Raw genomic sequence first — 40,652 nt, 5'->3', positions numbered from 1 at the left:
ACTGATCTTAAATCATGATTTAAAAAACGCTTAAACCAAAAAGGGAACATGAAAAAAATTATCATCATAGCAATTGCCGGTCTGAGTACTGGATTTGTATCCTGCAAAAAAGAAAATGTAAAACCAGAAATGGCCACCATTTATCCGATGACATTTGGTCCCAAAAGAGATTTAGGCAGCGCCGACTAAACCGGCAAACAAACAGAAACATTCATAAACAAATAAAAATATTCATTCCCCCCACAAAAACTTTAAATTATCATGAAAAGATCAACAATCATTGCAGCTTTAGCTTTAAGCACCTTCTTAACTTCAGTAGTTAACATTTCAAATGCAACAACTCCAGAAGGTGGTAAAACAACAGTTAATTCTGGTCCAAAAAGAGACTTAGGTTCTGCTGATGCTGTGTCTGGCCCAAAAAGAGATTTAGGCTCTGCTGATTTCGCGTCTGGTCCAAAAAGAGACTTAGGTTCTGCTGATTTTGCTTCTGGTCCTAAAAGAGATTTAGGTTCTGCTGATTTCGCGTCTGGTCCAAAAAGAGATTTAGGTTCTGCTGACTTCGCGTCTGGTCCAAAAAGAGATTTAGGTTCTGCTGATTTTGCTTCTGGTCCAAAAAGAGATTTAGGTTCTGCTGACTTTGCATCTGGTCCAAAAAGAGACTTAGGTTCTGCTGATTTCGCGTCTGGTCCAAAAAGAGATTTAGGTTCTGCTGATTTTGCTTCTGGCCCAAAAAGAGATTTAGGTTCTGCTGACTTTGCATCTGGTCCAAAAAGAGATTTAGGTTCTGCTGATTTCGCGTCTGGTCCTAAAAGAGATTTAGGTTCTGCTGATTTTGCTTCTGGCCCAAAAAGAGATTTAGGTTCTGCTGACTTCGCTTCTGGTCCAAAAAGAGATTTAGGTTCTGCTGACTTTGCTTCTGGTCCTAAAAGAGATTTAGGTTCTGCTGATTTTGCTTCTGGYCCAAAAAGAGATTTAGGTTCTGCTGATTTTGCTTCTGGTCCAAAAAGAGATTTAGGCTCTGCYGATTTTGCTTCTGGTCCAAAAAGAGATTTAGGTTCTGCTGATTTTGCTTCTGGTCCAAAAAGAGATTTAGGTTCTGCTGACTTTGCTTCTGGTCCAAAAAGAGACTTAGGTTCTGCTGACTTCGCTTCTGGTCCTAAAAGAGACTTAGGTTCTGCTGATTTCGCGTCTGGTCCAAAAAGAGATTTAGGTTCTGCTGACTTTGCTTCTGGTCCAAAAAGAGATTTAGGCTCTGCTGACTTTGCGTCTGGTCCAAAAAGAGATTTAGGTTCTGCTGACTTTGCTTCTGGTCCAAAAAGAGACTTAGGTTCTGCTGATGCTGTATCTGGTCCTAAAAGAGATTTAGGTTCTGCTGATTTCGCTGCATAATTATCTGCAACGCAAATCAATAGTCAATAGAAACTTAAAATAACAACATCATGAAAAAGTTGATCATAGCAATAGCTCTTTTATTAACTACAGGCATCGCCGCCTTTTCATTAAGCAGGAAAGAAAACAGTGATGATACCAAATTGAAAACAGAAAGTACAAATATTTCATCCAAACCGATGCATGACATGCCAAAATCTGATCTGGGTTCGGCTGATTAATTTGCAGCCTATTATAAGGTCATAAAACAGGTTGATGATTTTTAACCTTTATGCAGTATAGTTTGTAATAATTAGTAAGCCCGGCCAGGATAACAGGGTCGGGATGTTCCGGATTATCATACACTATATATATAGGTACAATTTTACCCTGATGTTTATTTTAAAGATCAGCTTAAAAAAAATACCCTATTAAAAACTTTAGCTTTACGCAGATCATGCTATTAACAGTATGGTCTCCTGCTGTCTAAAATCAATAAACATCAATATATTTGCTGCAAATTGATAACTATGCAGCATATAAAACAGTATGTAAACGAAAACAAACAGCGTTTACTTGATGAATTGTTTGAACTTTTGCGTTTCCCTTCGGTTAGCGCCGATCCTAAATACAAACCGGATGTATTAAAAACCGCCGACTACGTAGCACAAAAACTACGCGATGCCGGCGCCGATAATGTTGAAGTTTGCCCAACCGCCGGCTATCCTATTGTTTACGGCGAAAAAATAATTGATGCATCAAAACCAACCGTACTGGTGTATGGCCATTATGATGTACAACCAGCAGATCCGCTGGAACTTTGGAAAACCCCTCCTTTTGAACCAACCATACGCGATGGTAAAATATATGCCCGTGGCGCCTGTGATGATAAGGGCCAGTTTTATATGCATGTAAAAGCATTTGAACTGATGATGCAAACCAATACCCTACCCTGCAACATTAAATTTATGATTGAGGGCGAAGAAGAAGTAGGCTCATCAAACCTGGGCATATTTGTAAAACAAAATAAGAACAAACTTAAGGCTGATGTGGTACTGATATCAGACACCTCGATGATCAGCATGGAGCACCCATCATTAGAAACCGGTTTGCGTGGGTTATCATACCTTGAGGTTGAAGTAACCGGCCCCAACCGCGATCTGCACTCAGGTGTATATGGCGGCGCAGTAGCCAACCCCGCTACCATCCTTGCCAAAATGATAGCATCCCTGCATGACGAAAATAACCACATCGCTATCCCTGGTTTTTATAACGATGTTATTGAACTCACAGCTGCAGAACGTACCGCGCTTAACAACGCGCCTTATAATGAGGCGGAGTACAAAAAAGACCTTGAAGTTGACGAGCTATGGGGCGAAAAGGGTTATACCACCTTTGAGCGTACCGGTACCCGCCCCACCCTTGAAGTTAATGGCATTTGGGGCGGCTATATTGGCGAAGGTGCAAAAACAGTATTGCCTTCAAAAGCACATGCTAAAATATCCATGCGCCTGGTACCCAATCAAACATCTGATAAAATAACCGAACTGTTCACCAAACACTTTTTAAGCATAGCACCGGCTAATGTTAAGGTAAAGGTAACCCCGCACCATGGCGGCGAACCGGCTGTAACACCAACCGACAGCATAGCTTACCGCGCGGCACAAAAAGCTATTGCGGAATCTTTCGGCAAAGAGCCAATACCTACCCGCGGTGGCGGCAGTATCCCCATTGTGGCTCTTTTTGAAGCCGAGCTTGGCCTTAAAACCGTATTGATGGGTTTTGGGTTAGACAGCGATGCTTTGCACTCACCAAATGAAAAGTACGACATGTTCAACTACTATAAAGGCATTGAAACCATCCCATTGTTCCATAAGTACTTCGCGGCGTTAAGCGAGTAAATGCTTTCAGGTTCATATTAAATAAAAAGGCACTCAGCAGAGTGCCTTTTTTTATGCAAATCTGTTTGCAATAAACCCTAAAAATTATAATAATGTTAATCAAAATGCTATCATATTTATTTAAAAAAATGTTATAATAATACGATCTTATTTTTTTATATTTATCTATAAATAAGGCAATTAGTTTTTAAATATCATCAAATATGTAAAAGATACACTAAGGTAACTTAATAAAAATCGGACGGCGAATTATTAAAAATCACAGTGAGATAAAATCATCTACGTAGTAAAAAAGTATGATTATCACAGAATACTAAGCCAAAAACGATTACAAGTACATATATCATAAAATAATATTGGGGTGGGCATTTGATATATGGTAAGGGGCCCAATTGGTTTCTGATACTAATATGACAATTTTTATCTTTTCAATTAAAACAAACAAATCGAATTGAAAGTATTATAATATATATTTAAAACAGACTATTATGGAAACCAAAGAAAAAACAAAAAACGAAACATCCAAAGACACCCGTGATGTTAAAGCAACCAAACAAGTAAAAAGTGCAGATGCCAAAGCTCCAAGCCGGTATAAAAGAAAACCGCTTTTATAAATATTCGCTCCTAAGCAGGCTGATGAAAAAAAACACCGGCCTGCTTTTCTATACCTTATAATATTCGCAATTGGCTAAAAAAGCTTCACTGGCATCGGCACCTATACCCGGTTCATCGCCAATGTTTAGTTTATAACCATCATATGTTACGCCCCCCAGGCATGGGTCCTGCAAATGGCCCAGCATACACGTGTCCATATCATAAAATTTAATATTTGGGCTGGCATATACAAAATGCAGCTTGGCGCTTAAGGCTATACGGCTTTCCAGCATACCGCCCATCATACAAGCAATCCCTTTTGCAGCGGCCTCATCATGTATTTTTTTGGCTTCCAATATCCCGCCCGATTTGGCCATTTTTATATTGATATAATGACAGGAGCCACTGTTGATCTGTTTACGGGCGTCATGATGGTTATATACACTTTCATCGGCCATAATTTTTACCGGCGATAGCTGCATAAGCTGTGGCAAGCGATCATCAAACCAGGTACGCATAGGCTGCTCACAAAATTCAATATCATAAGGCCCCAATGCCTGCAGGGCAAAAACGGCTTCGTCAAAATTCCAGCCCTGGTTGGCGTCAATACGGATCTTTAAGTCTTTGCCCACCGCTTCGCGCATTTGTTTAATGCGTGCTACATCTTCAACAGCGTTCTTGCCCAATTTTACTTTCAGGATATTGGCTCCTGAGGCTTTAAAATCAAGCGCTTTTAACGCCATGCTATGCGGCCCTGCAATGCCAATGGTAATGTCTGATTCTACCTCCCGTTTTTCGCCGCCTAAAAACTGGTATAAAGGCAAGCCGGCATTTTTAGCGACAATATCAAACAGGGCAATATCAAAAGCGCTTTTTATGGTGGTGTTACCGGCAGTAAAATCATGCAGCTGCTGCATACGGGCAGGGATGTCAAGCGCGTCGTGTCCTTTCCACAACCGGGCAAATTCACGGGCCATAATTAAACAGGTGTCCTGTGTTTCACCAACTATCATCGGGAAGGCAGAGCATTCGCCAACGCCATAAAAACCGGCATCGGTATGTACCCTTATAAAAACATTCTGGGCATTGTCCATAGTCCCCGTAGCAATGGTAAACGGTTCCATAGGGATACTAAAGCGGTATATATCAATATGAGTAATGATCGCTGATTTGTTTTTCAAGATATGATTTTTTATAGTAACGTTTTATTTGACCTGTTTGTGTTAGTCTAATCCGGAGTTAACTCCGCCAACATCGCTTAACTTTTCTGCCTTCTCTTCGCCTTTGGCGAAACCTCAACACTCGCCGCGCTTGCCCAAGGCCTTTAAATGTAACATTTTGTCTTAATAATTTGCACATCAATACTAATACATTATATTTGCGTTACTACAATACAATAATAATTCAATTTTAGCCGCCTAAGCCCTAACTTTTACAGGGAAAAGTCGCCTGGCTAACTTAAAACTTTCTTAATAATACTAATAACATGGCTCCACAAAACACGCCTGAATTTGATTATAATTCAACCAGGAATAAACTTATCCTGTCAGAATATGGCCGCAACGTACAAAATATGGTAAAATATATTGTCGCGTTGCCTACTAAAGAAGAACGTAACCGCTACGCGCAAGTGGTGATTGACCTGATGGGCTTTTTAAACCCCCACCTGCGCGACGTTGCCGATTTTAAACACAAACTTTGGGATCACCTGCACATCATATCTGATTATAAGATAGATGTTGATTCACCTTATCCCAAACCAACGCCCGAGTCAATACATCTTAAACCCGCGCCGTTAAGATACCCGCACCAGCGTATTAAATACAAGCACTATGGTAAAACCATTGAGCTGATGATCGAGAAAGCAAAAAGCATTGAAGATCCTGACCGCAAGCGCCACATGGTACAAGCGGTAGCCAACTTCATGAAAATGGCCTACGTGCAATGGAACAAAGATTCGGTTACTGACGAAAGCATACTTTCTGATCTTTTTGCCTTATCAGGCGGTACATTAAAACTGGAAGAGAATATTAACCTTAACCGTGTTGAGTTCCGTCCGAATAACTTTCCGAGCCAGAACAACAATAACAACAACCGCGGCCGTACCAATAACCAAAACAATCGTGGCGGTGGCGGTGGTGGTCGTACCAACAACAACCCACGCAACAACAATCAAAACAACCGCAACCGCAATAGCGGCGGTGCCAAGAAATACTAATTCATTGGCATCACCAATTCATTGGTGATTTTATATAAGGAATAGCCCGGTTACCAAGATGGATAACCGGGCTATTTGGTTAAAATAACTGCCCAAAACATCTAAAAAAGCGATTAATTCATAAGCATTTCGGTGTAGTTTCAGTCAATTTCGGCATTTTATCATCAATTTTAGTGCATTTAATACGCGTTTTTGATAGCAGTTTTTGCAAAAAACTGAACTTTAAAAAGTTTTATCTGTCAATGCCCAAACGAGACAATCACTTGTTGAGCTAATGACCAATCAGCATTAAAGAATGTGCATTTATTTTATAATCTTTGCCGGTAATTAGCATACATTAAACCATGTTTACTGTATATATCAATTGAATCATGATCAATCAATTATAAACTCCTATGAATAACGCATTTGTGATAAACGGCGGGAAACCGCTAAAGGGCGAGATAACTCCGCAGGGAGCAAAAAATGAGGCATTACAGGTAATTTCGGCGGTATTATTAACCGATCAGAAAGTTACCATCAGCAATATACCTGATATAAAGGATGTAAATAAATTGATAGAGCTGCTGGGCGATATGGGCGTTATTGTGGAGAAAACCGCGGACGATACCTATACCTTTATAGCTAAAGATATCGATCAGAATTTTTTCCAGTCTGAAACTTTTAAATCAAAAGGCGGCGGCCTGCGCGGATCGATCATGATCGTGGGCCCGCTGCTGGCCCGCTTCGGCAAAGCATCAATTCCAAAACCAGGTGGCGATAAAATTGGCCGCAGGCGTTTGGATACCCACTTTCTGGGTTTCGAAAAACTGGGCGCTCAGTTTAACTACAACCCCGCCGATGGCTTTTTTAACGTCGACGCGTCGAACCTACAAGGTACCTATATCCTGCTTGATGAGGCATCGGTAACCGGTACGGCCAATATTGTGATGACGGCCGTGCTATCAAAAGGCACAACCACTATTTACAATGCCGCCTGCGAGCCTTATTTGCAGCAGCTGTGTAAAATGCTTAACCGTATGGGCGCAAAAATAAGCGGTATAGGTTCAAATCTGTTAACTATTGAAGGGGTAACAACACTAGGTGGTACCGAGCACCGTTTACTGCCAGATATGATCGAGATCGGCTCGTTTATTGGCCTTGCTGCCATGACCGGTTCCGAGATTACTATTAAGGATGTAAAATACCCCGAACTGGGCATGATACCCGATGTATTTAAACGTTTGGGCATAAAACTGGAACTGCGCGGCGATGATATTTATATACCCGCGCAAGACCATTACGAAATAGAAACTTTTATTGATGGTTCTATCATGACTATTGCCGATGCTCCCTGGCCTGGTTTTACCCCCGATTTGCTGAGCATTGTACTTGTAGTGGCCATACAGGCAAAAGGATCGGTGCTTATCCATCAAAAAATGTTCGAGAGCCGTTTGTTCTTTGTAGATAAACTGCTGGATATGGGTGCGCAGATCATCCTTTGCGATCCGCACCGTGCTACCGTTATCGGGCTTGATAAGCAGGTGCAGCTGCGTGGTATTTCCATGACATCGCCTGATATCCGCGCGGGGGTATCTTTATTGATTGCTGCATTATCGGCACAAGGTCAATCAACCATTTATAATATCGAACAAATTGAGCGTGGCTACCAGCATATTGACACCCGCCTTAAAGCGCTTGGCGCCGATATTACAAGGATTTAATTTGCGGTTAAAGGTAAAGGGCGAAAGGTTAAAGACAACTACAACAGTGTATCAAAATAAAACCTTTTGCCTTTTACCTTTAACCTTTCGCCCTTTGCGCTTTACCATTATTTTTTTTAGCTTTAGGCTTTCTGCATTTAGCTTTTAGCTTAATTATAAAACCTATTTCTAAACAATGCCATACAAAAACCGAAGGTCTACCTATGCTTACTTCATCCTGATTTTTGTATTTGTAAAAGTTGTCCTTAATTTATTCGCCATAAGCCATTTCGGTTTTCACCGCGATGAGTTCCTGCACCTGGTTCTGGCTGATCATCTTGACTGGGGATACAAAGAAGTACCTCCATTTATCGCGTTGCTGGCTAAAATATCCATTACGCTATTCGGCGATTCGGTTTTTGCGGCACGTATTTTCCCAACCATCTTTAGCGGATTGATCATCTGGTTTACAGGGTTAATAGTCATTGAGTTTGGTGGCCGCAAATTTGCCATAACACTGGCTTGCCTGGCGCTTATATTTTCGCCGGCATTCGCGGCAAGCGGTTATCTATTTCAACCCGTAGTGTTCGACCAGTTTTGGTGGGTAATAACTGTTTGGCTGCTTATTAAATACCTCAATACAACCGATGTTAAGTACCTGTACTGGCTTGGCCTGGCGGTTGGTTTGGGGATGCTTACCAAATACACCATGGCATTTTTTACGTTTGCGATGATTATTGGCATACTCATTAGCAAACAACGTAAACTACTGTTTAACAAGCATATTTTTGGAGCGGCGGTTGTAGCTTTTTTGATATGCTTACCCAACCTGATCTGGCAAATTCAACATCACTGGCCGTTAATAAGCCATATGAAAGCCCTGCGCGAAGAACAGCTGAATTATATTACTACTTCTGAGTTTATAGAACAACAGCTCCTGGTACATGGTGTGGCTTTGTTTGTATGGTTCACAGGTTTCCTGTTCCTGATTTTTTCGTTCAGGCTGCGGAATTTCCAGTTCCTGGCTATTGCCTATGTGTTGATATTTATTTTTTTGCTGAAGATGGATGGTAAAAATTATTATCTCTTCGGGGCTTACCCTATGCTGTTTGCAGCAGGTGGTTTTGGCTTTGAGCGGTTGCTAAAAGCAAAGGGGTATACCTTGCGTACACTTGCCGTTTTGCTATTTGTGTTGCCCAACCTCATTTTATTCCCGATGGTATTACCCATTTTATCATTGGAGCAAACGCTGGGGTTTTTCCGTTTTACCAATAAAAATGTCCCCGCATTAAAATTCATAACCACCTGGGAAGATCAAAAACAACACCCTACCACACAGGATTACGCGGACATGTTTGGCTGGGACGAACTGGCCCAAAAAGTGGGCGAAGCTTATAATAAGCTTACCCCGGAGCAGCAAAAGCAAACCATCATTTATGCCGATAATTATGGCGAAGCCGGCGCCCTGCACCATTACCGTAAAAAGTTTAATTATCCCGATGTGGCATCGCTTAATAGCAGTTTTGCTTTGTGGGCGCCTGATAGTCTTAATTGCAAATACATGATATATGTAGATGACAATGGCGGCCAGAACATTAGAGAATTTGTGGCCGGAAAAATGATAGGCTCCTTTAAAAAGTTAGGCGAAGTGGAATACCACCTTGCCCGTGAAAAAGGCACAGGCATATACCTCATTACCGATCCGCTCCCCCCATTACAGGAAAGGTATACAAAGGAACTGGCGAGGAAAAGACTGGAGTAATTTTTGGAGGTGAAAGGGTAAAGGTTAAGGGCGAAAGGTATTGCCTTGTGTTTCTCATTTCATTGCCGTCTCCGCCTATTCAAGCGTCTTTCGCTTGAATACTATCCTTAATTAAGCGTCCACGCTTAATTAAATATTAAATGATCTTTGACGTAAGCGTGGACGCTTACTTTTATATAAATTCAAGCGGAGGACGCTTGAATTGGCGGGGAACACCAACCATAGGCTGCCCTCCCCCTCAAAATATCATGGCATTAAAAAAATGTCAATTAGTAGTTTTTTACCTTTTCTCCATCGTAACCAACCTTTTACCGGAGATTGGCACTGATCAATGTAATCATGACATGGTTGGCCTTCATGAGTATCATTTTCATCATTGTAGAAGCAATCGAATTTTACCTCAACCCAATCTCCCTCAACCTTCATTGGGCAAAAATTTTCGTACCCTTTTGGAATTGATAATTCTTTTGAGGTGTCTTTTGGCTCTGTTTTTAAGGGTTGTGGTATTGCTATGGCTCCCGTTTCTTTAGTTAGTCGTCTTATTCCATAAGACTGAAGGATGTAATCTTCCCAATTTTTAAAGTCATATTTTTTTGATTTTGGAAGATATTTAACCTCCGAATAATTTAAAATAATTTGATATGACTTATCGGTAATTCCAATACATATAAAATGCATAAGCCCATAGTCAGGTTTATAAAATTTTGAATAGATATTGATTTTTTCCTGGTTCATGTCAATATCTTCATATTTCCGGGTTAATAGGCTATCATTAAATATCGAGAATTTCTCAGGTGCAATTATAAGTCCGATGCCTAATGTTTTAACTTCATTGTCATAGTTATAGCCCGTAGTATCAATTTCAGATTGACTTTTAAGTGTTGATTTTGTGGGTACTTTTAATTGTCGCTTATTTGGGGATTTTGATTTTTTTTGAACGCAGGATGACAAGGAAAGTAGCAATAGCAGGATATAAAAAGGTCGTGTCATTTTTTCAGATCTAATCAAAGCATTTGTACTAAAATATATAGGCAACGTGGTGCGTTGATAACACTGGTGATGAGCAAAATATTCTCAAGATGTTCTACCAACTTTGCTATAAACCATCACTCCTCTATCAAAGCATATCTTGTTTTAGTTTGAGTTGATATAACTCCTGTTGCTGAGTTCTTCATAATCCCCTCATAACCTATCCATTTCCCTTTTTCAATCGAAAAACTCGCAATAGCCTGGTAGCTAACCCCCATTGATGTTTTTACGGGGGTAGTGCCCATAGGCACCGGCATGATAAAATCGCCAATAACATATTCAACTATATCATATTTAAGCGTGACAATATGCTCTCCATGTTGATTTTCAATTTTCAACACAGTTACCTCATTTTTTTTATAGGAACTGTCGCATGTAAAACTCTGATCTGTTGAAATAAAATTAAAACTCACCGGCCAGGTATCGCCCTGTTTAATACGCTTACCCGGAAGCTCAAACAATAGAGCGATCACGTTTTTCTGATCATTCCTGGTATAAAAACTGGCAATAGTTCCGTTTTCATATACCGAGCCACGTAACTGTACACCTGATGTTATAGTGTTAAGCAATGTTTGTGCATCTGCTAAGTTGTTGTTACCGTCTTTACCTTTTTTTGACGAATCGGCTTTGGATACTAATGTAATATCAATAATACCCTTCTTTTTTTCGGTAAGCCGGGCGATAAAATTAGTTGGCTGCAGCGCACTCAGTTGTTTAAATATTTTTTTCGCTTCGGATAAATTTACGGTATCCATACCCATTGCTTTAAAAAAATTGCCAATTTCCCAATTTTTATGGATTGCTGTATCAACCTCTTCCAACACGGTTTTATAGGAAAGTGTTTCTCCGGGTTTCAACTTCCATTTTAAAAAAACTTGGTTATTATTTTGCGCAAAAACAGAAGTACTGAGCGTTAACAAAGCAACTGTGAAGAGATATTTAATTGCAGACATTGGTTTAGGATATGCACTAAATATAGAACAATTATATCATAATAAAGGTGCTGTACATAAACACAGCACCTTTTACTTTATCCTTTCGCCTTTAACCTAAAAACTAAGCTGAAATAGCGTTTATAATATCATACTGGGTAATGATCTCAATTTTACCCTCATCCTCAACCAGCACGGCTATATTTTCCTTGTTGATCAGGCTCGAAATTCTGTCGATAGAGGTATTGAGGTCAACAAACGGGAATGGCGCGGTGGTTATATTTTTAATAGGCTGCGATTTGATGGATGGGTTCTCCAACAGCGAGTTAAGGATATCACTCTCGGTGATCTTGCCTATCACCATACCTTTTTGGGTAACCGGCAATTGTGATATATTGAGCGATTTAATGGTATTGATAGCTTCCAGCACACTTTTTTCGCAATCAATGGTGATGATTTCCTGGTAATCTTTTTTGCTGATGATATCACCGGCGGTAAGTTTGCCATCTTTTAAAAATCCACGGTCGCGCAGCCAGTCGTCATTATACATTTTACCCAGGTAGCGTGTACCATGATCAGGAAATATGATCACCACCACATCGCCTTCTTTAAAGCGGTCCTTCATTTGCAAAGTACCCGCAACGGCCGACCCTGTAGAGTTACCTGCAAAGATGCCTTCTTTACGGGCAATTTCGCGGGTCATTAAAGCGGCATCCTTATCAGTTACTTTTTCAAAGTGGTCAATCAGGCTAAAATCAACGTTTTGCGGTAAAAAGTCTTCGCCGATACCTTCAGTAATATATGGATAGATCTCATTTTTATCCATAATACCAGTTTCCTTGTATTTTTTAAACACCGAACCGTAAGTATCAATACCCAATACCTGTATGGCGGGGTTCTTTTCTTTGAGGTAACGTGCCGTGCCGGATATGGTACCGCCCGTGCCTACCCCTACTACCAGGTGAGTGATCTTACCTTCGGTTTGCTCCCAAATTTCGGGACCGGTTTGCTCATAGTGCGCCTCTGAGTTTGATAAATTATCGTACTGGTTAGGTTTCCATGAGTTAGGCACTTCGCGTTCCAAACGCGAAGAAACAGAGTAGTATGAACGCGGATCATCGGGCTCTACATTGGTAGGGCACACGATCACCTCGGCGCCAAAGGCACGCAGGGCATCAAATTTTTCTTTCGATTGTTTATCGGTACTGGTAAAAATACATTTGTAACCCTTAATAACAGCTGCAATAGCCAGGCCCATACCGGTATTACCCGATGTTCCTTCAATAATAGTACCTCCGGGTTTTAGTTTACCACTTTTTTCGGCATCCTCAATCATTTTAAGGGCCATACGGTCTTTGATGGAGTTACCAGGATTGGTGGTTTCTATCTTAGCCAAGACCGTAGCAGGAATGTCTTTTGTAACCTTGTTCAATTTAACCAGCGGCGTATTGCCAATGGTTTCTAATATATTATTATACCACATAATTTAAATATCTACTAACCCGGTATACATAGCCGAATAACACCTCAAAATTAACTTTCTTAAGTGATATATTATCAAAATAAGTTGGATTGGGTTAATTAAGTTGGATCTGGTTCATTGGTTTGATTTATTCATGGGCCTGAATTATTTTTTGTCTGAACCGGGATTAAGCAGATTTATTAGATTTATCAGATTTTTGGATTTTGATTTGCATAGAAATCGTGGTTAATCCATTAATCTGCTTAATCCCGGTTCGACCAATGACCCGATTAAAACTTAAGGTGTTTAACCGTTAAGCCATTATTGATCAGTTGTTTTAATGATTCGATACCGATATGCAGGTGTGTTTCTACATACTGCTCGGTTACAGTAGAATCACTTTCGGCGGTTTTAACACCTTCGGGGATCATTGGCTGATCAGATACTAACAGCAGCGCGCCGGTAGGTATTTTATTGGCAAACCCGGTTGTAAAAATGGTGGCAGTCTCCATATCTACGGCCATGGCACGCAGATCTTTAAGGTATTTTTTAAATGCTTTATCGTGCTCCCAAACGCGGCGGTTGGTGGTATAACAGGTCCCTGTCCAGTAATCGCGCGAATAATCACGTATGGTGGTTGATATGGCCTTTTGTAAAGCAAATGAAGGTAATGCAGGCACTTCGGGCGGTAAATAATCATTTGATGTACCTTCGCCCCTTATAGCGGCTATAGGTAGTATCAGGTCGCCTACATTATTCTTCTTTTTAAGACCGCCGCATTTACCCAAAAAAATCACCGCTTTGGGGTGTATGGCGGTAAGCAGATCCATCACGGTAGCCGCTACCGAACTACCCATACCAAAGTTTATAATAGTGATACCATTGGCCGTTACGCTCTGCATTGGCTTTTCGATACCCATAATTGGAGCGTCATCATTCCATTGCGAAAACAGTTGTATATATTTCGAAAAGTTGGTAAGTATAATATATTCGCCAAAGGCTTCAAGCGGTCGGCCGGTGTAACGCGGCAACCAGTTGGCCACAATGGCCTCCTTGGTTTTAAGTCCCGATTTTACCGGCGAATAAACTTCTTTTACTACCTGGGCATTGGTAGGATCTTTTTTAACATTCAGTTCTTCGTTCATATTTTTTTTTACTTTAGTGGTTTTTAGTATCGAATATTTAGTATCAAGTAGTTAGTATCAAGACTTTATACCTTCGAATATCAAAACGGTATTCTATCTTGATACTTGATACTAACTACTTGATACCGGCTACCTGATACTTAATAAAAACCTGTTTATACAACAAACCCCGGTGTTGCACCAGGGTCTGCATTTATTATAATAAAGATAGCTGTTTAACTATATCAAATTGTTACGCTACTTTTAATTTTTTCAGATCCGATTTTTCAAATTTCTCATGGGCATAATCTAATGTAACCTGCAGGCGTTTCACATCTTTTTTAGATGGGAACTCAAACATGGCATCTATCATTATAGCCTCACATATGGAGCGTAAGCCCCTTGCGCCCAACTTAAATTCCATTGCTTTATCAACAATAAACTCCAGCACTTCATCATCAAACTCCAGCTTTACGCCTTCATATTCAAACAGTTTTTTGTACTGCTTTAATAAAGAGTTTTTAGGCTCGGTTAAAATGTTGCGTAAAGCCTCTCTGTCAAGCGGGTTCAAATACGTAAGTACCGGTAAGCGACCAATCAATTCAGGTATCAGCCCAAATGATTTCAGATCCTGCGGGGTAATGTATTTGTACAGGTTTTTCATGTCCACCTCACCATCATCACGCTTCATTTTATAACCAACAGTTTGTGTACGCAGGCGGTTGGCTATTTTACGGTCGATACCGTCAAAAGCGCCTCCGCATATAAACAATATATTGCTGGTATTTACTGTGATCATTTTTTGATCAGGGTGCTTGCGGCCTCCCTGTGGTGGTACGTTAACCATGGTACCTTCCAGTATTTTTAATAAAGCCTGCTGCACACCTTCGCCCGATACATCACGGGTGATGGACGCATTATCACTTTTGCGGGCAATTTTATCAACTTCATCAATATAAACAATGCCTTTTTCGGCCAGTGTTACATCATAATCTGCCGATTGCAGCAAGCGGGTAAGTATGCTTTCTACATCCTCCCCTACATAACCTGCTTCGGTTAGTACAGTAGCATCACAAATACAGAAAGGAACATTCAGTATTTTGGCCATGGTTTTTGCAAGTAAGGTTTTACCTGTACCTGTTTCGCCTACCATAATAATGTTTGATTTCTCAATCTCTACCTCATCCTTATCAATACGCTGGTTTAAGCGCTTGTAATGATTGTATACCGCTACAGAAAGTATTTTCTTGGCATCATCCTGACCTATAACATACTGATCCAGGTGACCTTTAATTTCGGCCGGTTTAAGCAAAGCCGGCGCCGAAGGCGAGGCTTTTACTTTACGCACCTTTAACTCCTCAGCCAATATCTCATTAGCCTGGTTAACGCATTTGTCACAAATGTGAGCGTCAAGCCCAGCAATCAACATCAGGGAATCCTGTTTGCCGGCGCCACAAAATGAACACCTGATTTCCTTACTGCTTTTATTCATCTGATTTGTTTGTAACTCAAAATTAACTAATTGGTAGCATAAAAAAAAGTTCTAAGTTATAAGTAGTGCGTATTGAGCTTAAAGTTGGCAAATAACGCCCTACCAGACTTGTTTCAGCACCTTATTTGCAAGGCAAACGTGTTGAGCAACTCCGATATTGCATGTGGGATCCCGAAATAAATTGGGGATAGCCGCTTTTTTATTCTTAAGAGCTCAACGTCTTTCGATTCAGAACTCAAAACTCACTACTTATAACTTATTACTTCCTATTGTTTATTTCTTTCCTTTACTGCCTTTTAAAATCTCGTCAACCATACCAAATTCTTTGGCTTCGTCGGCAATCATCCAGTAGTCACGGTCTGATGCGTCCCAAACTTTTTCAAATGAAGCACCGCTATGATCAGCAATAATCTGGTATAATTCTTTTTTCAGTTTAGTGATCTCATGGTAAGAGATCTCAATGTCTGACTGCTGGCCCTGTGCACCGCCCGATGGCTGATGGATCATTACCCTTGCATGTGGTAATATAGCTCTTTTACCTTCGGTACCGGCACATAATAATACAGCTGCCATTGAGGCCGCCATACCAGTACAAATGGTAGCTACATCATTTGATATAAATTGCATGGTATCATAAATACCTAAACCTGCGTAAACAGATCCGCCTGGTGAATTGATATAGATCTGAATATCGCGTTTACTATCAGCCGACTGCAAGAACAGCAATTGAGCCTGGATAATGTTTGCGATGTTTTCATAAATGGCATCGCCCAGGAAAATGATACGGTCCATCATCAGGCGCGAAAACACGTCCATCTGGGCCACGTTCAACTGACGTTCCTCGATAATATAAGGCGTCATGCCGGTTGGGTTGTATATACCTGTTGGCATACGGCTGCTGTCAACACTGGCTATAAATTTATCTACGTGAAGGCTGTTAATACGGTGATGCTTAACAGCGTAATTTCTGAATTCGTTCTTATCGATGTTACTACTCATGGTTTTTGTTATATTATTTTTTAGGATGCAAGATTTACTTGCGATAAATATAGTTTTTAGTTGAATACAATTTTAAACAGATAGTATGTATAAAGTAAAAATTATTTTGATGGTGAAGGTGTTTCAGATAAATTAAAATGTCATGCTGAACTTGTTTCAGCATCTCACCAGCAGGTATACTCCTTGCATATCATACGTTTAGCATGTGGGATGCCGAAATAAATTCGGCATGACTTCCTTTTTTAAACGAGTTATGCTTATACAACAAAAGCAACCTTGTGAGTTGCTTTTGGTAAAATTATACTATAAAAAAGTATCTTATTTTTCCGAAACCAATTTATTAAAATCAGTAAACAGGATATCTTTTTTATCAAGGGTTATTACACCTTTAATAAAATCAAACACCCTTAATGCTTTTACTTCTTCAAATATCTTGTTAGCATTCTCTTTATTTTGCAGGTATTGTACGGTGTATTGACCTAATTGCTCATCAGGAATAGGCTGTGGGCTATACATCCTGAATTGCTGATCTAAACGAACCTTAGCTAATTCAAAAACTTCCTCGTATTTAATTTCGATGCTGTTTTCACGGATAATTTTGTTTTCGATCAAAGTCCATTTAAGGTTTTGAGCAAAATCATTATAGCCGCCTTCCAGCTCTTCTTCGGTAAGTTTTTCGTTAGTGGCTTTTAACCAGCGTTTTAAAAACTCATCAGGTAAATTAAATTCAACTTTGGCAATGCTTAGTTTATAAATGTCATCCTGCAATTTGCGGTCTGCATCCTGAACCATCATGGCTTCCAGCTCTTCGGTAATTTTAGCTGTGAATTCTGCTTCGGTAGTTACTGTACCTTCACCAAATAATTTGTCAAAGAACTCCTGGTTTAAATCACTTTCTTCTAAACGGTTAACGTTTTTAACAGTTAACTGAAAGTTTGATTTTAAATCAGCTGCTTCATCTTCTTCAATTTTTAATAAGCCTGCAACCTTAGCCGCGTCGTTATCAAAAGCTTTTTGAATATCAAGCGTTAATACATCACCTTTTTTTAAACCGATCAATGAAGTTTTGATGGCTTCATCCTTGATCTGATCTAACCTAACCGATGCGGTATTGGTAATGCCATCCTCAAAAACAGAACCATCAGGAGAAAGTTGAACTAATTCTGCGTAAAGTACGTCATCATCTGCCGATACGTCAGGATTTGTCATTTTGCCATAGCTACGGCGAATATTTTTGATACGTGAAGCAAGGGTTTCTTCGTCAACCTTGATCACATACTGGGTTACTTCATCTTTTGATGAAAAATCAATGCTGAACTCAGGCGCTAAACCCAGCTCATAGTTGAATTCAAAATTGTCGTTAAAATCCCAGTTGTATTGTTTTTCGTCGTCAATTTTTGGTAAAGGCTGACCCAATACTTCCAGCTTTTGCTCGTCGATGTATTTATTTAAAGTATCTGATAACAAGTTATTGATCTCATCAACCAAAATACTTTTACCGTACATTCTTTTTATATGCGATGCCGGCACCATTCCGGGACGAAAACCTGGCAGTTTAGCTTTTTTAGCGTTTTCTTTTATGGCTTTGTCAACACGTGGCTGGTAATCTTCAGGGTCAATGTTGATCTTAACAACTGCATTCAGGGCGTCTACTTTTTCCTGTGTAATATTCATCTTTTTACCGGGTAATTTAATTTAATCCTTTGAAAAGTAGCCATAAAGTTAATTTAGGCTATACAAATTTCGAGGCGCAAAAGTATGAATTTATTTTGAATTTAATCACGTGTTTCGGCAGGAGTAAATTTAACAACCTGATTTTTTACAGGCTTTATTGTTTTAATATAAGCGTAAATGGCTTCCAGATCACCGGTCTTCATTTCACCATATCTGTACCAGGGCATTATAGACTGATATTGACCAGGGCCAACATCAACCAGCTTTTTAGTGCTATCGGCATATCGTTTAAATTCTGATACAAATTGTTCTTTAGTCCAATTGCCTAATCCCGTTGCTTTATCGGCTGTTATGTTGGCCGAACGTACAACTCCTGCACCCGGCACTTTAAAATCACGACCACCGGCATATTCCAAACCCGCAATTATTTTACCCTGATTAACCTGGCTATGGCAATCTTTACAGGCCGCAATAGTTACCAGGTATTCACCATATTTTAACGTGTCTTTTTCGCTGGGTACGGTACCAAGCGTTGCTTTTTGCGGCATGGTATGCACCAGGATGTTTAACGGAAAATCAAGCTTACGCTCAGGATAATTCGATTCAATGGGTTTAACCGTGCGTAAATAAGCTATGACCGAGTAAACGTCTTCACGGCTCATTTTTGAATAGGACTCCCAGGGCATCAGCGGAAATATAGCCGAACCATCTTTTTTAACCCCAGCGGTAATAGCCCTGAAGAGTTCACCATCTGTCCAATTTTTTAAATGATAGGGCGTAATATTAGGTACATCTACATCACCGGGGAAACCTACGTTAGCATCAAATTTTTCGCCTCCTGCTCCCAATGAGCCAGCTTTCATGGGTCCGGCAAATTTACTCCAGTCGCGGGTAGAGTGACAATCCATACATAAGGTTACATTATTAGCCAGGTATTTACCGCGCTCAATGCGCTGCGGGGTAACCTCTACTTTAATATCTTCGGCTTTACCTACATTAGGCAAAGCCAGTGTAATATATGATATGCCGGCTAATACAATTAAAACCACAACTATAACCGTATAGGCTGTATACTTTAAAAACTTTTTCATAATAAGGAGGGCAGATTAATCAACTTTTTGAATTTTTGATGCGCCCGCTTTATCACTGTTCACGGTTGAGGGAGAGCCTTTGTATTGAATTTCGGCTGCGCCATGTGAGCGTACATTTAAGGTTTTTAATACATTGATTTTGCAGTTGCTTACGCCCGATGTATTAACAGTATAATCGCCAACAACAAAATCAAAAGCATTTACTTTGGCTACACCGCTCGATTCAATACGGTGCGATGCCGCCTGCCCTTTTAAATTCAATTCGCTTACCCCACTGCCATTTGTAACCACATTGGCCGCGTTTAAATCAAGATTAACTCTGGTGGCACCAGACAGATGAATATTCAAATCGCCGGTAACTATTTTACCTGTTGACGAAACTTCTACCGCTCCTGACGATTTAATTTCACTCAGGTTATGCACCCCTATATTTATTACAACGCTATCCACATCGCACATGTTTTTTTTCGATTTTATAAACAGTCTGTCGCCTTCAACTGATGTAGAAACATATTTGAGCAGGTTATCATCGCCGGTTATACTAATTGATAAGGAACTGTCCTGTTTTAAGTGAATTTTAAACGCGCCCGATATGTCAATCTTTTTAAAATCATTTGCTTTACGTTGTTCTGTTGCTAATTTTCCTGATCCATGTACACAGGCAAAATTGCATGATGATAGTATACTTAGCGATGCACATGCGATTACTACCGCTATGGCTAAACTTGCTTTTTTCATAGTATTTTTTATTTGAGACAGTGTTTATTGGTTTATAGTTACATCAAAAATAAAAAAAGCTATCACAATGTGTGATAGCTTCTCAGAATATATGATGAACTTTTGCAAAAGTTGAGGAAATTAAAGGCCGGCTAACTCGTTAGTGATCACTTTTTTAGGAGCTGTACCATTGTTAAGTGTATCAGTATAGGTAGTGGCAGTAAAGTTGTTATTGTTTACGCTTGTTGCAGCTGTGTGATTCAGGTTATATAAAGTTGTAGAACCTGTTAAATCAATTTTAGCACGATCATTTACGTTAACATTAGCGTTATAGGTATCTAAATTTAAATTAGCAGTCGCGGTGTTATGCAGGTTAACTTCCAGATCAATGGCAGAAAGTTTGCCGAATGATTTTACCTGGGCGTTATCATATGCACTTATAGCACGCAGATCATTAGCTGTTACCCAAACCACTAATTTTTCGGCTTTGTATGATGAAATGCGTAATACGCCGTTTTGACTTTGAACCAATGCGCTTTCGGCATAGTAACGGTTGTAAACTTTTACCTGGTCGGCTGTGCCGGCAGATACATACAGTTCCACATTGCCGCGGATCTCGATCTTGCTGATCTTGCTAACGTCAGTTAAAACGGTTGCTGCATTGTTATTGTTATTTGTTGATGCATAAGTTGAGCTTGCTATTCCACCTACTAAAACTAACATAGTGATGATGGTAAATAATTTTGTTTTCATGTTTATTAATATTTTGATTGTCAATTAATTGTATTCCCTATTTTTTAAATACACAGATATGACGCCCCCATTTTTAAAACGTTACAGCCATTTTGGGTAAATTAGATGTACGGCACTATTTTATCGGCGAACGGGGTATTTGCATCGGTGAAAGGCGCAGATATTTTTTAGCATTTTTAGAAATACTGATGATTTTTAAGATCAAAACAGGTTTCTTACATAACTTTGGCCTGCTTTTAATCTACTTTAATATTATATGAAGATCCATATCATGGGTGCCTCCTGCGCCGGCTCAACCACTTTAGGCACTGCATTAGCCAAACAACTTGGATATCCTTTATTTGATAGCGATGAATATTTCTGGGAAAAATCTGCTACTCCATTTAACGTTAGGCGTAATCCCGAATTAAGGAATGAAATGTTAACGCGTGACACTACCGGTCATGATCACTGGATCCTGAGTGGGTCGATGGTGAGCTGGGGGCAGGTATGGCTGGAGATGTTTGACCTGGTGGTATTTTTATATGTGCCGCACCACATCAGGATGCAGCGACTGCAAAACCGTGAACTGCAACGCTACGGCGACCAAATTTTTAATGATCCTGAACGAGCTGAAATGTACCGGACCTTCAGGCAATGGGCATCGGGCTATGATGATAATACCACCAACGGCCGCACCCTGCAGGTTCACGAAACCTGGTTAAACCAACTAAGTTGTCCCGTTTTGGAGATTAAAGGTGATACAACCGTGGAAGAACGGACGGGGATGGTTTTAGAGAGAATGAAGGTGTTGGGTTGAAATGGGACGGAAGGGAATAAAAAACGCGTCATTGCGAGGAACGAAGCAATCCCCGATTTACAGAGCCGCTCTGTACAGCATAGAGATTGCTTCGTTCCTCGCAATGACGTGCTAATAGATAACTCTTCCATCCCTCTTTCCGCCGAAGGCGAAGAGAGGGATGGCGAGCGAAGCAACGCCAGGGTGAGTCTAATCTACCACTTATCCAAACCCAACAACTTTCTGCCTAAAGAAGACAACTCTGCTACCGGGTTTTTCTTTTCCCTTTCCAGCGGGTCACCCGGGAAGGCGTAGCCCTGCATGGCCTCCCTGCTTTGCCAGCTGTTAATGCGCCAGTTTCTCAGTTCTTCATTATCCTCCTGAGCAGGCATCATGGATATATATTGGGCAATACGAACCTTATTGCCGCTTGTATTTGGGCGGATACCGTGCGGTTGCGTACTATTAAATATTAACAGGTCACCTGCCTCTAATTTTACTTTTACAATTTCAAACCCGGTTGTATCAGGCTTATAATGGTCACGGTCGGCAGGTTGGCTAAGCTTCCACGTATCGTAGGTACGGTAAAGTTCGGGTATGCATTGAAAACCACCCATGTTTTCGTCAGTCTGATCGGCCAGGGCCAATACGCCCTGCACGTTTTGCGGTTTAGTTTCTGGATCATAATCCCAGTGTATAAAACCCTTGTATTCAAAGCCGGGCCGCAAAGGGAAGTTAAGATTTGCGCGGTCAATATTGGCCCACAACTTTTCGGTACCCCAAATGTCGGCAAATGCCTGGTGTACTTTTGGATATTGCCGGTTATCCCACAAATACTGGTGATTATAAATTTCGACCATGCCTGTATTGTTCAGCTCCTTCATTTGCATTTGAGCATTGGGCTTTTTGTACCAGCTTTCTATATCGTTGGGGTTTTTATCCTCATATTGCCATAGGTAATCAGCCGTTTTTTGTGCCATTTCTTTAGGCACCGCGTTTTTTACAACTACATAGCCATTGGTGATCCAAAAGGCCCAGTCCTCTTCGCTCAAAACGCGTAAGGGTTCGCCATTACTGCGGTTGTTAAGTTTAACCTGGCTTGATTTTGCAGCCGATGGATTTCCGGGTATATCTTTATGTGCCTCGTTGGGGCTCATACCCGGGGCCATACCGGCCATTGTTTTAACTTCTGCTTCCATGATTCATTTGGTTTGATAATTCAAAAGTACAGGGAAACAAAAACTGCCTTATCCATCACAATGACCAATATTTGCTCTGTATTGACTTATTTATTAAATTAATAGTGATTATATTTACAATACAGATGAATAAGATACAACTGGAGCGGGTTGAATTTGAACCGGGCAAATCATTTAAACTGTTTTCGCCCCGGTTACGGAACACTTTCCTGTGGCACTATCACCCCGAATATGAATTGGTATATGTGGAAGCTGATGCAGGTATCCGCCATGTAGGCACCCATATATCGGGCTATACCCACAGCGACCTGGTATTTATTGGCAGTAACCTCCCCCACCTAAATTTTGATTACAGGTTAAGAAGCGACTACCACCAGATAGTAATACAGCTGCGTACAGATTTTTTGGGGGCAGCCATAAACCTGGCCCCGGAGCTTTCCCTTATCCATACCTTATTTAAAAGCGCCGCTTATGGCATTGCCTTTCACGGAGATACCAGGGCTTTGGTAGCGCAAAAATTAAAGCAGTTAAATAATCTTAACTCTTTTGACCAACTACTGGAGCTTATCCATATTTTTCAGTTGTTAGCAGGTTCCAATGAATACACCATTTTGAATAAGGACGAAACCAGCAAGGACTTTATTTTGAAGGATAAGATAAGAATGGGTGCTATTTATGAATATATTGATGCACACTATGCCCAAAAACCCGATGTTAATATAGTAGCCGGAAAAGTAAACTTAACAACTCCGGCTTTTTGCAGGTACTTTAAAAGGCAAACCAACATCACCTTTACCGAATTTGTGAACCAATACCGTATTGAGCGCGCCAAAAACCTGCTGATGCAGGATAAAAATATTACAGAGACCTGTTATGCCGTGGGGTTTGAAAGCCTGAGCTATTTTAACAAGCTGTTCAACAAAATTGTGGGCGAAAACCCGTCTGATTTTAAAAAGAAATGGGTGGCACGGGCAAGTAATTTGTAACTTACCTAAGCTTAATTAATTATCACGATGAATAAATTAGATTTTGAAGATATCTTTTTTGATTCTTTTGATACGTTTAAAGTGTTTGACGATTTAAAATTGGATCAGGTTAATCAGACCATTTTAAACACACCCAAAACAGTATGGCAAATTTTAAATCATTTAATTATTTGGCAGCAAGATCAATTGAATATGCTCAATGGAAAAATTGATCTGTCGCACATTAATGAAACAGAAACGTGGGATATTGCCCATCCTGAAGAACAAAGAATAGTTGATAATGCAGTTTTAACTTTTAAAGATCAAATTAAAAGCATTAAAGAGATCATTGCTTCTTTATCCACCGACATGCCTGATATACAGGTAAAATTAAAGACTATTCAGGAGATCACAAATCACTTATCATTCCATGTTGGCGAAATAATACTGATCAGGCGGCAAATGAAAAACTTTCCCCTACCTGGCGAAATGAAAAAGTTTTTAACTGAATAGTTTTCTTCCCCGTCAGCAGATAAGCTTCGGGCGAAWTCAGGCAGAACATGATGGCTTGTGTGATTGCAGGGGCATAGCAAATTTTTGCTGAAGTGAGGGGATTGAGCGAACGAAGTGGGGCAAAAATATTGCAGCCTGTGGTTCTGATTGATTTGAGGGCAGAGGCTTGTGCGGCAAAGAAGCCTCTCTGCTGACTTGATTTTTGGTTACTTTGTATCAAGACAAAGTAACAGCCTTAGCGGCAATTGAGCGCTCTACGACATGCACTATTCGCCCTGTATAGCATAGAGATTGCTTCGTCCCTCGCAATGACGCTTGAAGAGGTAAGGTTCAATCAGGTAAAATTATAATCTCACCTTCATTAACCGGTTCTTGAAATCCGGTATAGTATTGATCCAATATTTCTTCAGTGATAGGAAATGCAGCATTGGCATCAAACCTTGAGCTTCTGTTTTTTAGCCTGCTTTTGAGGGTTTTATAATCAACCTTTAAAAAAAGAATTATACACTCCACACCATAGCTTTCAATAAGCGCTTTATATTTTTCACGATTTGAACGTTTCCAGAAACTATAATCAATTACCAAAGATTGTTGCTGCTTTAAATAAGTTATTAGCTCCTGCTCTAATTGATGCTCAGCTTCTTTTTGTAATTCCGGATATTGAGCAGGCTGGTAATCAATACCATACTTTCCAAATTGCGCCCAAATGTATTCATCAATCGAAAGTCTTATAAAACCTTTCTCAACCAGCTTATTAGCCAGGGTTGTTTTCCCTGCCCCCGCCATACCGCACATTAAATAAACACGTGGTTTACCATCAAGCGTAATTGTATCCAGAAACTGCTGAGCATTCATCGTTTGTTCTGATTTTCGATTCTAATATAGGGATAGAATTTGTATCCAATAATCTGCGGTAACAATTACTCCACAACAAAAAAGCCACCCGGCTTCCAGGTGGCTTTGCATATATGATGGATTACTACGGTTATAAAAATGCATATTCAGAAATTTTAGCTTTTACCCCGTTTAATATTTCGGTTGAGTGATCGGCAACTAAGTCTGTTCTGTTTACACTTGATGCTACGCTGCGGTTTATGCTGTATTCGTTAACAGTACCGCTTAGGTTAGCACGGGTTTTATCGTTCATGGTAACACGGGCGCTGTAAGCATCAAGTTTTAAATTGGCAGAAGCATTGTTGTACAATTTCACATCAAGCTGAATGGTTGAAAGGTTACCGAATGAGCTTATTTCAGCATTATCATAAGCAGTTATGGCGTTAAGCTCTTTTGCTGTTACCCAAACTTCCAGTTTTTCGGCCTTGTATGATGAGATACGTAACACACCGTTTTGTGATTGAACCAGCGCGCTTTCAGAATAATATTGGTTGTAAACCTTTACCTGATCGGCCGGGCCGTTTGATACGTATAGTTTAACATTCCCATAAATTTCAATTTTGTTGATCCTGGTAATGTCAGTCAAAACGATGCCTTTATTGTTGTTATTATTAACAGCGGCTTGTGTTTGATTTCCGATTCCAAATACTATAGATGCTACAGTAAAAATGGTGATTGCTAAAGTTTTCATGATATTAATATTTTGATTGTCAGTTGATTAATTGTTGTTATTTTAAATACACAGATATGACGATCTCAATTAAAAAACGTTACAGCAAAGTGCCCTGTAATAGTTGTACGCAGGGTTTTTGTCGGTAAGTGAGGGAATGTTGTCGGTGAATTTGGGGGCTTTTTTTGGTTGCGGGTTGCGAGGTTCGGGTTGCGGGTGAGCTGTTTTGGTTTCGGGGTTCGAGGTTCGGGTTGCGTGTAGATAGATTCGAGCGGTACGATAAAATAAAACTTACAACAAGAACCTCATAACACGAACCAGGCAACACGATCCCCGAACCCCTCCCCCAATCAGGCCAGGTAATACTTCTCACCGTCGGTTTTAATTTTGCCGGCATCAAGCAACAGGCGGATGGTTTCCATCTTTTCTTTTTCGGCGCCAATGTTGATGGTGTTTATTAATGTGCCGATATCGGGGGTTGATATACTGAGCAGCTGAACTATCTCGTGGGTAATATTATCAAATATCTCGTCGGCGTTTTTTTGGCGTTTTTCTTCTATACAAACATCGCAAACGCCGCATTTACGGGCATTAGGTTCATCAAAATAAGCGAGCAACATTTGGCTGCGGCATTTTTTGTGGATGGCATAGGCAAAAACCGCTTCCATTTTTTTGCGGTAAGTTTCCTTACGCTCTTCCATGTAACGCTTGTTTATAAAAAGCCGGTCGGCGTGCTGGCGCGATTTCAGGTAGGTAACCTGCGGCTGATCGGTTTGCTGCAGATAACTGATGAGGCCAAAGCCCTGTAATTGCATCAGGCCATCAATCACCTGCTGAACGTTCAAATGGGTGCGTTTGGCCAGGTCATACTCCTTTAAGCGCACATAATTCTCGAACGAGCCACCATACGAGCGCAACAATGTTTTAATAAAAGGATCCCAGCCTGCATTTTGGATCTGGAAGTTATACAACACCTCGTTTACCACCTCGAACCTGAAACGCGACGGCAAAAATACACTCTCGTTGAACGACAGGTATTCGTCCTTCTCCAGAAACTTAAGGGCATTGAGTGTTTTTATGGCATCCAGCTTAAAGCGGCTGCAAAAGTCGCCCAGGTCAAGGTTAAAGCTCAGGCCTTCTCCGGCGCCGTAGGCCAACTGATAGTAATTGGCCAAACAATGGTAAACATGCTTTATTTCATCAACCGACGGAAAATTGAGCAAAAACATTTTTTCCTGTTTAAGTCTGTCGGCGTGGGTATATAGTAAAATGGCGTATGCCTTTTGCTCATCGCGGCCTCCTCTGCCCCCCTCCTGGTAATAGGCTTCCAGGCTTTCGGGCATTTCCTTATGTATTACAAACCGCACATCGGGCTTATCAATCCCCATCCCAAAGGCATTAGTGGCCACCATGATCCTGGTGCGGTTATTTTTCCAGCTTTCCTGCTTCTCTGACCGTTGATCCATTGACAGGCCCGCATGGTAATAATCGGCCTTGATGCCGTTATCGTTGTAATATTTGGCAATTTCGGCTGCATCTTTACGGCTGCGTACATACACAATACCGCTGCCTTTAACACCATGGGCAATATCCAGCATCTTGCGGAACTTGTTTTCGGCATCCTGCACCACATAACTGATGTTACGTCGCTCAAAACTCTGCTGATAGATAACCTGATCCTTGAACAGTAATTTTTGCTGAATATCCTCTTTAACCTCGGCTGTGGCTGTGGCCGTAAGAGCCAGCACAGGCACCTCAGGGTGTAGTTCGCGCAGATCCGCAATATGCAGGTATGGCGGCCTGAAATCATATCCCCATTGCGATATACAGTGCGCCTCGTCAACAGCTATCAGGTTTACCTTCATGTATTTGATACGCTCGCGCACCAGCTCAGACAGTAAACGCTCGGGCGACAGGTATAAAAATTTGACTGAGCCATAGATACAATTATCAAGCGCCAGGTCAATCTCCCGCAATCCCATACCCGATACGATGGCTACCGCGTTGATACCCTTTGCCTTTAAATTTTCAACCTGATCTTTCATCAGGGCAATAAGCGGCGATATCACCACGCATAAACCCTCCTTAGCCAAAGCAGGTACCTGAAAACATACAGATTTGCCGCCACCGGTAGGCAGCAGCGCCAGCGTATCATGACCCAATAAAACAGACTTAATGATCTCAGCCTGCATGGGCCGAAAGCTATCGTGCTTCCAATACTGTTTTAATATTTCCTCTATGGTCATGTACGTGCTGCAGGCTCAAATATAAACGATAAAGGCGAAAGCTTAAATAACGAACACCGAATGTTGAATTTTGAATAATGAAGTGAGGCGGTAAAGAAATAAAAAAACCAGAAGGCTGTGCTTTCTGGTTTTTTTTATGAAATAGCAAATAAAGCTTTTGGCTTTTAGCCTTCTGCTTTTAGCTTAAAACAATTATCTGTTTTTTATATCAACGTATTCCTTATCAGTGGCGCCGGTATATATCTGGCGCGGACGGCCGATAGGTTCTTTATTCTCTTTCATTTCTTTCCACTGCGCTATCCAGCCCGGTAAACGGCCCAGGGCAAACAGTACGGTAAACATATCAGTTGGGAAACCCAGCGCGCGGTAAATAATACCCGAGTAAAAATCAACGTTAGGATATAGTTTGCGCTCCACAAAGTAAGGATCTTTTAATGCCACTTCTTCCAGCTTTTTGGCTATCTCCAGTACTTCATCATTAATGCCTAACTTCTCTAATATATCGTCGCAGGCTTTTTTAATGATCTTGGCCCTTGGATCAAAGTTTTTATATACACGGTGGCCAAATCCCATTAAGCGGAAAGGGTCGTTTTTATCTTTTGCCTTGGCTATCCATTTGTCGGTATCGCCGCCGTCGTTCTTAATCTTCTCCAGCATTTCAATCACTGCCTGGTTTGCACCGCCGTGCAGCGGGCCCCACAATGCCGAAATACCAGCTGATACCGAAGCATAGATATTTGATTCGGACGAGCCAACGATACGCACTGTTGAAGTAGAGCAGTTTTGCTCATGGTCTGCATGTAATATCAGCAGCTTGTTCATGGCGCTCACCACAACCGGGTCGATCACGATATCTTCGGTACGCTGACCAAACGTCATGTACATAAAGTTGGTAACGTAATCGTATTTGTTTTTTGGATAGATAACCGGATGGCCCAGTGATTTTTTATAGATCCATGATACCACGGTAGCCATTTTTGCCAGCATTTTAATAATGCTCAGGTTAAGCTCATCGGTAGTTTGGTTGGGTTTTAATGATTCGGGGTAAAATGCAGATAAGGCCGATACCAATGATGATAACTGACCCATAGGATGCGATTTTGACGGAAAGCCATCAAAAAACTTCTTCATATCCTCATGTACCAGCGTATGGCGGCTTAATTCATACTGAAACGAAGTTAATTGCTCTGTAGTTGGCAATTCGCCGTAGATCAGCAGGTAAGCAACCTCAATAAAGCTCGAATTTTCGGCCAGTTGCTCAATCGGATAACCGCGATACTTCAGTATTCCTTTTTCGCCATCTAAAAAAGTAATAGCGCTTTTTGTAGCTCCTGTATTTTTATAACCTACATCCAGCGTTACATAACCGCTCAGGTCCCGGAGTTTTGAAATATCAATAGCCTTTTCACCTTCTGTGCCCTCTATTACCGGGAGGTCAAATGTTTTATCACCAATTTTTAGTTGTGCTGTTTCCGACATAGACATATTTGTATCTGCAACAAATGTAATTAAATCTGCGTAGTAATAACCGCTAAGATCATTTACTGTTTGTAAAAATTTACGTGCAAATCTATTAAATTAACCCAGTTTTGTTAAGTACCGGGCATCATTTATTATAAAAAAATATTAGTGATAAACATAACAAACTGCAAGTGCAGACAAGAGGTATGGCCCTATCAGTTTATCTGTTCTTTAACCTGGCCGCACTCCTTCATATGTTCAGGAAAGTAGGGATTTTTAATAGCTTTATTTACTGATAACCAGTAACCGCCCTTACCATTATCGGCCATGGGGCAGTAATCAACATAAATAGTGGCGGCTTTAAATTTGGCACCTTTTACAAGGCCGATGATATCCTTACTCAATATTAAAAAGGTATTGCGCTGAGCGTCAATATCATTCAATATTGTTATTTGATGCGCGAGGGTGGCGGTTTCGGTACAACCTTTAATGCCGGCCAGCTTATCCTCTAACAAAGCAGCCGTACTTTTAATACCCGTAACGTTCGATTTTAAAAACTCGTTCTTTAAACCTATATAAGTATTAAACACATCGGCAGTGTTGGCGGTATCCACCACGCGGGCCACAATAGCTTTACCACTATCCGTTTTTGTTTCTGCGTCTTGTGCCGGTTTCGCAGCTTGTTTACATGCCGTTGCGGCTATGATCAGGCTAAAAAGAACTACACTGTTGATGATTTTCATATAGACATTAATTTGTACGTATAGCCTCAACCGGATCAAGCCGTGAAGCAAAATACGCCGGAATAATGCCCGAAATTACACCTATTGTAAGAGAAGTACCAATACCAAGTATAATATTTTTTAAATCAAGTACCACCTGAACATCAAAAACAGCTTTAACACCAAAGGTTAAAAAGTAAACCAGCAAAAGGCCTATTAGCCCACCCAATAAACAAAGTACAATGGATTCAATTAAAAATTGTAACAATATAAAATAGTTTTTAGCGCCCAATGATTTTTGGATACCTATAATATTGGTACGTTCCTTTACCGATACAAACATGATGTTGGCAATACCAAACCCACCTACCAGGATAGAAAAACCGCCTATAATTGCACCGGCAATATTAATTACACCAAACAAGCTATCCAGCGCATTGGTAAGCATGGTGGTTCTGTTCAGCGAAAAATTATCTTCCTGTCCGGGTCTTAAACTCCTGATGGAGCGCATCAATCCCTGCAATTCACTTTCTACATCATCAACCGGGATACCCGCTTTTCCCCTTACAATTATTGATGGCCTGTATTTTTCATTTTGCACATCAATCAGGTTATGGGCAAAGTTAAGCGGTAATAAAACTTCCTTATCGGTTGATATGCCCAGCATATCCTTACCTTGTTTTGAAAAAACACCAACTACAGTAACATAACGGCCCATTACTTTAATCTGCTTACCAATGGCATCACCACCCGGAAACAGGTTTTCTGCAATATCATAACCTATATTAGTTACAGGCGCTCCTGTTTTTGATTCCATTTCGGTAAAGTATCTGCCGCTTGCAAAATCAAAGTTCCAGGTTTTATCATGATCTTTTGATGATGCATCTATCTGTGCCCCATCAACCGTGTTGCTTTTATATTTAATAGTGCGGTTATCAATTGATATTTCGTACGAAAGCGCTTCGGCCGTTTGGCTGCGGCGCGTAAGCTCATTAAAGTCCCTCAGCTTTGATACCGGCCTTTGCAGGTATTTCCACCACGGAAAATCGTTACTACCCACCCAGGGCCATTTTTCAATATATACGCTGTTATTTCCCAGTTTATTTACGCTGTTCTGTAAGTTGTTTCGGAGTGTATCAACAGCCGAAAAAACAGCTATGATAGTGAATATGCCAATAGTTACCCCAAGCAATGAAAGCATGGTTCGCAATTTGTTTTGCCTTAATGCATCATAAGCAAACAGAAAGCTTTCTCTGAAAAGTTTTAAAAATAGCATACAACTTATTTTGATCTCAGTGGTTAATCATTCTATTGCGCAGATTTACAGTCTATAGCAACAATGATTATTTATTAAATTGAACCGGTATTGAATATTATATTTTTTAGACGATATTACAGGTGTTAAGTTACATTATTTTTTGATTTAACTTAACAATACCATAAATGAATCATTGCATAAAAAAATCGGTGAAAATAACAAAAAAAATCAATACATTTGCGCCCTGAAAATTCATATATACAAGCATGAAATTATCTCAATTCAAATTCAATTTACCCGAGTCATTAGTAGCACACAATCCATCAGCAAGCCGCGACGAAGCACGCTTAATGGTTTTACATAAGGATTCAGGCAAAATTGAGCATAAAATATTTAAAGATGTGCTGGATTATTTTGACGATCAGGATGTTATGATCCTGAACAATACCAAAGTATTCCCGGCGCGTTTATATGGAAATAAAGAAAAAACAGGCGCCACCATCGAGGTATTTTTATTGCGCGAGTTAAATAAAGAACTTCGTTTATGGGATGTACTGGTTGATCCGGCCCGTAAAATACGTGTAGGTAACAAATTATACTTTGGCGATGACGACCTTTTAATTGCTGAAGTAGTTGATAACACTACTTCGCGCGGCCGCACCATACGTTTTTTATTTGATGGTACCGAAGAAGAGTTCCGCAGAAATGTGGAGATCCTGGGCGAAACACCACTGCCTAAATACATTAAACGCAAGGCTACCGCCGAGGATAAAGAACGTTACCAAACTATTTTTGCCAAGCACGAAGGTGCGGTTGCCGCACCTACTGCCGGCTTACACTTTAGCCGCGAACTAATGAAACGCCTTGAACTTAAGGGTGTTGAGTTTGCCGAAGTTACACTGCACGTTGGTTTAGGAACTTTCCGCCCGGTTGAGGTTGAAGACCTGACCAAGCATAAAATGGATTCTGAGCAATTTATTATTGAGCAAAAACAAGCTGATATTGTAAACAGGGGCATTGAACGTAAAAAACGTATTTGTGCTGTTGGTACCACCTCTATGCGTGCCATTGAATCGGCTGTATCAGCAGGTAAAACGCTTAAATCAGCTAACGACTGGACCAGCAAATTCATTTTCCCTCCGTATGATTTTAGCATTGCTAACACCATGATCACCAATTTCCACACACCAGAATCAACGCTGTTAATGATGGTATGCGCCTTTGGCGGTTACGAAAATGTAATGAATGCTTACGAAGTTGCAGTAAAAGAAAAATACCGTTTTTACAGTTATGGCGATGCCATGCTGATCATATAATTTGGATATGAGATATTAGATTTGAGATATGAGACTTTTCTTGTATCTCATTTTTTTTGCTTTAGATTTGGTATTTGAATAAAATATTTGTCATCCTGAACTTGGTTCAGGATCTCTCAGGACGATTAACCAGTTTATATAGAACCTTGTCCGTGGGATGCCGAAACAAGTTCGGCATGACCTGTTAAATCGAATCAAACTATGACTCATCACTCAAAACCCAAAACTTATAACTCGTGAAATACTACGCCATTATAGTAGCGGGCGGCTCAGGCACCAGGATGCAGACAACTGTTCCCAAACAATTTTTGCTGCTTAATGGCTTGCCGGTTTTAATGCATACCATCCGGGCTTTTGAGCAATCATGTGTAACGCCCGATATTATATTGGTATTGCCAACCGGCTATCATGCTTACTGGCAGCAGCTTTGCAATGTGCATCAATTTACCACCCCTCACCTTTTGGTAGCTGGCGGCGAAACACGCTTTCACTCGGTAAAAAACGGGCTTGATCAAATAATTAATGATGATGTCCTGATCGCTGTTCATGATGCGGTGCGTCCGCTCACCAGCAGGCACATCATCGAAACTTCGTACCAACATGCCGAAAAATATGGAAATGCCGTTACAGCCGTTAAAAGCCGCGACTCGATAAGGCAGCTGACGAACGGCAGATCAGTAAGTTTATTAAGGGATGAGATCTACCTGATACAAACACCGCAAACTTTCAGAGCCGATATACTCAGGAAAGCCTATGAGCAGCCATACAGCGAAAAGTTTACGGATGATGCCAGTGTGGTTGAACAATACGGTGTTGAAATACAGATTACCGAGGGCGACCATCAAAATATCAAGATAACTTTTCCCGAAGATATTGCCATTGCCGAACTGCTTTTAAGCAAAAAGCCATCGGTCTAAGACCAATGGCTTTAAATTTCCAATTCCTGGATCAGGGGTGTTATGCCCTTCGGATAACCCCTAAAAGTATAGCTATAATAGCTATGACTAATAAAACGTGAATAAGACTTCCGGCATGATTAAAGAAAAAGCCAAAGATCCATCCTATTACCAGGATAACCGCGATAATGTACAATAAACCTCTCATAATTTAGTGTGTTTAAGTTTAAAATAGTCAAGATCAGTTAGGCTCTTCGGATTACTCCTAAAAGTACAGCTATAATAGCTATAACTAATAGTATGTGAATTAAGCCGCCACCAAAAGGGTGAATAAACGCTCCAAATAACCATCCTATAACCAGGATCACCGCGATAATGTACAATAAGCCTCTCATTTTGATATAATTTAAGTGATAAATGTTTTAAGCTTAATACTAAAATCATTCCAAAATGCAATGCCAAAAAAAAACCCTTCGTAAAAAGGGTTTTTAAATGTTGCTAATATTCGTCTTCGTTGAAAAAGAAATCRTCTTTAGTCGGGTAATCCGGCCATATTTCCTCAATATTTTCATAAGGTTCACCATCGTCTTCCAGTGCCTGCAGGTTTTCTATAACCTCAACAGGGGCTCCTGAACGAATAGCATAGTCAATTAATTCATCTTTTGTTGCGGGCCAGGGCGCATCTTCAAGGTGAGATGCCAGTTCAAGTGTCCAATACATGTTTCTCTATTTATATTATTTTCAGTAAATTAACTTTTTCGCAAAAGTATAATATTTTCAATTGGAATATCAATATTTTTTTTCACATTTTCAAATACGTGGTATCCATTGATTTTCAGGTATTTTATGCTCGTTTCCAATTTTACGTGCTAAAGTGAACAGGTAATCGCTCAACCTGTTCAGATAAATATTCACTTTTTCGTCAACCGTGCTTTCTTCTGCAAGGTGAACGGTTATTCTTTCGGCTCTGCGGCAAATACATCTTGCAATATGGCAAAACGAAATGGTATTATTTCCGCCCGGCAAAATAAAATGACGTAATTCAGGCAATTTTTCATTCATCGCATCCATTTCCTGCTCCAGCAGTTCCACATCGGCCATATGCAGGTCGGGTATTACCATTTTTGATCTTTCCGGATCAGATGCCAATGAGGAGCCAATAGTAAACAACCTGTCCTGTATCTGCTTCAATATTTCCTTATCGTGCCCGGCAATGTCCTGATCACGGATCAGGCCAATATAGGAATTAAGCTCATCAACAGTACCATAGCTTTCAATGCGTAAATGATGTTTGGCAACACGGGTACCTCCTATTAATGATGTAAACCCCTTATCTCCTGTTTTAGTATATATTTTCATGCTTAATTTAATAATAAACCCGAACAATTTGGTGACTTAAACATAGCATCATTGATTATCAGTCAATTAAAATCACATTTCAACGTTTCATTTGTTCCAATGTTCGGTATGTTCCAAATCTATCAGGTTAAATTTTGATTTACGGCCTCTTTTAGTATAATTTTTGCTAATGAAGTGTAATTTTAAAATGTTAGCTTAAACTTGCATTTATAATATTGTGAAACTTGTTATTAATAAAATCATGAAATCCATCATATTATCATCTAAGTTAATCATTGTACTTTTTTCGGCGCTTGCAATTTCGGCCATTAGCTGCGGCAACAGCAACAGTTCAAAACAAGCGGCTAAAGAAGTAGCTGCACCACCAAAGGTCGTTTCTATATCAAGCCTGTTAAGCGAGCAACAATTTAATGATCTTTTTCCGCAACGCGATAAATTTTATACTTATGCCGCTTTTATAAAAGCAGCTGATGAATTGGGCCAGGTAAAAATTAAGGTAACCAGGCGCGGCCTGTCGGTTTACCAGTATATCCGCACTGATAAAAAAACGGGCAAATCGGCAACGGTACGTCAGGACGTTGACTGGAACGAAGAATGGGCCAAAAAGAAACCAGATAGTACTTTTACGGTTGATTATGGCAACTTTTGCACCCAGTTTGATCCTACCCTTAATAAAAAGGAATTAGCCGCTTTTTTTGCGCATATAGCCCACGAAACTCGTCATGGCGTAAATGCTACGTATACCGATGGCCTGATGCTCATACATGAAAGCAATACTTCCCTGAGCTATATTGCCGAAAGCGACGAGTACCCTCCCGTTGCCGGTAAAAAATATTACGGCCGCGGCCCTATGCAGTTAAGCTATAACGGGAACTATGGCCTGGCCTCCAACTGTATCTTCGGCGATCCTAAAATACTCCTGAATAACCCCGACCTGGTTGAAACCGACCCAGTTGTAGCCTTTAAAGCTGCCATATATTTTTGGATGACCCCCGAAACGCACAAACCATCGGCACATGATGTAATGACCGGTAAATGGCAACCCAACACTGTTGATAACACCAAAGGCCGCACACCAGGCTTCGGCATGACCATAAATATTATAAACGGCGAGGTGGAATGTAATAAAGGCGATAACATGTACAGCATGAATGACCGTATTGGCTTTTACCAGTTCTTTTTAAAGAAATTGGGTATTACCGATGCCAACTGCGCCTGCTCATGCGGTAAAATGGAACCTTATAAGTATTAAGCGTATATTTATACATGCGCTATTTTCTTTTAATAACCCTCTTGTTAGGTTTTAGCCTTACCTCGTGGGCATACTATGCGCCCGATACTGTAAAAAAAGACAAGCGTATCCCCAGTCGACCGGCTTCAATAGGTATTATTGGCGATACGGCCAATGTGAATACCCCGGTTAAGGCCGGCATCGCGCTGGTAGGTGGCGGCAGGGATGTTGATACAGCCTTTAGATGGCTGATAGATCGAAGCGGCGGCGGCGATGTGGTGATCATCCGTGCATCGGGCAAAGATGGTTACAATGCCTATATTAACCAGTTGGGCAAGGTAAACTCCGTAGAAACGCTCAAAATTGATTCGAGGGAACTGGCTGATAACGATACGGTAGCCTACATTATCCGTAATGCCGAATTGCTTTTTATTGCCGGCGGCGACCAATCAAACTACATGAAATTTTGGCGGGGCACCAAAACTATGGACGCTATTAACTACCTCCTTAACGTTAAACATGCCCCGATTGGCGGCACAAGCGCCGGTTGCGCCATTATGAGCGGCTTTTATTACAGCGGCGAAGATGCCAGTGTTACCAGCGAACAAGCCCTGACCAATCCTTACAACAGTTTGGTTAAGGTTTATAATAATGATTTTTTACATGCCCCTTTCCTTAAACACGTTATTACCGACCAGCATTATATAACCCGCGACAGGCAGGGCCGCCATGTAGCATTTTTAAGCCGTATTATTAAAGACTGGAACATATTTGCCCGTGGCATTGCGGCCGATGAGCATACCGCCGTTTGTGTTGACGAAACAGGCCATGCCACAGTTATGGGCAACAGCAGAGCCTACTTTTTAATAACCGACAGCACAAAAAACCCTGAAGTATGCGAGCCCGGCAAACCATTAGTATGGGATAAAAACCACCAGGCTATTAAAGTTTATGAAATACATGGATCTGCCACCGGAAACGGCAGTTTTGATGTAGCCGGCTTTAACCAAAGCCAGGCATCGGGTGGTAAATGGTTTTGGTGGTGGGTTGACGCGGGTAAGTTGAAGCGGCAGGAGATAAAGTAAAAGTTCGCCTTGTCATTGCCACGCTGCGCTCGCGATGACATATTTTTTAATTACTACTTTAACACAGCCGGTAAAATATACTGCTCCATCATTTTATCAACCTGCGGATGTGCGTATGGGGTGTTGTAAGCGGTAGCTGTAACAATGATCACCAATGGCTGATCTGTAAAAACAAAGATCTTGTTACCGCCATTGCCAGAGCAATAATAGGTTTCGCAGGGTTTATTATTTACCGTGTAGGTTTTATTCCAGAACAGGTAGCCGTAAAAGCCCTCGCCTACAACATCCCTGGGCAATGTAAGGTGTTTGGTAAAAGATTGTTTAACCCAGCTTTCGGGGATAAGTTGCTTACCGTTCCATGAGCCGCCGTTTTTGTATAATTGGCCAAAGCGGGCATAATCCAATGATCGCATTTGCAATCCACCTGCAGTGTTTGCAACATGCTGTGGCGTATATTGCCATTGATATTTAGTGATCCCCAACGGTTTAAACAGCTTTGCATCAGCATATTTTTCCAATCCATTAGGCACCGATTTATGGAGTATATCACCCAAAAGCATGGCACCGGCTGTAAAATAGTTCCACTGCTTACCTGCAGTTTTAGTGCTGTCGACCCGAAGATCAAGCGCAAACTTTACCCAATTATCAGTAGGGTACATATTTTCTTCGTTACCCGGCGAACTGCTGTCATTATCATCACCATCAAATATGGAGCTCATGGTGAGCAGGCTTTTCAACGTGACAGCCTCTTTTTTGGGCGAGTAATTATTGAACTTTTTAAGATCATAAAAGTCCTTTAAAGTTTGGTTCTCGTTTTTAATATATCCATCATGAATGGCAATACCCATCATGGCCGATGCAAAGGTTTTCCCTACCGAACGCGGGTTATGCAGCGAATCGCGCCCGCTGCCGTTAAAGTATTCTTCAATGAGCAGTTTGCCGTTCTTGATCACTATAACACTGGTAATATTCTTTAACCTGTTCTGGGCTATTAACCCGTTCATCTCCATGATCTTCTTTTTGTCGAATGGATCGCCGGAAACCGGCCAGCCGCTGTTAGGTTTTATGGCCTGCAATGCAACCGCTTTGGCATCAACCGGGGGGATAATAAATTTAAGTTCGCCCTGCGCTATCAGGTCACCAACCTTTAAAGCAGGGATATCTACATAAGGCCGCGCTTCAATTTTTAACAAATGCGCACCTGTTGTTAATGCATTCTCTCCACCCCTGCCCATAAATCGGTTCCAAAGTGATCGCCCCCAGGAATCTTCACCCCGGTTACTGATTAGGGGGACGCTAATGGTAGTTTTAATATTCTTGGTGGCAGGCAAATTAGCTCCCTTATTCAAATTCTCCTGGTAAACCTGCTTCCCATCCACATAAAAAGTAAACTGAAAGTTCCCTTTATTTAAGTCTTCAATGCTTAATGCAGGGTTTAATGGGTGCTGGTAATTGGTTAAGGAGTTCCCCATCAATATCCTCATGTAAAAGTTATTTTTGGGGTTGGCTTCAAAGCTGCTTAAAAAGTCGGTTTCTTTAAGCTGGTTTATAGAAATAGTATCGGCTAAAAAAACAACCTTGCCGATGTTTGTTTTATGAACAGGCGAATTAATAGGTTCCGGTTCGGTAATGTTAGTAGTTTGGCCAAACAGAGTACCGGATGCAATAAAGGTTAGGATAAAAAGGATACAGCGTTTCATTTTTCCAGGTATCAGGTTTAATAAGTTTTATCCTTAAAAGTTTCCTGTTTGTAAATGTTTCACGGAGTTAGTTTTTATCTTGATTCCTGAATCTCACGCCTATTCAAGCGTCCACGCTTGAATAATGTTTTGATGTGAGCGTCCACGCTTACTTTTTTAATACCATTTGGTAAGCGTGGACGCTTACCGCTGTATAAGTTCAAGCGAAGGACGTTTGAACCGGCGGTGTTGATTTATTTTTTCTTGATTCCTGACTCTAATAGTCTTGAATTTCCTTACACCTCCTCAACGCGTCTGCTTACAACTTGAACTTCGGTATTAAGGTAATCATTTTCAATCAGGCCATCGCGCATACGTACTATGCGGTGGGCGTGTTTGGCTATATCTTCTTCGTGGGTTACTAAAATAATGGTATTGCCTTTGGCGTGAATATCCTCAATCAACCCCATTATTTCAATGGATGTTTTGGTATCCAGGTTACCGGTAGGCTCATCGGCCAAAATAATTGATGGATCATTGATGAGTGCGCGGGCTACGGCTACACGCTGTCTTTGTCCGCCTGATAGTTCATTAGGTTTATGATCAATACGGTTACCAAGACCTACGTTTTTAAGGGCGTTGGTAGCCCGTTCCATACGTTTTTCTTTATTGATACCCGCATAAATTAAGGGCAGGGCAACATTATCAAGCGCGGTATTACGAGRCAGCAGGTTAAATGTTTGAAACACGAAACCGATCTCGGAGTTACGCACTTCGGCCAGTTCATTATCGCTCATGTGGCTTACGTTGATGCCGTTCAATATATATTCGCCTTTGGTTGGCGTATCCAGACAACCCAAAATATTCATAAGGGTTGATTTACCCGAGCCCGATGGACCCATTAATGCTACAAACTCGCCCTTATTGATGGTTAGCGAAACCGATTTAAGTGCATGAATTACTTCAGAACCTATCACGTACTTACGCCCGATATCTTTAATAGTTATTAATGGTTTAGCTGTATTTAATGGCTCCATATATATTTTTCGTTTGGACTAAGGTAAGTATCTAATTGTTACAGGACTTAAAGTTTTTAGTGTTGAGTAGTGAGTTCTGAGTCAGAAAAATTCTTTAATTCATTATTAAGAGTCAAACTCAACACTCATAACTCATTACTCTCCCAACTTACTTCTCGATCACTTTAGCAACAAGGAAATAGTCTTCATCGTGCTTAGGGGCATTTTGCAATGCTTCTTCGTGCGTTATTTGCTGTTTAATCACATCTTCACGTAAAACATTTACGTCGTCGGTCATGTAAACTAACGGTTCAATGCCTGATGTATCTAATTCATTTAGCTTGGCCATAAAATCAAGTATTTTGCTCATATCCTTGATCATTTCCTCTTTTTCCGTTTCGTTAAGCTCCAAACGGGCCAAATGGGCAACTTTTTCAACTGTATCTTTATCTATGGTCATGCCTGTTGCAGTTYTTGTTTAATAATAGCGTGCACCTCATCGCGCAATGTATCGGCATCGTTTAAAGTTAAATGAGCCGTTTCAATGGGTTTATGTACAAATATAT

General features: G+C 40.7%; 40 protein-coding genes. 15 read left to right on the top strand and 25 right to left on the bottom strand.

Annotation, left to right across the window (positions count from 1 at the left end; translation table 11 throughout):
• Positions 1-48 precede the first annotated feature (48 nt).
• The 5 genes from AC1DRQ_RS16585 (at position 49) to AC1DRQ_RS16565 (ending at position 3,883) form a co-directional block, all read left to right on the top strand.
• Entirely contained in the window at positions 49-189 is a 141-nt protein-coding gene (locus tag AC1DRQ_RS16585; RefSeq protein WP_429396371.1) for a hypothetical protein, read from the top strand.
• Positions 190-261: 72 nt separating this feature from the next.
• Positions 262-1,389, top strand: coding sequence for a hypothetical protein (locus AC1DRQ_RS16580; protein WP_477425748.1), 1,128 nt, complete (start codon positions 262-264; stop codon positions 1,387-1,389).
• 50 nt (positions 1,390-1,439) lie between these two features.
• Positions 1,440-1,610, top strand: a complete 171-nt coding sequence (locus AC1DRQ_RS16575) for a hypothetical protein (RefSeq protein WP_429396325.1) — start codon at positions 1,440-1,442, stop codon at positions 1,608-1,610.
• Positions 1,611-1,898: 288 nt separating this feature from the next.
• On the top strand, positions 1,899-3,269 hold the full coding sequence (locus tag AC1DRQ_RS16570; RefSeq protein WP_477425747.1) for a dipeptidase: 1,371 nt from the start codon (positions 1,899-1,901) through the stop codon (positions 3,267-3,269).
• A 488-nt stretch (positions 3,270-3,757) separates the two neighbouring features.
• Positions 3,758-3,883 (top strand): hypothetical protein, encoded by a 126-nt coding sequence (locus AC1DRQ_RS16565; protein WP_477425746.1) that lies wholly within the window; start codon positions 3,758-3,760, stop codon positions 3,881-3,883.
• Between the two features lie 48 nt (positions 3,884-3,931).
• Here the strand turns inward: AC1DRQ_RS16565 and AC1DRQ_RS16560 are convergent, their stop codons facing one another.
• The gene (locus AC1DRQ_RS16560; RefSeq protein WP_477425749.1) at positions 3,932-4,987 is read right to left on the bottom strand and encodes a mandelate racemase/muconate lactonizing enzyme family protein; all 1,056 of its coding nucleotides are present in this window, start codon (positions 4,985-4,987) and stop codon (positions 3,932-3,934) included.
• 362 nt (positions 4,988-5,349) lie between these two features.
• Between AC1DRQ_RS16560 and AC1DRQ_RS16555 the strand changes: the two genes are divergently transcribed.
• From AC1DRQ_RS16555 to AC1DRQ_RS16545, 3 genes are all read left to right on the top strand, one after another.
• A complete protein-coding gene (locus tag AC1DRQ_RS16555) occupies positions 5,350-6,081 on the top strand; it encodes a DUF4290 domain-containing protein (RefSeq protein ID WP_429396319.1) in 732 nt (243 codons plus the stop codon).
• 395 nt (positions 6,082-6,476) lie between these two features.
• Positions 6,477-7,784: a UDP-N-acetylglucosamine 1-carboxyvinyltransferase gene (gene murA, locus AC1DRQ_RS16550; RefSeq protein ID WP_429396316.1), complete on the top strand. Its 1,308-nt coding sequence runs from the start codon at positions 6,477-6,479 to the stop codon at positions 7,782-7,784.
• A 175-nt stretch (positions 7,785-7,959) separates the two neighbouring features.
• A complete protein-coding gene (locus AC1DRQ_RS16545; protein ID WP_477425745.1) occupies positions 7,960-9,525 on the top strand; it encodes an ArnT family glycosyltransferase in 1,566 nt (521 codons plus the stop codon).
• Between the two features lie 246 nt (positions 9,526-9,771).
• Here the strand turns inward: AC1DRQ_RS16545 and AC1DRQ_RS16540 are convergent, their stop codons facing one another.
• From AC1DRQ_RS16540 to AC1DRQ_RS16495, 10 genes are all read right to left on the bottom strand, one after another.
• On the bottom strand, positions 9,772-10,515 hold the full coding sequence (locus tag AC1DRQ_RS16540) for a hypothetical protein (protein WP_477425744.1): 744 nt from the start codon (positions 10,513-10,515) through the stop codon (positions 9,772-9,774).
• A 116-nt stretch (positions 10,516-10,631) separates the two neighbouring features.
• Positions 10,632-11,507 (bottom strand): hypothetical protein, encoded by an 876-nt coding sequence (locus AC1DRQ_RS16535; protein ID WP_477425743.1) that lies wholly within the window; start codon positions 11,505-11,507, stop codon positions 10,632-10,634.
• A 103-nt stretch (positions 11,508-11,610) separates the two neighbouring features.
• Positions 11,611-12,969 carry a pyridoxal-phosphate dependent enzyme gene (locus AC1DRQ_RS16530; RefSeq protein WP_477425742.1) on the bottom strand — a complete coding sequence of 453 codons (1,359 nt, stop codon included), beginning with the start codon at positions 12,967-12,969 and terminating at the stop codon, positions 11,611-11,613.
• Between the two features lie 269 nt (positions 12,970-13,238).
• On the bottom strand, positions 13,239-14,093 hold the full coding sequence (locus AC1DRQ_RS16525; protein WP_429396304.1) for an AMP nucleosidase: 855 nt from the start codon (positions 14,091-14,093) through the stop codon (positions 13,239-13,241).
• A 232-nt stretch (positions 14,094-14,325) separates the two neighbouring features.
• A complete protein-coding gene (gene clpX, locus AC1DRQ_RS16520) occupies positions 14,326-15,564 on the bottom strand; it encodes an ATP-dependent Clp protease ATP-binding subunit ClpX (protein ID WP_429396301.1) in 1,239 nt (412 codons plus the stop codon).
• A 273-nt stretch (positions 15,565-15,837) separates the two neighbouring features.
• On the bottom strand, positions 15,838-16,563 hold the full coding sequence (locus AC1DRQ_RS16515; RefSeq protein WP_429396298.1) for an ATP-dependent Clp protease proteolytic subunit: 726 nt from the start codon (positions 16,561-16,563) through the stop codon (positions 15,838-15,840).
• 318 nt (positions 16,564-16,881) lie between these two features.
• Entirely contained in the window at positions 16,882-18,237 is a 1,356-nt protein-coding gene (tig, locus tag AC1DRQ_RS16510; RefSeq protein WP_477425741.1) for a trigger factor, read from the bottom strand.
• A gap of 101 nt (positions 18,238-18,338) precedes the next feature.
• A complete protein-coding gene (locus tag AC1DRQ_RS16505; protein ID WP_477425740.1) occupies positions 18,339-19,328 on the bottom strand; it encodes a cytochrome C in 990 nt (329 codons plus the stop codon).
• A 15-nt stretch (positions 19,329-19,343) separates the two neighbouring features.
• On the bottom strand, positions 19,344-20,066 hold the full coding sequence (locus AC1DRQ_RS16500) for a head GIN domain-containing protein (protein ID WP_477425739.1): 723 nt from the start codon (positions 20,064-20,066) through the stop codon (positions 19,344-19,346).
• A gap of 120 nt (positions 20,067-20,186) precedes the next feature.
• Positions 20,187-20,798, bottom strand: coding sequence for a GIN domain-containing protein (locus AC1DRQ_RS16495; protein ID WP_477425738.1), 612 nt, complete (start codon positions 20,796-20,798; stop codon positions 20,187-20,189).
• A gap of 256 nt (positions 20,799-21,054) precedes the next feature.
• On the opposite strand from AC1DRQ_RS16495, the gene AC1DRQ_RS16490 reads away from it, so the two are divergent.
• Positions 21,055-21,597: a P-loop NTPase family protein gene (locus AC1DRQ_RS16490; protein WP_477425737.1), complete on the top strand. Its 543-nt coding sequence runs from the start codon at positions 21,055-21,057 to the stop codon at positions 21,595-21,597.
• 194 nt (positions 21,598-21,791) lie between these two features.
• Here the strand turns inward: AC1DRQ_RS16490 and AC1DRQ_RS16485 are convergent, their stop codons facing one another.
• Positions 21,792-22,775 carry a phytanoyl-CoA dioxygenase family protein gene (locus AC1DRQ_RS16485; protein ID WP_477425736.1) on the bottom strand — a complete coding sequence of 328 codons (984 nt, stop codon included), beginning with the start codon at positions 22,773-22,775 and terminating at the stop codon, positions 21,792-21,794.
• A gap of 125 nt (positions 22,776-22,900) precedes the next feature.
• Between AC1DRQ_RS16485 and AC1DRQ_RS16480 the strand changes: the two genes are divergently transcribed.
• Together AC1DRQ_RS16480 and AC1DRQ_RS16475 are read left to right on the top strand one after the other, a co-directional pair.
• The gene (locus AC1DRQ_RS16480; protein ID WP_477425735.1) at positions 22,901-23,761 is read left to right on the top strand and encodes a helix-turn-helix domain-containing protein; all 861 of its coding nucleotides are present in this window, start codon (positions 22,901-22,903) and stop codon (positions 23,759-23,761) included.
• Between the two features lie 27 nt (positions 23,762-23,788).
• A complete protein-coding gene (locus AC1DRQ_RS16475; RefSeq protein ID WP_429396277.1) occupies positions 23,789-24,253 on the top strand; it encodes a hypothetical protein in 465 nt (154 codons plus the stop codon).
• A gap of 330 nt (positions 24,254-24,583) precedes the next feature.
• Here the strand turns inward: AC1DRQ_RS16475 and AC1DRQ_RS16470 are convergent, their stop codons facing one another.
• From AC1DRQ_RS16470 to AC1DRQ_RS16445, 6 genes are all read right to left on the bottom strand, one after another.
• Positions 24,584-25,108, bottom strand: coding sequence for a P-loop nucleotide/nucleoside kinase family protein (locus AC1DRQ_RS16470; protein WP_477425734.1), 525 nt, complete (start codon positions 25,106-25,108; stop codon positions 24,584-24,586).
• A 130-nt stretch (positions 25,109-25,238) separates the two neighbouring features.
• A complete protein-coding gene (locus AC1DRQ_RS16465; protein ID WP_477425733.1) occupies positions 25,239-25,838 on the bottom strand; it encodes a GIN domain-containing protein in 600 nt (199 codons plus the stop codon).
• A 329-nt stretch (positions 25,839-26,167) separates the two neighbouring features.
• Positions 26,168-28,063, bottom strand: a complete 1,896-nt coding sequence (locus AC1DRQ_RS16460; RefSeq protein WP_477425732.1) for a RecQ family ATP-dependent DNA helicase — start codon at positions 28,061-28,063, stop codon at positions 26,168-26,170.
• 192 nt (positions 28,064-28,255) lie between these two features.
• Positions 28,256-29,542 (bottom strand): citrate synthase, encoded by a 1,287-nt coding sequence (locus AC1DRQ_RS16455; protein ID WP_477425731.1) that lies wholly within the window; start codon positions 29,540-29,542, stop codon positions 28,256-28,258.
• 197 nt (positions 29,543-29,739) lie between these two features.
• Positions 29,740-30,267, bottom strand: a complete 528-nt coding sequence (locus tag AC1DRQ_RS16450) for a DUF3347 domain-containing protein (protein WP_477425730.1) — start codon at positions 30,265-30,267, stop codon at positions 29,740-29,742.
• Between the two features lie 7 nt (positions 30,268-30,274).
• Positions 30,275-31,522 (bottom strand): ABC transporter permease, encoded by a 1,248-nt coding sequence (locus AC1DRQ_RS16445; protein WP_429396263.1) that lies wholly within the window; start codon positions 31,520-31,522, stop codon positions 30,275-30,277.
• A 248-nt stretch (positions 31,523-31,770) separates the two neighbouring features.
• Here AC1DRQ_RS16445 and queA point away from each other — a divergent pair, with 248 nt between their 5' ends.
• Both queA and AC1DRQ_RS16435 read left to right on the top strand, forming a co-directional pair.
• Positions 31,771-32,820 carry a tRNA preQ1(34) S-adenosylmethionine ribosyltransferase-isomerase QueA gene (gene queA, locus AC1DRQ_RS16440; protein WP_477425729.1) on the top strand — a complete coding sequence of 350 codons (1,050 nt, stop codon included), beginning with the start codon at positions 31,771-31,773 and terminating at the stop codon, positions 32,818-32,820.
• Positions 32,821-33,056: 236 nt separating this feature from the next.
• Positions 33,057-33,737 (top strand): 2-C-methyl-D-erythritol 4-phosphate cytidylyltransferase, encoded by a 681-nt coding sequence (locus AC1DRQ_RS16435; RefSeq protein ID WP_477425728.1) that lies wholly within the window; start codon positions 33,057-33,059, stop codon positions 33,735-33,737.
• 40 nt (positions 33,738-33,777) lie between these two features.
• Here the strand turns inward: AC1DRQ_RS16435 and AC1DRQ_RS16430 are convergent, their stop codons facing one another.
• The 4 genes from AC1DRQ_RS16430 to AC1DRQ_RS16415 form a co-directional block, all read right to left on the bottom strand.
• Complete coding sequence (locus AC1DRQ_RS16430; RefSeq protein ID WP_429396254.1) at positions 33,778-33,924, bottom strand: lmo0937 family membrane protein; 147 nt, start codon at positions 33,922-33,924, stop codon at positions 33,778-33,780.
• Between the two features lie 37 nt (positions 33,925-33,961).
• Positions 33,962-34,111 carry a lmo0937 family membrane protein gene (locus AC1DRQ_RS16425; RefSeq protein ID WP_110585189.1) on the bottom strand — a complete coding sequence of 50 codons (150 nt, stop codon included), beginning with the start codon at positions 34,109-34,111 and terminating at the stop codon, positions 33,962-33,964.
• Positions 34,112-34,214: 103 nt separating this feature from the next.
• Positions 34,215-34,436: a DUF2795 domain-containing protein gene (locus tag AC1DRQ_RS16420; RefSeq protein WP_002996718.1), complete on the bottom strand. Its 222-nt coding sequence runs from the start codon at positions 34,434-34,436 to the stop codon at positions 34,215-34,217.
• Positions 34,437-34,526: 90 nt separating this feature from the next.
• Positions 34,527-35,075: a cob(I)yrinic acid a,c-diamide adenosyltransferase gene (locus tag AC1DRQ_RS16415; protein ID WP_429396251.1), complete on the bottom strand. Its 549-nt coding sequence runs from the start codon at positions 35,073-35,075 to the stop codon at positions 34,527-34,529.
• A gap of 241 nt (positions 35,076-35,316) precedes the next feature.
• Here AC1DRQ_RS16415 and AC1DRQ_RS16410 point away from each other — a divergent pair, with 241 nt between their 5' ends.
• Together AC1DRQ_RS16410 and AC1DRQ_RS16405 are read left to right on the top strand one after the other, a co-directional pair.
• Complete coding sequence (locus tag AC1DRQ_RS16410; protein ID WP_429396249.1) at positions 35,317-36,327, top strand: chitinase; 1,011 nt, start codon at positions 35,317-35,319, stop codon at positions 36,325-36,327.
• 14 nt (positions 36,328-36,341) lie between these two features.
• A complete protein-coding gene (locus AC1DRQ_RS16405; protein ID WP_477425727.1) occupies positions 36,342-37,391 on the top strand; it encodes a cyanophycinase in 1,050 nt (349 codons plus the stop codon).
• Positions 37,392-37,444: 53 nt separating this feature from the next.
• On the opposite strand, the gene AC1DRQ_RS16400 is transcribed toward AC1DRQ_RS16405, so the two are convergent.
• The 3 genes from AC1DRQ_RS16400 to gatC all read right to left on the bottom strand — a co-directional run bounded on the left by AC1DRQ_RS16400 (position 37,445) and on the right by gatC (position 40,546).
• Positions 37,445-39,091 (bottom strand): serine hydrolase domain-containing protein, encoded by a 1,647-nt coding sequence (locus AC1DRQ_RS16400; RefSeq protein ID WP_477425726.1) that lies wholly within the window; start codon positions 39,089-39,091, stop codon positions 37,445-37,447.
• Between the two features lie 275 nt (positions 39,092-39,366).
• Positions 39,367-40,107, bottom strand: a complete 741-nt coding sequence (locus tag AC1DRQ_RS16395) for an ABC transporter ATP-binding protein (protein WP_477425725.1) — start codon at positions 40,105-40,107, stop codon at positions 39,367-39,369.
• Positions 40,108-40,255: 148 nt separating this feature from the next.
• Positions 40,256-40,546: an Asp-tRNA(Asn)/Glu-tRNA(Gln) amidotransferase subunit GatC gene (gene gatC / locus AC1DRQ_RS16390; RefSeq protein WP_477425724.1), complete on the bottom strand. Its 291-nt coding sequence runs from the start codon at positions 40,544-40,546 to the stop codon at positions 40,256-40,258.
• Between the last annotated feature and the right edge of the window lie 106 nt (positions 40,547-40,652).

The organism is Mucilaginibacter sp. P4_E8 (assembly GCF_056401495.1).
The sequence above is the reverse complement of the archived record's forward strand: the minus strand, read 5'-3'. Positions and strand labels throughout refer to the sequence as shown.

Bases quoted from the DNA above. Each gene is read 5' to 3' on its own strand.
- AC1DRQ_RS16505 (WP_477425740.1), bottom strand. From the start codon at position 19,328: ATGAAAAAGTTTTTAAAGTATACAGCCTATACGGTTATAGTTGTGGTT.
- AC1DRQ_RS16560 (WP_477425749.1), bottom strand. From the start codon at position 4,987: ATGGAACCGTTTACCATTGCTACGGGGACTATGGACAATGCCCAGAAT.
- AC1DRQ_RS16585 (WP_429396371.1), top strand. From the start codon at position 49: ATGAAAAAAATTATCATCATAGCAATTGCCGGTCTGAGTACTGGATTT.
- AC1DRQ_RS16470 (WP_477425734.1), bottom strand. From the start codon at position 25,108: ATGAATGCTCAGCAGTTTCTGGATACAATTACGCTTGATGGTAAACCA.
- AC1DRQ_RS16460 (WP_477425732.1), bottom strand. From the start codon at position 28,063: ATGACCATAGAGGAAATATTAAAACAGTATTGGAAGCACGATAGCTTT.
- murA (WP_429396316.1), top strand. From the start codon at position 6,477: ATGAATAACGCATTTGTGATAAACGGCGGGAAACCGCTAAAGGGCGAG.
- queA (WP_477425729.1), top strand. From the start codon at position 31,771: ATGAAATTATCTCAATTCAAATTCAATTTACCCGAGTCATTAGTAGCA.
- tig (WP_477425741.1), bottom strand. From the start codon at position 18,237: ATGAATATTACACAGGAAAAAGTAGACGCCCTGAATGCAGTTGTTAAG.
- AC1DRQ_RS16575 (WP_429396325.1), top strand. From the start codon at position 1,440: ATGAAAAAGTTGATCATAGCAATAGCTCTTTTATTAACTACAGGCATC.
- gatC (WP_477425724.1), bottom strand. From the start codon at position 40,546: ATGACCATAGATAAAGATACAGTTGAAAAAGTTGCCCATTTGGCCCGT.
- AC1DRQ_RS16515 (WP_429396298.1), bottom strand. From the start codon at position 16,563: ATGAGTAGTAACATCGATAAGAACGAATTCAGAAATTACGCTGTTAAG.
- AC1DRQ_RS16525 (WP_429396304.1), bottom strand. From the start codon at position 14,093: ATGAACGAAGAACTGAATGTTAAAAAAGATCCTACCAATGCCCAGGTA.
- AC1DRQ_RS16415 (WP_429396251.1), bottom strand. From the start codon at position 35,075: ATGAAAATATATACTAAAACAGGAGATAAGGGGTTTACATCATTAATA.
- AC1DRQ_RS16495 (WP_477425738.1), bottom strand. From the start codon at position 20,798: ATGAAAACAAAATTATTTACCATCATCACTATGTTAGTTTTAGTAGGT.
- AC1DRQ_RS16535 (WP_477425743.1), bottom strand. From the start codon at position 11,507: ATGTCTGCAATTAAATATCTCTTCACAGTTGCTTTGTTAACGCTCAGT.
- AC1DRQ_RS16500 (WP_477425739.1), bottom strand. From the start codon at position 20,066: ATGAAAAAAGCAAGTTTAGCCATAGCGGTAGTAATCGCATGTGCATCG.
- AC1DRQ_RS16570 (WP_477425747.1), top strand. From the start codon at position 1,899: ATGCAGCATATAAAACAGTATGTAAACGAAAACAAACAGCGTTTACTT.
- AC1DRQ_RS16545 (WP_477425745.1), top strand. From the start codon at position 7,960: ATGCCATACAAAAACCGAAGGTCTACCTATGCTTACTTCATCCTGATT.
- clpX (WP_429396301.1), bottom strand. From the start codon at position 15,564: ATGAATAAAAGCAGTAAGGAAATCAGGTGTTCATTTTGTGGCGCCGGC.
- AC1DRQ_RS16540 (WP_477425744.1), bottom strand. From the start codon at position 10,515: ATGACACGACCTTTTTATATCCTGCTATTGCTACTTTCCTTGTCATCC.
- AC1DRQ_RS16555 (WP_429396319.1), top strand. From the start codon at position 5,350: ATGGCTCCACAAAACACGCCTGAATTTGATTATAATTCAACCAGGAAT.
- AC1DRQ_RS16425 (WP_110585189.1), bottom strand. From the start codon at position 34,111: ATGAGAGGCTTATTGTACATTATCGCGGTGATCCTGGTTATAGGATGG.
- AC1DRQ_RS16565 (WP_477425746.1), top strand. From the start codon at position 3,758: ATGGAAACCAAAGAAAAAACAAAAAACGAAACATCCAAAGACACCCGT.
- AC1DRQ_RS16450 (WP_477425730.1), bottom strand. From the start codon at position 30,267: ATGAAAATCATCAACAGTGTAGTTCTTTTTAGCCTGATCATAGCCGCA.
- AC1DRQ_RS16485 (WP_477425736.1), bottom strand. From the start codon at position 22,775: ATGGAAGCAGAAGTTAAAACAATGGCCGGTATGGCCCCGGGTATGAGC.
- AC1DRQ_RS16455 (WP_477425731.1), bottom strand. From the start codon at position 29,542: ATGTCGGAAACAGCACAACTAAAAATTGGTGATAAAACATTTGACCTC.
- AC1DRQ_RS16465 (WP_477425733.1), bottom strand. From the start codon at position 25,838: ATGAAAACTTTAGCAATCACCATTTTTACTGTAGCATCTATAGTATTT.
- AC1DRQ_RS16490 (WP_477425737.1), top strand. From the start codon at position 21,055: ATGAAGATCCATATCATGGGTGCCTCCTGCGCCGGCTCAACCACTTTA.
- AC1DRQ_RS16405 (WP_477425727.1), top strand. From the start codon at position 36,342: ATGCGCTATTTTCTTTTAATAACCCTCTTGTTAGGTTTTAGCCTTACC.
- AC1DRQ_RS16430 (WP_429396254.1), bottom strand. From the start codon at position 33,924: ATGAGAGGTTTATTGTACATTATCGCGGTTATCCTGGTAATAGGATGG.
- AC1DRQ_RS16480 (WP_477425735.1), top strand. From the start codon at position 22,901: ATGAATAAGATACAACTGGAGCGGGTTGAATTTGAACCGGGCAAATCA.
- AC1DRQ_RS16530 (WP_477425742.1), bottom strand. From the start codon at position 12,969: ATGTGGTATAATAATATATTAGAAACCATTGGCAATACGCCGCTGGTT.
- AC1DRQ_RS16410 (WP_429396249.1), top strand. From the start codon at position 35,317: ATGAAATCCATCATATTATCATCTAAGTTAATCATTGTACTTTTTTCG.
- AC1DRQ_RS16475 (WP_429396277.1), top strand. From the start codon at position 23,789: ATGAATAAATTAGATTTTGAAGATATCTTTTTTGATTCTTTTGATACG.
- AC1DRQ_RS16400 (WP_477425726.1), bottom strand. From the start codon at position 39,091: ATGAAACGCTGTATCCTTTTTATCCTAACCTTTATTGCATCCGGTACT.
- AC1DRQ_RS16445 (WP_429396263.1), bottom strand. From the start codon at position 31,522: ATGCTATTTTTAAAACTTTTCAGAGAAAGCTTTCTGTTTGCTTATGAT.